Here is a 57671-nt window from a genome sequence, read left to right as displayed (position 1 = left end):
TTGATGCCGAAGCGATGGCGCTGAATCGGCGCGTCGGCGTTATCGGTGAGGTCGAGATGAATAAAGCTGACGTAGGGCTTGTCACCGGCTACGTTACGCCAGAGTTTGACTCGCGAAACGTGGTCCGCAGGCGTGCCGGGATACGACAGCCAGCCATCCATATTTTTGCCCACCCACTCGGGCGTTTGTTGCGCCAGCCCGGCGACCAGCAGCGGCGGCGGCGGCGTGGCCGGCAGCAGGCGCAATCCGGGCTGGAGCGCGCTGTCGGCTTCACCTTTGAGAATGCCGACGCTGGTGCGGAAGTTTTCACCGCGCGCGGCGTAATCGGCGCCGAACAGCGGGTACTCCACGGGGCGATCGCCGCTGGCGACGCCGAGCAGCAGACGATCGCCGCTCAGCGTTTGCAGCGTGGAAGCCGCTTTGCGCACCAGCCAAGGCTGGCGCAGCGGCAGCACCACGGCCGCGGTGCCCAGCAGAATATTGCGCGTCAGGCTGGACAGGTAGCCGAGGTAGGTAAAGGTCTCAAACACCTGCGCGGCGTCGCCGAAGTCAGGATCGTACAGCGGCACGTCACGAACCCAGGCGGCGCGAAAGCCGAGCTCATCGGCCAGCTTGATGCGCGCAGCGTGTTCACTCATGTCCGGCACGCCGAACGGCCGCCCGTCCTGCTGGCGTTTCAGCTGCCCACTGGTGGACCAATCATTGTCCAACGGCAGCTCAATACCGATGGAAAGCGGCTCCCGGGTTAGTCTTTCGATGCTCATGTGTCACTCCGTCTCAGGCCTTGCGGCGCGGTGTCGAACGATGGCACGAAGTGTTGCATGACGATTAATTGAGATAAACAGCCCTAATCGCAATAGATAATTGCTGTTGCGAGCATAATTACCTTACAGGATACGGCATGATTGCCGTGATTTACGTCACGCTCTGCGCTTTTGCTATTGTCCAGATGAAATTATGTAACTCTGCCAATAGCCTTTCCCTCATAAGAGTTAGTTTGTTGTGCGGCAATAAAATAAAACTAAATGATTCAATAGATAAAAATAAAACTGAATATTCCCCAGCGTTCATTCAATACGGGTAAAAAATTAATAAGCCTGAAGAGTGATCGTTGAGATTATTCGCAAATGGCGTGAAAATAGGCGTTTTTAACCGAAGAAAAATACCCGTTATTATTTTATTGGCTGTAAAAACAGAAGGGTAAAATATCTTTTTGTGATAATGCGATTTTAAAATAGTACCGAACAAAAACTTCATTCGTCTCTAAGAAAGCGCCGGTTGACAGACCGCCGGCTTGCGATAATTTTATGTCATTAACATGTTAATGAGTTGTTGTCGTGACGGAGGGCCAATTTCTCTCTTGGCCGAGCGCTTAACACACTTATGCCATGGCGGGTCGCCATTCATAAGTTAACTTATGGACAAATGACGCTATGAATACATCGCCAGAGCCTCGCAGCGCATTAAGTGAAGAGAACCGGTTGCTGATTATTTTATTTTTCGTTTTCGGCTGCGTGTTTGTCGACCGTCTGACCATCTCGTTTCTGTTTCCGATGATTGCCGCCGACCTCAAGCTCAGCAACGTGCATCTCGGCACCCTGTCGGCGGTGCTGGCGTTAACCTGGGCGCTGTCTGGCGCCGGGCTGGGGGCGATAGCCGATCGTTTTAATATCCGTAAACCGATGCTGATCCTGTCGATCCTGGTGTTTTCGCTGTTCTCCGCGCTGTCGGGGTTGGTCAGCGGCTTTGCCATGCTATTGATCTTCCGGGCGTTGATGGGGATCGCCGAAGGGCCGGTATTGCCGATCGCACAGTCGTTGATGGTGGAAAAATCGCAGCCGCAGCGCCGCGGTTTCAACATGGGATTGATCCAGGGCGCGGCGCCGGGATTGTTGGGCGGTATTATCGCGCCGCCGCTGATCATCTATCTGGCGCAGAAGTGGGGCTGGAGCATGGCGTTTCACCTGACCGCCGTGCCGGGCATCATTCTGGCGTGGCTGATCTATCGCTATGTGAACGGCAAGAAGGATCCCGCTTTCAGCGCAGTGCCGGCGGCCGACAAGACGGCGAACAAAGGTGCTTACGGCGAGCTGTTCAAAATCAAGAACGTGGCGCTGTGCATTCTGATCTCCTGTGTGTTCGTCACCTGGTTCATGATCATCATTACCTTCACCCCCAACTTTTTGGTGACCGACCGCGGCTTCGGCGAAGGCACGATGGGCGGCATCATGAGCGCCATCGGCGCCGCCTGGGTGTTCTGGGGCGTGGCGGTGCCGGCGATTTCCGATCGCTTCGGCCGCAAGCCGACGCTGATCTTCTTTTCGCTGCTGGCGGTGTGCTGCCCGCTGTTTCTGAGCTACGTCGATAACCCGTGGCTGCTGGGCGTGCTGGTGTTCCTGTCTTATACCGGCCTTGGCTGTTTCACGCTGTTTATGGCCACCATCCCGTCTGAAACGGTGTCGCCGGCGCGCATCGCTACCGCGTTGGGGCTGGTGATGGGAATTGGCGAGGTGATTGGCGGCTGCCTGGCGCCGTTTATCGCCGGGCTGATCGCCGATCGCTACGGGCTGGTCAGCGTGATGTGGCTGGCGGCCGCCGGCGCCGTGTGCGCCGGCGTACTGAGTTGTTTTCTCGATGAAACTGCCCCTGCCGTGGTTAACCGCCGAGCGGTGAAACCGGCGGGCATCGCCGACGTCTGAGGCGGTTTTCATCCCATTCAATCAAGGAGAGCGAAGATGTCAGCAGAACCATCCGTACTGAATCAAAATGCCGAGCCGGACTGGAAGAATTACGACGATTTCGCGCGCGGCATCGACACCAACCGGCTGCCGGGCACCCAGGACTGGCGCGGCAAAACGCTGCAGATCGCCTTTGAAGACGGCGGGGAAATCACGCTGCGTTTCAGCGCCGATCGGCAGCGGGTGCTGTGGGCCTGGGGAGGGGAGAGCGGTGAGGACGCTTACGAAGAGGTGCAAACCTCCGCCGCGCGCTATTTCTTCAACATTCCGTTGCAGTCGCCGGGCAACGAATGCCTGACGCTGGTGCTCAACCGCGACAGCGGCCGGGCGCTGCTGGTGCGCAGCACGCTGTTGCCCGAACAAACGGTGGAAAAGGGATCCCGCCTCAAGCAAAGCTTCCACGTTGGGCTGATTGCCGGCGTTACGCCGGGCGGCATCGCGCCGCATCTGACCCGCGAGCTGATCGGTTATCGCACGCTGAACGTTTACAGCCCCAACCATTACTACGAGCACTTCTACGTCAACACCGAGCGTTATGCCTGGCAAAACCTGCGCGGCGAGCAGTTCGGGCACGGCGACATGGATTACGCCACTTACTACAAGTTTGAGGACGAGATGTTCCTGTTCACCTTCCGGGAAAAGATTATCCCGGTGTGCTCGGTGTTCTTCTTCGACTTTATCTCCGGGCGCTGCACCGGCACCTTCCTCGGGTTGGACGCCGCCGGCCGGGTTCTGGTGTCACCGGCTGGGGCGTTCATCAGCAAGATGAGCTACAACGCCTACCCGGAGGGCGTGCAGCCGCTGTGAGTCAGGCGTTTCTGACCAGCGATCCGGCGTTGATCTCCGCAATGGTTTTCGCGCCGGTGAGTGTCATGGCGACGCGCATCTCTTTGTCGATCAGATCCAGCAAGTTAGCCACCCCGGCTTCGCCGGCCGCCGCCAGCGCATAGACGAAGGCGCGCCCCAGCAGCACGCTGTCGGCGCCCAGCGCGATCATGCGCACCACGTCCAGGCCGCTGCGGATGCCGGAATCGGCCAGCAGAGTGATGTCGCCTTTCACCGCGTCGGCGATCGCCGGCATGGCGCGCGCGGTCGACAGCACGCCGTCCAGCTGGCGGCCGCCGTGGTTGGAGACGATGATGCCGTCGGCGCCGAAGCGCACCGCGTCTTTGGCGTCTTCCGGATCAAGAATGCCTTTGATGATCATCGGGCCGTCCCAGAATTCGCGGATCCACTCCAGATCTTTCCAGGAAATAGACGAATCGAAGTTGGCGCCCAGCCAGCCGATGTAGTCTTCCAGGCTGGTCGGTTTGCCGCGGTAGGCTGAGACGTTGCCCAGATCGTGCGGCTTGCCGAACAGGCCGACATCCCAGGCCCACTGCGGATGGGTAAACGCCTGCAGCACGCGGCGCAGGGCGGCGTTAGGGCCACTCATCCCCGAATGGGCGTCGCGATAACGGGCGCCCGGCACCGGCATGTCGACGGTGAACACCAGCGTTTTCACGCCGGCGGCCTTGGCGCGCTCCAGCGCGTTGCGCATAAAGCCGCGATCTTTCAGCACGTAGAGCTGGAACCACATCGGCCGATCGATCGCCGGCGCCACCTCTTCGATGGGGCAGACAGACACGGTGGACAGCGTGAACGGAATACCTTTTTTGGCCGCGGCGCGCGCGGCCTGCACTTCGCCGCGGCGGGCGTACATGCCGGTCAGCCCCACCGGCCCCAGCGCCACCGGCATCGCCAGCTGCTCACCGAACAGCGTGGTCTCCAGGCTGAGTTCGGACATATTGCGCAGCACGCGCTGGCGCAAGGCGATATCGGCCAGGTCTGCGGTATTGCGCTTCAGCGTATGCTCCGCGTAGGCCCCGCCGTCGATATAGTGAAACAGAAACGGCGGCAGTTTGGCCCGGGCGGCGGCCCGGTAGTCGGTTGACGCGGAGATGATCATAGTGTTTACCTTCTTGTCTTGCTTGCGATAACGAGTTGTCGGTCAGAGCGTGAGGATCGCCGCCATACCGGCCGCAATCCCGCCGTACGCCAGCATCGGCAGTACGGTCTTTCTGATGATTTTGCCTTCGGCGTTGCCGATCCCGAGGATCGAACAGACCGCGATAATGTTGTTCAGGCACACCATGTTGCCCATGGCGCCGCCGACGGACTGCAAGGCCAGCGTCAGGTTGACGTCAAGACCGCTGCTCTGGGCGATCGACTGCTGAATGCCGCCGAACGTCAGGTTCGAAACGGTATTGGAGCCGGAGAAGAACGAGCCCAGCGCGCCGAGGAACGACGAGAACAGCAGCCAGCTGCCGCCGGTCAGCGCCGCCAGCGCTTTACCGATCAGGATCACCGGCGCGTTGTCGCCGCCCTGCATCATCAGGTTGACCATCACCAGCGCGCCGAACAGCGCAATAAAGGGCCGCGCGATGCGCCCGCCGGTTTCGCTGAACATTTGCCGCACCTGGCCGCCATTCAGCCGGAACAACGGAATGCACAGCAGCACCACCAACAGGAACGGGATCAGCGCCGGGACATACAGCGTTTTGTAGCCGGCGGCGGCGGAGGTGCCCAGCACCTGCTGCAGTTCGACGATCAGCGCCCGGCTGATGCGCAGCTCTCCGAGCCAGCCGAGGTTTTCCCGCCACAGCAGCGCGGTGTTGTTGAGCAGCGCTTTGAGGCCCAGCTGGTGGACGCGCGTCACTATCAGAATAGCAATCAGCAGCAGGGTCGGGGTCATGGCCTTGACCACCTGCATGAACGGCACCGCCTGCCCGGCGTTCTGCGGTTTGTCGCCGCGGGCGAGGCCGATGCCGCCGCGCGCCAGCAGCACCGAGAGCGCCAGGCCGATTGCACCGCCGACCAGCGCCGGGAACTCATAGTTCACCTGGGCCAGCAACAGATAGGGCACAGTGCAGCTCAGCACGCTGAGCAGGATAAACGGCAGGTTGCGGCGGATATCCCGCCAGGAAACGATAAAGCGCAGCGCCAGCAGAGGAATGACGAAGCCGGCGACGAAGTGGATCAGCGCGGTTTGCCGGCCGATCTCCAGCAGGCTTGCGTCCGACAGGCCGAGATTGGCAAAGCCGAACCAGGTAGGGGTGCCCACGGCGCCGAAGGAGACCGGTACCGAGTTCATCACCAGCGTCAGCAGGGCGACGCGCAGCGGGTTGAAGCCCAGCCCGATCAGAATCGGCGCGGCGATGGCGGCCGGGGTGCCGAAGCCGCTGGCGCCCTCGATCATAAAGGCGAACGCCCAGCCGATAATCATCAACTGGGCCACGGGATTGGGGCTGATGGTTTCCAGCCAGCGGCGCACCACGTTTTCCGCGCCGCTTACCTGCATCAGTTTGTTGAGCAGGATGGCGCCGGCAATGATGGTGATCGGCGTCAGCGTCGACACCAGCGCGGTGATGATATTGGCATGCAGCAGCCGCAGCGAGGCATCGAACCACAGGAGCTGTACGGCATACACCACGGCGGCCGTCAGCGGCAGGGCGAGGTAAGAGGGCACGCCATTCCTTTTGGTCATCATCCAAATCAGCAGGACGATGGGCGCAATACTGAAAAGCAGGGGCATAAGATCCTCATGGTTATTATTTTTATGGGCAGAGATATGTAGCTGAAAGGTTAATTACCGCAACATTTTCATTCTAATCACAACGTTGGCGACGATGCCATGCGGTAATTTTTTAACATCGGCGAACGGCGCCGGCGGTGGGAAACTGGCCGGCAGGAGGCGTTAAATTAACTGCTTTAAAATCAGTTTGATAGGAAGTAATTTTGTGTGATGAATGCGTGAGCTCACATTAATTAAGCGGTAATGTTCAATAGTTCATGTCCAAAAATGCGGTAATCCCCGCGTCTTTTTACGGCCGCAGGGAAATAATCAGAGCAGGGAACTCAAAAATAATGGCTGATATTTTGGTAGGAACCGATGATATGTTCGATCAGCAGACGGGTTTTTAACGGCAGATTGCGGGTGTAAGGATAAACGGCGTAAATGCCCAGCACTTTGCCGCAGTGGCCGGCCAGGATCTCCATCAGTTTACCGTCCTGCAAATCTTCATACACCATGCAGCGCGGCACCATGGCGATGCCGTGGCCGCCGATCACCGCTTTGCGGATCGCCCGCGCATTATTGGCCGACAGGTTGCCGTTAACCTGCAGCTCGTAGATGTCGTTGCGCCCCGGCCGCTTCATCAGCCAGTTGGCGGTGCCGCTCTCCTGGTAGGTGTAGGTCAGGCAGTTGTGGCTCAGCAGATCGTCGGCGCTGCGCGGTTCCGGGTGGCTTTCCAGGTAGCCCGGCGAGCAGACGATCACCCAGCGGGAATCGAAGATCGGCCGGGCAATCAGGCTGGAATCCGGCATGGTGCCGGTCCGGATCGCCAGATCGATGCCTTCTTCCACCAGATCGACGAAGCGGTTTTCCAGCCGCATTTCGACCTTCAGGCTGGGATGCAGGGCGCAAAATTCCGCCACGCTTTCGCTCAGCAACAGCTCGCCCGAAATGGTCGGCACCGACATACGGATGGTGCCGGTCAACTCTTCGCTCTTTTCGCTGACGGCGTACAGCGCCTCCTGCACTTTGGCGCCGATCTCTTTGGCCTGCTGGTAGAGCGCCTGGCCGCTTTCGGTCAGCGTCAGGCTGCGGGTGGTGCGGTACAGCAGGCGGGCACCCAGAGATTTTTCCAGCCGCCCGATGCGTTTGCTGACCACCGAGCTGGTGATGCCGGCGCTCTCCGCGGCCTTGCTGAACGAGCCGCAGTCGACAATCAGGGCAAACAGAATCAGGTCGTTGGCGTATTCGTGAGTGGCGAGCATAATCGGCTGTTCCCTTCAGCGGCAAGTGGCGCCAGTGTAAGTCTCTCGTTTCAATAAGCAATCATCAAAATGCTCTTGGCGTCGAATTCAGAGGCTGCGCGAGCAATGAGAATTCGTCTTGATCTCATTCTCACGCCGCTTACAATGCCTGCCAGATCGCGACTTCAGAGGTTTTTCATGGAACTGCTACGGGTGGTTTATCACCAGTATCGTTGGCCATTTCTGGCGGTTATGGCATTGACCATGACCAGCGCTGGCTTGGGCATCGGTATCATTGCGTTTATCAATCAATACCTGATGGACGCCGGCGGCGATGCATTGGCTGTGCTGCCGATGTTTCTCGCTCTGCTGGCATTGCTGATGGCGGTCACGCTGGGATCGCAATTGGCGCTGACGACATTGGGCCATTACTTCGTCTACCGCCTGCGCGGGCAGTTAGTGAAGCGCATCCTGGATACCGATATTGAACGCCTTGAACAGTTAGGCAGCGCCTCATTGTTGGCCAGTCTCTCCAGCGATGTCCGCAATATCACCGTCGCCTTCGTGCGCTTGCCCGAACTGGTGCAAGGGGTGATTTTAACTCTGGGGTCGGCGGCCTATCTGGGGTGGCTATCACCGAAAATGCTGGCGGTGACGGCGGTGTGGGTCGCCGTCACCGTGGTGGGCAGCGGTTGCCTGGTCTCGCGGGTTTATCGCCATATGGCCAGTTTGCGCGAGTCGGAAGAGCGCCTCTATCATCATTACGAATCGGTGATTGACGGTCGCAAGGAACTGACGTTAAACCGCAAGCGAGCGCAGGCGCTGTACGAACAGACCTATCAACCCGATGCGCAAGCTTACCGCCACCATATCATTCGCGCCGATACCTTCCATTTGAGTGCGCTCAACTGGTCAAATATCATGATGTTGGGGGCGATCGGACTGGTGTTCTTTATGGCTAACAGCCTGGGATGGGCGAACGCGGCGGTGGCCGCCACGTATTCTCTGACGCTGCTGTTCTTGCGCACGCCATTACTGCAGGCGGTCGGGGCGTTTCCGACGCTGGTCAGCGCCGAAGTCGCTTTCAACAAGCTGAAGACGCTGCGCCTGGCCGAGTACCAACCGGCGTTCCCTGCCGCCGCCGGCCGTTCCTGGCAGACGCTGGAGCTGCGCGACGTGGTTTTTCACTATGCCGATACGGAGCAACAGCCCGGTTTTGCCGTCGGGCCGCTTAATCTGACGCTGCGGCGTGGCGAGCTGATCTTTTTGATCGGCGGCAACGGCAGCGGCAAGTCAACGCTGGCGATGCTGTTGACCGGGTTGTACCGGCCGGTGAGCGGGCACATCGTTCTGGATGGCGTCGCGCAGACCGCGGCGGATATGCCGGACTATCGTCGGCTGTTTTCGGCGATTTTCACTGATTTTCATCAGTTCGATCGTTTGCAAGGGCCGGAAGGCGGCGAACCCGATGCGGAACTGGTCGCCGGCTGGATCGAGCGGTTGAATATGAAAAGCAAGCTGCAGTTCGACGGCGCCAGGGTGACTAACCCGCAACTGTCGCAGGGGCAGCGCAAGCGTCTGGCTTTGCTGCTGGCCGTGGCGGAACAGCGCGATATCTTGCTGTTGGATGAATGGGCCGCGGATCAGGATCCGCAATTCCGGCGCATTTTCTATCGCGAGCTGTTGCCAGAACTGCGCGCGCTGGGCAAAACGGTGTTTGCCATCAGCCATGACGATCACTATTTCGAACATGCCGATCGGCTGCTTGAGATGCGCTCGGGTCATTTACGTGAGCTGACCGGCAGCGAGCGTGAACACGCCAGCCGGGATTCCGTCAGCAGAATCGGTTAACTCACGCCGGCCCGAGCGAGACCAACGCGGGCCGGTGCTTCTCACCGTATGATCCCAGTGCGTCGCTTCATTTTATCCCCCGCCTTCAGCGCTGTCTGTTGCCGATTTGGCTTATGACCAGTCAAATAATTGATGGTTGAATTATTTACCAGTGGTTTGATTTTGACCTTTCAAGGTATGGCACACTGCACGTTCGTTCGCCTATCAATTCAAGTTATCGCCTGCCGATAACAGTGATATCCACGGTGCCGTTCTTACTGAGGCGGTGATGCAGGTCTATGGCTAGCAGCTGTTTTTTAAATTTCCATAGGAAAAAACGACTTTATCGATCGTTAAAACAGATCAATAATTGCTGTTTGAGTGGTTTAATCTATTGGTTGGGGGCGCTGTGGTGAGCAAGGATGGATCGGATATCAAACGTAGAGCATGGCTGTGTGTGTTTATCGGTAGCGGGCTGTTCTGGCTGTTAACCGCCGCCGTGATTTACTGGTTACTGAGTTAGCAGGTTAAGCAGGAAGGCGATTCGTGAACAAAAAGCAGGCTAAAAACCGTGAGGGCGCTGAGCGTCGCGCACAGTCCAAAATTCCGCCGTCATGGGTGCTGAGCGATGAGCAGCGCGCCTTTATTGATGATTTATGGCAGGACACCGACTCTGAGCCCGTGCGGCCCCCATTGCGCCGCAGCGTTAGCTGATCACGCGGCTGCGGCCGGCCAGCGCGCCGAACAGCATTTGCAAGACGGTCAGGCCCAGCAGGGCGATCAACGGCAAGCGCCAGCCTTCCGTCAGATCGTGCAGCAGGCCGAATAGGGTGGGCCCCAGCGCCGCCAACAGATAACCGACGGATTGCGCCATACCCGACAACAGCGTCGCCTGATGATGATGCTGACTGCGCAATCCAAAGAACGACAGCGCCAGCACCAGCGAGCTCCCCGCCCCCAACCCGGCAAACGTCAGCCACACCAGTGAACTGGCGGGTTGCACCAATAATCCCCCGACGCCGATGAAGATCAGCAGAGAGCTGCCCAACGCTATTGCCCGCTGATCGCGCGCCCGCGGCAAAATCACCACCATGACAAAGTTGGCGACGATCGCCACCACCTGGTAAACGAACAGTTCGAAACCCGCCTGCTGAGCGGAGGTGCCGTGGCTGGCGGCAAAAGCGCTGAACCAGCCGATGATGGTGTAGAAGGCGATCGATTGCAGCCCCATGAACATCGCCACTTGCCAACCCAGCGCGCTGCCCCAGGGAGAGCGATAGCGTTGCGGCTCTGTCGGCTGCGGTTCTTTAGCGGCGGGTGTGGCGGAGCGCCGCAGCTGCGGCAACCACACCAGCAGCGCCAACAGCGCAGGCAAGCCCCAGCATAACAAGGAGAACCGCCAGCCAAGGTCGGCCAGCGAAGCCAGTGGCACGGCCAAACCGGAAGCGATGGCGGCAACCAGCGACATCACCGCCGCATAGGCGGCGATCATCGCGGCGGCGCGATGTGGGAAATCTCTTTTCACCAGCGTCGGCAGCACCACGTTGGCGAAGGCGATGGCGGCGCCGATCAGGATGCTGCCCGGCCATAGCATGGCGTCTTGCGGCAGGGAGCGCAGGGCGATGCCGCAGATCAGCAGCGCGAGGGCGAGGCCCAGGGTACGCTCGATACCGATGCGTTTCGCCAGCGCCGGGGTCAATGGCGAGAGGATGGCGAACAGGATCAGTGGCAGCGAATTGATCAGGCCGGCGGCGGTGGCGGACAACGCCAGCTGTTGCTGGATCTGCTCCAGCAGCGGGCCGACGCTGGTCAGGGCGGCGCGCAAATTGGCCGCGATCAGCATAATGCCGACGATCAGCAGAATAGGGCGGTGTAACCGGCGACGCGGGGTCACGGTGGACGCTGGGGGTGAAGCGGGTTGCGGCATGGGTTCCTCGCACCAGGGCATGCAGTCAATCAGTGCTGCATGGCGTGATGCGTTGATTGACGTTAACGCTTACGTACCGAAAATCGACGGTATCCGTTCGCCAGTGTAGGGAAGATGTCTCGTGCTGACAAGGGTGCGGCCCGGCGGGATGGTGGCGGTTAATCCCCGTCGGCCGACGGATAATTGCCATTATGTGATCCTGGTCACTGAGTGAACTAAAAGTCATGGCGCGGGGCGCACCATGCGCCGCTTTCGCTTTCCGTGCAGCCCACGCCTCAGCGCTCCGGGGGGTATCGCCCGTCATGGCATTTCACTTTTCCCCCCTTCCGCTTTTAGGCTTTTCGATCCGTTTCGATTCGAAAGGTATTTTGGCGGTTTTTTTGCTAAAACGGGGCTGTAAGCCCGATCACAATTTCATTGCTTTCGCTTTGCTGTAATGCCTGCGCAGTAGAGCGAAAGCCATCTTCTCCCCGGCGATGCCGGAAACCTGAGGACCGCAGCTCATGCCAGTGAATACCGCAAAGCGACGTGAACACATTATCGATCTGTTATGCGAGCACGGCAGCGTGCGCGTGGAACAGCTCAGCAAACAGTTTGCGGTATCCACGGTGACGATCCGCAACGATCTGCGCTTTCTGGAACGAAAAGGGTGTGCGCTGCGCGCTTACGGCGGCGCGATGCTCAATCAGCAATTCGCTTTCGATCGGCCGCTGCGGGACAAAGGGCGGTTGAATCGCGACGTCAAAACGCTGATCGCCAACGCGGCGGCCGGCTATGTGCGCGACGGCGATGCGCTGATCCTCGATTCCGGTTCAACCACCGCGCAGATCGTGCCGTTCCTGAAGGGGCGGCGCGATCTGGTGGTGATGACCAATGCGCTGAACATTGCCTACGAGCTTTCGGGAAACGACGGGGTGGAGGTCATGGTGCTGGGGGGCAGCGTGCGCCGCAACTCTTACTCGCTCTACGGTCCGGCTGCCGAGCAGCAATTGCGTCAGTACCGCTTCGACAAACTGTTTTTGGGCGTCGACGGGTTCGATCTGAGCGCCGGCATCACCACGCCTCACCCCGGTGAGGCGCACCTCAATCGCGTGATGTGCGAGGTGGCGCGCGAGATTATCGCGGTGGCGGATGCCAGCAAATTTGGTCGCAAAAGCTTTTGCATGATTCGCGAAGCCGGACAAATCCATCGGCTGATCACCGACAGCCGTCTTCCGGACGATTACGAGCGGGCGTTAACCGAGCTGGGCGTTGAGGTCATCATCGCCGATCGGTAGCACGGCGCCTGCATGGGGGCTTCATGCAGCAGTTGTTACAGCTTGTCGAGCAGCACAAGGCCGGTATGCCGGTCGGGATCTTTTCCGTCTGTTCCGCCCATCCCTGGGTTCTGAAGGCCGCGCTGCGGCAGGCCAAAGCGCGTGGCACGCCGGTGTTGGTGGAGGCGACGTCCAATCAGGTCAATCAGTTCGGCGGCTATACCGGCCAAACGGCGGCCCAGTTTCGCGATGCGCTGTGGCGTCTGGCGGATGAAGTGGGCCTGGCGCGCGAGCGCGTGTGGCTGGGCGGCGATCATCTGGGGCCCAACGCTTGGCAAGATCGTCCGGCTCAGGAAGCGATGGCGCTGGCGGAAACCTTGATAGACGATTACGTTCGCGCCGGATTTCGCAAAATTCACCTCGATTGTTCCATGTCGTGCGCCGATGATCCCTCGCCTCTGGGGGATGCCACGGTTGCCGAGCGGGCGGCGCGTTTGTGCGCGGTAGCGGAACGCGCCTGGGCGCAGAGCGGCGGCGAAGCGCCGGTCTATGTGATCGGCACCGAAGTGCCGGTGCCGGGCGGCGCGCAGGAGGCGCTGGCGGGTCTACAGGTCACCACGCCGCAGGCGGTGGCGCAAACGCTGGAAACACATCGTATCGCCTGGCAAAAGGCCGAGCTGAACGATGCCTGGCAGCGAACTATTGCGCTGGTGGTGCAGCCGGGCGTTGAGTTCGATCACCACAGCGTTGAGCACTACCAGCCACAGCGCGCCGACGCATTGAGCCATTTCATTGAACGGCAGCCGGGCATGATCTATGAAGCGCACTCCACGGACTATCAGCCGCCGCAGGCCTACCGCCAGCTGGTGCGCGATCATTTCGCCATCCTGAAGGTGGGGCCGGCGCTGACCTTTGCGCTGCGCGAAGCGCTGTTCGCCCTCGATCGCATCGAACGCGAATGGCTGGGGGAACGCCAGTCGGCGCAGCTGTGCGCCACGCTGGAGCAGGTGATGCGCGAGCAGCCGCAGCAGTGGAGCCGCTATTACCACGGCACGCCGCACCAACAGTACCTCGATCGCCACTACAGCCTGAGCGATCGGGTGCGTTACTACTGGCCGCAGCCGCAGGTGCAGCAGGCGGTCGACGGTTTGCTGGACAACCTGCGCCGCAGCCCGGCGCCGCTGGCGCTGCTCAGCCAGTACCTGCCGGATCAGGCGCGGGCGCTGAACGCCGGCGAATTGAGCGCCGATCCGCAGGAGTGGGTGCTGCATAAAGTGACGCAGGTGCTCGACGATTACCACGCCGCCTGTTACCCGGAGGGCCGCTGATATGCCGAACATTTTAATGACCCGCATCGACAATCGCCTGGTGCACGGCCAGGTAGGCGTGACCTGGACCAATACCCTCGGCGCCAACCTGGTGGTGGTGGCCAACGACGAGGCCGCCGCCGATCCGGTGCAGCAGAACCTGATGGACATGGTGGTGGCGGAAGGGGTGCAGACCCGTTATTTCACGCTGCAGAAAACCATTGACGTGATCCACAAGGCGGCGGATCGGCAGAAGATCTTTCTGGTGTGCAAAACGCCGCAGGATGTGTTGACGCTGGTGCGCGGCGGGGTGCCGATCCGTTTCGTCAACGTCGGCAATATGCACTTCGCCGAGGGGAAGCGGCAGGTGCACAAAACGGTGTCGCTGGACGACGGCGACGTGGCCGCGTTCCGCGCGCTGGCGGAGCTGGGCGTGGAGTGCGAAGTGCGCCGGGTGCCGGATGAAGCGGGCGAGTCGATCGGCAAACTGCTCTTTTGAGCCAGGGGGAAAGCATGTTGACGGATGCGTTATTGATTGCGCTGTTGGCCGGGCTGGCGGGGGTTGACCTGTTCGACGGTCTGACCCACTTCCACCGGCCGGTAGTGATGGGGCCGCTGGTGGGGCTGATTTTGGGCGATGTCTATACCGGGTTGCTGGTGGGCGGCACGCTGGAGCTGGTGTGGATGGGGATGGTGCCGCTGGCGGGCGCCCAACCGCCGAACGTGGTGATCGGCGGGGTGATCGGCACCGCATTCGCCATTCTGACCAAGGCCGATCCTAAAGTGGCGATCGGCGTGGCGGTGCCGTTCTCGATTGCGGTGCAGGGCTGCATCACGCTGCTGTTTACGCTGTTTTCACCGATGATGCACCGCTGCGATCGCATGGTGAAAGCGCTGAACTGGCGCGGCATCGAACGGGTGAATTACCTGGGCATCAGCATTCTGTTCATCTTCTATTTCGTGGTGGCGTTCCTGCCGATTTACTTCGGCGCCGATGCGGCCAGCGCCATGGTGCAGAAGGCGCCGGGCTGGCTGCTGGACGGGCTGGCGGTGGCGGGCGGCATGATGCCGGCGATCGGTTTCTCGCTGCTGATGAAAGTGATGATGAAAAAAACCTACGTGGCCTATTTTATCCTCGGTTTCATCTCGGTCACGTTTCTCAAGCTGCCGATCCTGGCGGTGGCGCTGGGGGCTCTGGCGATCGCTCTGATCGACTTCTTCAACACGCAACGCGGCGCGGCAGAGGCAACCACCCGGCCCGCTCCGCAGGAGGACGCCGAAGATGGCATTTAACGATTCCGACGATCTGCTGGCGCAAAAAGCCGAGCAGCGCATGGCGCAGGCGCTGGCCACCAGCCAGGTGGAACAGGACGATTATCTGGACAGCCAGCCCGCCGAAGCGCTGACGCGCGGCGACATCAACCGCATGGCCTGGCGTTCGCTGCTGTTGCAGGCGTCGTTCAACTACGAGCGCATGCAGGCGGGCGGCTGGCTGTATCAGTTGATCCCCGGGCTGCGCAAGATCCACCGCAACCCGCAGGATCTGGCCAACTCGATGAAGATGCACATGGAATTTATCAACGTGCACCCGTTCGACGTCACCTTCCTGTCCGGCCTGGTGCTGGCGATGGAGCAGAACAAGGAGAAAATCTCCACCATTCGCGCGGTGAAAGTGGCGCTGATGGGGCCGCTCGGCGGCATCGGCGACGCGCTGTTTTGGCTGACGCTGCTGCCGATCTGCGCCGGCATAGGCGCTTCGCTGGCATTGGAGGGCAGCCTGTTCGGGCCGATCGTCTTCCTGCTGCTGTTCAACCTGTTCCACTTCGGCCTGCGTTTTGGGCTGGCGCACTACGGCTATCAGGCCGGCACCAGCGCGCTGGCGCTGCTGAAGACCCACACCCGGCGCATTTCGCACGCTGCCTCCATTGTCGGCATGACGGTGATCGGCGCGCTGGTGGCCTCGTATGTGCACCTGTCCACGCCGCTGGTGATGCATGCCGGCAAGGCCAGCGTGGCGCTGCAGACCGACGTGCTGGACAAGCTGATGCCCAACTTGTTGCCGCTGTGTTTCACGCTGCTCATTTTCTTCCTGATGAAGCGCGGATTCTCGCCGGTGAAGCTGATTGGCGTCACGGTAGCGATCGGCGTGGCGGGCAAATTTATCGGTATTTTGTGAGGAGCGGGCTATGCCAGGCATTGTGATTACCGGCCACGGCGGCTTTGCCACCGGGCTGTTGCAGGCGGTGGAACAGGTGGTGGGGCCGCAGCGGCACTGCGCGGCGGTCGATTTCCCCGAACAGATGAGCACCGCGCAGCTCAACGACGCCTTACGCTCGGCGCTGGCCGCGGTGGCGCAGCCGGACGGCGTGGTGTTCCTCACCGACATGCTCGGCGGTTCGCCGTTTCGTAGCGCCTGTGAACTGGCGGATGCGCGGGGCGATTGCGAAGTGCTGACCGGCGTCAATATGCAGCTGGCGGCGGAAATGATGCTGGAGCGCGATGGACTGAGCCTGGATGAATTTCGCGAGGTGGCGCTGGCGTGCGGTAAACGCGGCCTGACCAGCCTGTGGCATGAGCGTCGCCGGGTGAAATGCGAAGACGTGCAAACCGACGGCATCTGAACGAACGCCGTCGGTCTGCGGGTTATACCGGCAGCGGGCTCAGCGCCAGACGCGCCGGTTGGTCTTCGCCGCGGCTGAAGCGCCAACAGGTCTGGTGGTACTTCGCCACGCTGTTGCGATGCGCCACGCTGATCAGCGTCACGTCCGGCAGTTCATCCACCAGCAGGCAGTACATCAACTGTTCGGTTTCGTCGTCCAGCGCGCTGGTGGCCTCGTCGAGGAACAGGATGCTCGGGCGAATCAACAGGGCGCGGGCGAACGCCAGCCGCTGTTGCTCACCCGGCGACAGGCGATGGCTCCAGTTGGCGGCGGTATCCAGCCAGCGCTGCAGATGTTTCAGGCGGCAATTTTCCAGCACCCGCATCAGCTGCGCGTCGCTGTATTGTGTCGCCTGGCTCGGGTAGCTCAACGCTTCGCGCAGCGTGCCGATCGGAATGTAGCTGCGCTGCGGCAGGAACAGCGTGTTGGCGTTGGCCGGCAGCCCGATGACGCCCGCGCCATAAGGCCAGATACCGGCGATGGCCCGCAGCAGCGTTGACTTGCCACAGCCGGAAGGGCCGACAATCAGCAGGCGATCGCCGCGTTGCAGCGTCATCTCGGCGCCGGCCAGCAGCGGCTGGCCGTCGGGCAAGTGCAGGCTGAGGTTGCTCAGCGTCAACGGATGGGCGGCGTCTTCCCGCAGCTGAATGCCGCGCGGCTGATGATGCACCTGATCGACGGCGGCGTTGAAGCCGGCCAGACGGTTGACGCAGGCTTTCCAGATCGCCAGATCGCTGAAGGCGTCGATAAACCACGACAGCGCACCCTGCACCTGACCGAAGGCCGAGGAGATTTGCATCAGGCCGCCCATCTGAATGGCGCCGGAGAAGTAGCGTGGCGCCGCCACCAACATGGGAAACACGATGGCGAACTGGCTGTAGAAGTTGGTGGCGATGTTCAGCCGCCGGGTGATGCGCATAATTGCCCACCAGTTGCTGCGAATGGTGTCGAAACGATCGCCCAGCTGCTGTGCCTCGCGAGGTTCGCCGTGGTACAGCGCGATGGCGTCGTTGTTTTCGCGGATGCGGATCAGGCCGAAACGGAAGTTCGCCTCGTACCGTTCCTGATTGAAGCCCAGCATGACCAGCGGTTTGCCGACCCACCAGATCAGCAGCGATCCCAGCACCGCATACAGCAGCGCGAACCACACCATATAACCGGGCAGCGTGATGGCGTGCTGGCCGAGCGCGAAGGTCATCGGCCCGCTGACGTGCCACAAGATGTCGATAAAGGAAAACAGCGTCACCAGGCTGGAGAGCAGCCCGAGCGACAGCGACAGGGTATATTGGGTCAATACGTTGAGATCTTCGGCGATACGCTGATCGGGGTTATCGACGATCTGCTGCTGCTCGGTGTGATAATACGCCTGGTGCGCCAGCCATTTCCCCATGAACTTTTCCGTCATCCAGCGCCGCCAGCGCATCTGCAGCCCCTGAGTCAGGTAGATCTTGTAGACCGCCAGCACGATGAAGATCAGCGCCAAATAGGTAAATCGCCACAGCTGTGCCTTGAATACCGGGTAGTTTTTGTTCTGCAGCGCATCGTAGAACACCTGGTTCCACTGGTTGATCAGCACGCTGATATAGACCAGGCCCAGTGACAGGATGACGATGGCGATCAGCATCATCCAGGCGCGCCATCGCTCCTCAGACACCCAAAAGGGTTTGATCAGCTGCCAAACGGCGTGTTTCTGCAAGGGGGTTGCGTTCATAACGGCTCGATAATTGCGGTATTTCGTTCAGCATGGGCCGCGGGCCGGTAACAAACAAACTGCGACTGTAAGCAGTTTTGACCTCGCTAACCGTTTGAAATAAGGCGGCTGAATCGCCAGCGGCGCGTTGGCGGGCGCAATTGCGGCATACTCTCCGGCGCAGGGCGGTTATACTGGCGCCGAATTTTTGCAGAAAGGATAAACGATGAAGGCTTGGTTTCCCCTGTTGCTGACCTGCGGCGTCTTCGCCAGCGCCCGGGCCTGGGCGCACATTGACGAGCCGGACATCGCCGCCGATTGCCAAAAGGTGGCGAGCTACGCCGAACTGGGAAAAAAGGCCTATCAGCGGCAAGATTACGCCAAAGCCGCCGACATCTTTCGCGATCAGGCGGCCTGGAGCGAGTTTTGCGGCCTGAGCGAGCAGGCTGTCGCCACGGCTTACAACAACGTGGCGCTGTCGCTGATGCACGCCGGCGAATTGCTCAAGGCGCAGGCCTATCTGGCGCTGGCGCCGCACGATGACAAATCGCAGCACAACCTGAGCCTGTTGCGCCAACGGCTGGCGCAGCGGCCGCAGCCGCAGGGGCCGGGCGGCGTGTACTGGCAATACGCCGGGCGCGGCGTGTGGAGCGAAGTGGCGGTGAAGCCGCAGGGCGAGCGCTGGTTGATCGATTTCTCCGGCTACGCCATGCCGCAGATGGGGCTGTATTACGGGCCGAACATGGGGGACTTCTCCGCCGAGCTGCCGATCGAACACGGCAAGGCTGTCTACCACCAGCATGAAGCGGAAAGCGCGCAGGTCTGCGACGTGACGATGGAGTTTGGCGAGCAAGCGTTGGAAATGCACACGCGGGGCGATTGCGGGTTCGGTCACAACGTGCGGGCGGAAGGGCGGTTCGTGCGGGTAGAATGACCCGCCCCGACGATCGGGGCGAGCAGGGTTATGCCAGCGCGGCGGCGCCCAGCAGGTTCTTCCAGGCTTCCACATTACCCAGATAGTTGCCGGCTGGCAGCAGATGCAGGCGGCCATCACTATCCTGCAGCGCAAAGGTCGGGAAGCCCTGGCCTTGCACTTTGGCCAGCAACGCCCGGCTTTCCGCGATGTGTTGCGCGGTCGGTGCGCCGCTGTTGAAGCGCATTTCGGCGATAAACGCCGCCGAAGGCAACCCCAGCTCTTTCGCCAACGCCTCCAGCACCGGCGTGTCGGCGATGCGCCGGCCTTCCTGATAGTGCGCCTGCTGAATGCGGTGCAACATATCCAGCCCGCGTCCAGACAGCTTTTCCGCCGCCAGGATAGCGGTGATCGGCGGTTCGGAATCCATCACCGCCGTGGTGTCGCGCAGCAGGCCGTTGAAATAGGCTTCGCCAAAAGGCTGTCCCGTCATCTCGGCGATGCGTTTGTCGTGTGGAATGACGTAGTTGCGCCATTCATCGGTGATTTGGCGGCGGTTGTTACCGGTCATCATGCCGCCAGCGTGCGGCACGATCTTCAGCCCGGGGAGACTTTGAGCCGCTTTCACCAGCGGCGCGGCGCCGTAGCACCAGCCGCACAGCGGATCGAAAATGTAATGCAGAGTGGTTTCGGTCATTTTTACTCCTCGCCTGGCGCGCGGCAAGCCGCCGCGGCGCCAGGGCTGGTTCAATCACTTACGGGCGCTTATTGCGGCCACTTCATCTCGCCTTTCAGCACTTTCGCGCTCAGTTCCAGGCTCGATTCGTCTTTCAGCGTCGGGTAGTGTTTTTTCATCGCTTCAATCAGCGCGGCGGAATCCTTGGCCTTCGGCAGTTCGGCCTCCAGCGTGGTCAGGTATTTCTGGGTAAAGTGCACCGATGCCAGCGTCTGTGCGGCGCCCGGCAGGAAGTGGCCCGGCACGACGACCTGCGGCTTCAGCGCTTCGATGTTTTTCAGCGTCTGCTGCCAGTGCTGGCGCGATTCCACGGTCTGGTTGTCGGCGATCCACGGATGGATATTGTCACCGGCGACCGCGACGCCGCCCACGACCGCTTTCAACGCCGGGATCCACACGAAGGTGCGATCGGGGGTCGGGCCGTTCAGGCCTTTCACTTCCACTTTCTGGCCGTCGATGGTGAAGCTGTCGCCCTGCAGCGGCTGCGGCACGATCACGGTTTTCGGCGCGTTGTCTTTCAGGATCGGGCCCCAATAGGCGACTTTGCCGTCTTTGGTGGCGTTGATGTCCTTGATGGTGCCTGGCGAAGCGATGATTTTCGCCTCCGGGAAAGCGGCCTTAATCACGTCCAGACCGAAATAGAAATCCGGGTCTGAGTGGCTGATATAAACGGTGGTCAGCTTCTTGCCGGTCGCCTTGATCTTTTTCACCAGCTCTTCGGCATCGTTACGCTGGAACTGAGCGTCAATCAGCGCCACTTCGTGTTGGCCGCTGACGATTTCGGAAGACACCGGGAACACGCTTTTCTCGCCCGGGTTATACACTTCCATGGTCAGGGTATCGGCAGCGGTGGCGTAAGTGCTCAGGGTGGCGACGCCGGTGAAGGCCAGAGTTAACAGTGATTTCTTAAACATGGGCAGAGGTCCTTAGGTATCGGTTAATGTTGTAACGATGTTAGGTTGCATAAAGCGATAGAAAAACCGGATAATAAGCAATTATTCATTGCATAAATCGGACTAATCATGGATCGCATTACCGCCGCTGAAGTTTTTGTCACCATCGTCGATCGCGGCAGCATGATCGCCGCCGCGGAAACGCTGGAGATGTCGCGCGCGATGGTCACTCGCTACCTGGCGCAGATGGAGCAATGGGCCGGGGCGCGTTTACTGCACCGCACTACCCGTAAGCTTAGTCTGACCGATGCCGGTGAGCGTACTCTGGAACGTTGCCGACAAATGCTGGCGCTGGCGGGGGAGATCGACCTGGTGGAGGAAGGGCAGAGCGACGAACTGCGCGGCCTGCTGCGCATTACCTGTTCGCAGTCGCTCGGGCAAACGGCGCTGGTGGGGGCGGTCGCTCAGTATCTGAAGCGTCACCCGCAGGTGGCGGTCGATCTGCAGATGAACAACCGGGCGGTGAACCTGGTGGAAGAGCGCATCGATCTGGCGCTGCGCATCACCAACGAGCTGGATCCCAACCTGATCGCCCGTCCGCTGTCCACCTGCGCATCGGTGGTGTGCGCCGCGCCGGCGTATCTGGCGGCACACGGCACCCCGCGCCAACCGCAGGATCTGGCGTTGCACAACTGCCTGACCTACTCCTATTTCGGCAAAAGCCTGTGGCACTTCGATGCTCAGGGGGTGAAATCGGCGGTGGCGGTCAGCGGCAACCTGAGCGCCAACGAGTCGGTGGTGTTGATGGCCGGCACGGTGCAGGGCGCGGGCATTTCCATGCAGCCCTATTATTCGGCGGCCCCGCTGCTGGCCAGCGGCGAACTGGTCGAATTGTTGCCGGATTACCGGCCGCAGTCGATGGGCATCTACGGCATCTACACCTCGCGTCGCCAGATGCCCGCCACCTTGCGCACCATGCTGGACTTTCTGGTGGAGTGGTTCGCCACCGATCCGCAGTGGCAGGCGACGCTGCGCTAAGGTCTCGGCAATATTCCCTGGCCGCTTTCAGCGCCTGACAGCGGCGGCCAGCCGGGCGGAGAAGCGTGCCGCCTGCTGATGCAGATGGTCGACAAAGGCCGTGACCAGCGCCGATGAAGGGCGGTGCAGCGGCCGGATTAGGCTGACGGTGAACGGCACGTCGATGCTGAACGGCCGCACGTGCACGCCGCTGCCGGCATAGTCGAGCGCCGTCAGCGGGTTAACGATCGACACCCCCACGCCGGCTCTCACCATGGCGCACACCGACGCCGCACTGTGCGTTTCCATCACCATGCGGCGCTCGACGCCCTGTTCGCCGAACAGCGCATCCAGCAAGTGACGATAGCTGTCGGTGCTCGACAGGCTGATAAAGTTCTGCCCGGCGAAGTCCTGCGGCGTCAGCTGGTCTTTTACCAGCAGCGGGTGGCCCGTCGGCAGCACGCACACTTCGTTCAACGTCATCAGCGTCACCCGTTCGGTGCCCGCCGGCGTGAGGGTGTTTTCCGTCAGCCCGAGATCGTGGCGCTGGGCAGACAGCCACTCTTCCAGCAGCGGCGACTCTTGCGGGATCACGCTGAAGCTGACTTCCGGATAACGTTCGATAAAGGGCTGGCACACCGCCGGCAGCAGCGATTGGGAGAATACCGGCAGGCACACGATCGACAGCTGCGCCTGCTGAAACTGGCGGATGCCGGCGGCGGCGTTGACGATGCGATCGAGGCCGTAATAGGAGCGCTGTACCTCTTCGAACAGCCGTAACCCTTGCACGGTGGGGGACAAACGCCCGCGCACCCGGTCGAACAGCTGCAGCCGAATCAGCTTTTCAAAGCGCGCCAGCTCGCGGCTGACGGTCGGTTGCGAGGTTTGCAGCAGGGCTGCCGCCTCGGTCAGGTTGCCGGTGGTCATCACCGCCCGAAAGATTTCGATCTGCCGCAAAGAGATACTGTGCATGGCGAGGCCGCTCGACTGTAGAGAAAGCCATATCATAAATGAATAGACTACGGCTAAATAGATATTTTCCACTCGATTCAGCGTGCGGCACTATGGCGTTATCTGCCGTCATTTTCGAATTGGGAATATCGCCATGCCACGCCCGTTGCACGACACCTCCACCGCGTTGAACGCCGCTAACCTGCTGGCCTTGCCGCAGCGTTTCGGTTGCCCGGTCTGGGCCTATGATGCGGACATCATCAGCCAGCGCATCGCTCAGCTGCGCCACTTCGACACCATTCGTTTCGCGCAGAAGGCCTGTTCGAACATTCATATTTTGCGCTTGATGCGCGAGCAGGGTGTGAAGGTGGATTCGGTGTCGCTGGGCGAGATCGAACGGGCGCTGCAGTCCGGTTTTCAACCGGGCGGCGAACCGAACGAGATCGTGTTTACCGCGGACGTGTTGGATCACGCCACGCTGGCGCGCGTCAGCGAATTGAAGATCCCGGTTAACGCCGGTTCCATCGACATGCTGGATCAGCTCGGCCAGGTTTCCGCAGGGCATCCGGTGTGGCTGCGCATTAATCCGGGGTTTGGCCATGGCCACAGCCAGAAAACCAACACCGGCGGCGAGAACAGCAAGCACGGCATCTGGTATGCCGACCTGCCGCAGGCGGTGGAGAAAATTCGCCGCTACGGCCTGAAGCTGATCGGCGTGCATATGCACATCGGTTCCGGGGTCGATTACCAGCATCTGGAGCGGGTCTGCGATGCGATGGTGCAGCAGGTGATCGATCTCGGTCATGACATCAGCGCCATTTCCGCCGGCGGCGGCCTGTCTATCCCGTATCAGTACGGCGAAGAGGCGATCGATACCGAACACTATTTCGGTTTGTGGAACCGGGCGCGTGAACGCATCGCCGCGCATCTGGGGCATCCGGTGCAGCTGGAGATTGAACCCGGACGTTTCCTGATGGCGGAAGCGGGCGTCTTGGTGGCCGAAGTGCGGGCGGTAAAAGACATGGGCAGCCGCCACTTCGTGCTGGTGGACGCCGGTTTTAACGATCTGATGCGCCCGGCGATGTACGGCAGTTACCACCATATTTCGCTGTTGCCGGCCGATGGGCGCGATACCTCGGGGCAAGCGCTGCGCGACACGGTGATCGCCGGGCCGCTGTGCGAATCCGGCGACGTGTTTACCCAGCAGGCGGGCGGCGGCGTGGAAACCCGCGAGCTGCCGCCGGTGCAGATCGGCGATTATCTGGTGTTCCACGACACCGGCGCCTACGGCGCATCGATGTCCTCCAACTACAACAGCCGTCCGCTGTTGCCTGAAGTGCTGTTCGAAAACGGCGAGCCGCGTTTGATCCGCCGCCGCCAAACCATCGAAGAACTGATCGCGCTGGAACTTATCTGATCAGCGGGCGGGCGCCTGGCGCCCGCTTCACAGCGTCATGCGGCGGTGCTGGCCATTGGGCAATTGCACATCCAGCGACAGCGTGCCGCCCATCGCCTCGATATAGCGTTTGAGCGACGACAGTTTGATTTCGCTGCCGCGCTTTTCCAAATTGGCGACGGAGGGTTGGCTGATGCCGAGCCGCTTCGCCAATTCAACCTGAGAAACCGCCAACTCTTCCCTCAGCATCGCCAGCCGCAGCTCGAAAATCTCCTGGTCCGCTTTTTGCCTGGCGGCGGCAACGACGGCGGGATCGAGTTTATCGATCAGTTGGGATAAAGGTTTGGCCATCTGCACTACCTCCGGGTTGCCAGATAATGTGAAAACTCCATGGCGGCGATGGGCAACATGCGCTGGTAAAAGCGTTTGTCGCCGGTTTTATCGCCGCCGCACAGCAATACCGCTTGCCGCTGTGGATCAAAGGCGAAAAACACCCTGAAAGGGCGCCCGCGATGTTGAATGCGCAGCTCCTTCAACTGCCGGACCGCGTCGGAAAAATGCAGCGTATCGGCATGCGGCCGCGCCAATTGCGGACCGAACGTCTGCAATTTGTAGATCGCCGCCAGGATGCTTGTTTGCTGGGCGTTGTTCAGCGCTAAAAACCAGTCGTCAAACCGTTCGACGGTCACCACTTGCCACATGACGCGCTCCAAATATAGTGTTTATGCTATATAGTGTAAAGGTTATTGTGCCAACAATATGTACGAACGCTGGGAGCGGAAAAAATCCAAAAGCGGGAAATGCGGCGGGCTGCGCAATCTGAGCGCATGGGTGACGGCTCACCCATGCGGCGGTGGGAATTACGGCTGTTCGTGTGCGTTGTTGAGGGTGGCGACCGAGTGGCGGCGCACCAGCGTTGGGCTGAACATGTTGGTGATTTCCGGCAGCGGTTGCCGGTTGGCCAGTGCCAGCGCCAGCTCCGCCGCCTGGGTCGCCATCGCCACGATCGGGTAGCGAATGGTGGTCAGGCGCGGCCGAAGATAGCGCGAAATCAGCACGTCGTCGAAACCGATCAGCGAAATTTCCCCCGGTACGTCGACGCTGTTATCGCTCAGCACCGAAAGCGCGCCGGCGGCCATCGGATCGTTGTAGCAGGTAATGGCGGAGAACGAACGGCCGCGGCCGAGCAATTCGGTCATCGCCTGTTCGCCGCCGATTTCGTCCGGTTCGCCATAGGCGATCAGCTTTTCATCCACCGCGATACCGTGTTCCCGCAGCGCGTCGAGATAGCCCTGCAGCCGGTCGGTGGCGTCGGAAATCTGGTGGGTGGAGCAGATGATGGCGATGCGCTGATGCCCTTGCTGGATCAGATGTCGGGTTGCCAGCCAGGCGCCGTAGCGATCGTCGAGCGCCACGCAGCGCGTTTCGAAGCCCGGCAGCGTGCGATTGATCAGCACCATGCCCGGGATCTGTTGCATCCAGCCGCAAAGTTCCTGATCGCTCAGCCTTTTGGCGTGCACAACCAGCGCTTCGCAGCGGTGCCGCACCAGCTGTTCAATCGCCTGACGCTCTTTTTCGGCGTCGTGGTAACCGTTGCCAATCAGCAGAAAATTGTGGGTGGCGTAGGCCACCTGCTCGACCGCTTTGACCATCGCGCCGAAGAAGGGATCGGAAACGTCGGAGACGATCAGCCCCAGCGTCTCGGTGGATTGCTGCGCCAGCGCCCGAGCGTTGGCGTTAGGGTGATACTGCAGCTGTTCCATCGCGGCCTGCACTGCGGTGCGCGACCCTTCGCTGGCCTTGGGGGAATTGTTTATCACGCGGGATACCGTGGCCACGGAAACCCCCGCCAGCCTGGCAACATCCTTTATCGTAGCCATATCAGTCAACACATCCTGGGTAATCGCTTACATCCCCCAGTTTTGCGGAAAAAAACCGGGGCTGCAAGCGGTCTCGTGCGCAACTTGTGGCGGCGGTTGCAGAATCTCTTCGAGTCTGTACGCATAACCAACTGCTACCGAACGATAGCGCAATTTGTACGTTGGCACCGGCGGTGGGCTTGAGGTAACGTCTGTGCATTCCGATTTGCGCCGAGAACGCCATGTCCATTAAACGCTATCCGCAGCTCGCCCATTGGGGCGCTTATACCGCCGTGGTTGAAGACGGCCGGCTTATCCGTTGTGAACCCTTCGTCGACGATCCCGACCCTTCGCCGCTGCTCGATTCCATCGCGCCGATGGTTTACTCCGACAAACGCATTCGCAAGCCGGCGGTGCGCCGCTCGTGGCTGCAAAAGCGCGAGGGCAGCGACCGTACGCTGCGCGGCAGGGAAGATTTCGTCGAGGTGGACTGGGAATTGGCGCTCGATTTGGTGGCGCAGGAGAATCGCCGGGTGCGCGAGCGCTACGGCGCCTCCGGGTTGTTTACCGGCTCTTATGGCTGGTCGTCGGCCGGGCGGTTGCACCATGCCCGCTCGCTGGTGCGGCGATTCTATTTCAGCGGCGGCGGTGGGGTCGATCAGCAGGGCAACTACAGCTGGGGCGCAGCGCAGTTCTTTCTGCCGTATGTGATCGGCACTTTCTCGCCGTTGACCGGGCGCGTCACCAGTTGGCCGAGCGTGGTGGAGCATTGCGAGCTGTTTGTGGCGTTTGGTGGGTTGGCGCTGAAAAACGCTCAGGTCTCTTCCGGCGGCGCGGCGGAACATGCGCTCAAGCCCTGGCTGCAAAAGCTGGCGCGCAAGGGTACGCCGGTGGTCAACATCAGCCCGATGCGCGATGATTGCCCCGAGTTCGTCAATGCGGAATGGATCCCGATCCGGCCGAATACCGACGTGGCGCTGATGCTGGCGCTGGCTTACGAAATCCAGCGGCTGGGCGCGCAGGATGAAGCCTTCCTGCACAGCCACTGCGTGGGTTATCAACAGTTGGCGGATTACCTGAACGGCGTGAGCGACGGCGTGGCGAAAACGCCGGCCTGGGCCAGCGCCATCACCGGCATTCCGACGGCGCGCATAGCGCTGCTGGCGCGGCAGCTGATCGGCGTGCGCAGTTTTATCACCTGTTCCTACTCTGTGCAGCGCGCGCATCGTGGCGAGCAACCGTACTGGATGATGATCGCGCTGTCGTCGATGCTGGGTCAGGTGGGGCTGCCGGGCGGCGGTTTTTCGTTCGGCCACGGCTCAATGAACGGCGTCGGCAACCCGCGCGTGGATACCCCCGCGCCGACCATGCCGGTAGGGGATAACCCGGCCGGGCTGGCGATCCCGGTGGCGCGCATCTGCGACATGCTGCTGCACCCCGGCGAAGCCTATCAATTTTGCGGCGAGACGCGGCATTATCCGGATATCCATCTGGTGCACTGGGCCGGCGGCAACCCGTTCCATCACCATCAGCAGTTGAACCGACTGGTGGAAGGTTGGCAGAAGCCGGATACGGTGATCGTCCAAGATATCTGGTGGACGGCGGCAGCCAAAATGGCGGATATCGTGTTGCCGGTCACCAGTTCGCTGGAACGCAACGACATCGGCGGCTCGTCGCGCGATCGCTACGTGTTGGCGATGCATCAGGCCATTTCGCCGCAGCATCAGGCGCGCAACGATTTCGATATCTTCGCCGATCTGGCGGAGCGTCTCGGTTATCGCGAGCGCTTTACCGAAAACCGCGATGAGCGCGCCTGGATCGAAGCTATCTATCGGCAATGCGGCGCGGCGCAGCAGCGCGCCGGCGTCGCCTGGCCCGAGTTTGAGGCGTTCTGGCAACGGGGCTATGTCGAGCTGCCCGCGCCGGCCAAAGAGTTTGTATTTTTTGACGCGTTTCGCGCCGATCCCCAGGTTAACCCGCTGCAAACGCCCAGCGGCAAGATCGAATTGTTCAGCGAGCGGATCGCCGGCTATCGCTACGAAGATTTCGCTCCGCATCCGCAGTGGCGGCCGCCGGTGGAGTGGCTGGGTGCGCCGCAGGCCAAAAACTGGCCGCTGCACCTGATCTCCATTCAGCCGAGCGATCGCCTGCATAGCCAGATGGATCCGGCGCCGCTGGCGCAGGGCAACAAGACCGCCGGGCGCGAAACCCTGTATATGCATCCGGACGATGCGGAGCCGCGCGGCGTGGCGGACGGCGCCGAAGTGCTGGTCAGCAATGCGCGCGGCAGCTGTCTGGCGGGGGTATCGCTCACCGATGGCGTGACGCGCGGCGTGGTGTTGATGGCGACCGGTGCCTGGTTCGAGCCGGGTTTCGACGCGCAGCGCCGGCCGGTCGAGCAGGCGGGCAACCCGAACGTGCTGACGCTGGATATCGGCACCTCGCCGCTGACGCAGGGGCCGAACGCCATGAGCTGCCTGGTCGAGGTCAGCGCGCGATGAGTGAAGATTTCACGTCTGGGTCACTGGCTCGTCGTTGTTATATTTATTTTTTCGTCGCTGCGGGAAGGTTTAAGTTTCATTGAGTTATTACAGCAGATCGCGGGAAATTTACAGCTGGTTGCATTTGGAGCAGAACTCTTGCGATTCGGCGGTAGTTTCCTGCATGCCATCTCTCTAGAGTAGGTGATCCCAGAGGTATTGATTGGTGAGAAATCAGCATACTCTGTATGTTGAAGCCATTTTCAATTGCACCAACCTACGCGGATGCGTAGGTTTTTTTTTGCCTGCCATATAGTATTCTTTTCCCTACAACGATTTACGCCTCCATGGCCAAGGGAGAAGGGCATGATCTTTTCACTGCTGCGCGCGCTGTTTCGCCTGTTGTTTCGGGTACGGGTCGAAGGGGACGTCCAGCACTTCGAACGGCAAAAATTACTGATTACGCCGAACCACGTCTCTTTCCTCGACGGCGTACTGCTGGCGCTGTTCCTGCCGATAAAACCGGTGTTTGCGGTCTATGCCAGCATCGGCGAGAGCTGGTTTATGCGCTGGCTGCGGCCTTACATCGATTTCGTCTCGCTCGATCCCACCAAGCCGATGGCCATCAAGCAACTGGTGCGCATGGTCGAACAGGGGCGGCCGATCGTGGTGTTCCCTGAAGGGCGCATCACCGTAACCGGCGCGCTGATGAAAATCTACGACGGCGCGGCGTTTATCGCCGCCAAATCGGGCGCCACCGTGGTGCCGGTGCGGATCGACGGCCCCGAATTCAGCCCGTTCGGCCGCATGGCCGGGGTGTTCAAGATCCGCTGGTTTCCGCAAATCAGCATCCGCATCTTGCCGCCGACCACGCTGCCGATGCCGGAGGCTCCGCGTGCGCGCGAGCGGCGGGCGCTGGCGGGCGATCGGCTGATGCAGATCATGATGCGGGCGCGCATGGAGACGCGCGAACCGCAGACGCTGTTCCATGCCTTGCTGGCGGCGCAGCAGCGCTATGGGCACCGCAAGCCCTGTATCGAAGACATCGCTTTCAAAGAGGACAGCTACCAAACGCTGATCAAGAAATCGCTGGGCGTCAGCCGCATTCTGCAGCGCTTTACCGCCGAAGGGGAGCACGTCGGGCTGCTGTTGCCCAACGCCACCATCACCGCGGCGGCGATCTTCGGCGCTTCGCTGCGCAACCGCATTCCGGCGATGCTCAACTACACCGCCGGCGCCAACGGCCTGAACAGCGCGATGACCGCCGCCGGCATCAAGACCATCGTCACCTCGCGCCAGTTCCTGGAGAAGGGCAAGCTGACCCATCTGCCGGAGCAGGTGACGCAGGCCAACTGGGTGTATCTGGAGGATCTGAAAGACACCGTTACGCTGGCGGACAAGCTGTGGATCCTGCGGCAATTGCTGCAACCGCAGCGCGCGATGTTGCCGCAACGCCCGGAGGACGCGGCGCTGATCTTGTTCACTTCCGGTTCCGAAGGCCACCCCAAGGGCGTGGTGCATTCGCATGCCAGCCTGCTGGCCAACGTAGAACAAATCCGCACCATCGCCGATTTCACGCCGCGCGACCGCTTCATGTCGTCACTGCCGCTGTTCCACTCGTTCGGCCTGACGGTGGGGCTGCTGACGCCGCTTCTCACCGGCAGCCGCATTTTCCTCTACCCCAGCCCGCTGCACTATCGCGTGGTGCCGGAGTTGGTGTATGACCGTAACTGCACGGTGCTGTTTGGCACGGCGACCTTCCTCAACAACTATGCGCGCTTCGCGCATCCGTATGATTTCGCCCGCTTGCGCTATGTGGTGGCCGGCGCGGAGAAACTGGCGGACAGCACCAAACAGATCTATCAGGATAAATACGGCATCCGCATTCTGGAAGGCTATGGCGTGACCGAGTGCGCGCCGGTGGTGTCGATCAACGTGCCGCTGGCGACCAAGGTGGGCACCGTTGGCCGTATCATGCCGCAGATGGAGGCGCGTTTGATCGCGGTGCCGGGCATCGATAACGGTGGCCGCCTGCAGCTGAAGGGGCCGAATATCATGAAAGGCTACCTGCGGGTTGAACGTCCCGGTGAGCTGGAACCGCCGGCGGCGGAAGATGCGAACGGTGTGCTGCAGCCGGGTTGGTATGATACCGGCGATATCGTCAGCCTGGATGAGCAGGGTTACTGCACCATTCGCGGACGCGTGAAGCGCTTCGCCAAGCTGGCGGGCGAGATGGTGTCGCTGGAGAGCGTCGAACTGCTGGCGCAACGGCTGTCGCCGGAAAAACTGCATGCCGCCACGGTCAAAAGCGACAGCAGCAAAGGCGAGGCGCTGGTGCTGTTCACCACCGATCCCGCCATTACCCGCGAGGCATTGCTGCGGGTGGCGCGCGAGCTGGGCAGCCCGGAGCTGGCGGTGCCGCGCGATATTCGCCTGTTGAAAACGCTGCCGGTGCTCGGCAGCGGCAAACCTGATTTCGTCACCTTGCGTCATATGGCCGAACAGCCGGAGAGTGCCTGATGAATCCTTCGACCGAATCCCCTTTGTTGTCACGCGGCATGATCGCGGTGATCAGCGCGCAGTTCCTCTCGGCGTTCGGCGACAATGCGTTGCTGTTCGCCACGCTGGCGCTGATCAAGCAGCAGCTGTATCCGGACTGGAGCCAGCCGATCCTGCAGATGGCCTTCGTCGCCACCTACATCATCCTGGCACCGTTTGTCGGCCAGGTGGCCGACAGCTTCGCCAAAGGGCGGGTGATGATGTTCGCCAACGCGCTGAAGCTGGCGGGGGCATTGGTGATCTGTTTTGGGGGGAACCCGTTTCTGGGTTACAGCCTGGTCGGCGTGGGGGCCGCCGCGTATTCTCCGGCCAAATACGGCATTCTGGGCGAGATCACCAGCGGCGAGAAGCTGGTCAAGGCTAACGGCCTGATGGAGGCCTCGACCATCGCCGCCATTCTGACCGGTTCGGTGGCCGGCGGTATTCTGGCGGACTGGCACGTGGTCGCGGCGCTGGCGGCCTGCGCGTTGGTTTACGCGGGGGCGGTGGTCGCCAACCTGTATATTCCACGTCTGGCGGCGGCACGCCCAGGGGCTTCATGGCGGCCGCGGGCCATGACGAACAGTTTCTTTACCGCCTGCGTCACATTATGGCGCGATGGACAGACGCGTTTCTCATTGATTGGCACCAGCCTGTTTTGGGGGGCCGGCGTGACGCTGCGTTTTCTGTTGGTGCTGTGGGTGCCGGTGGCGCTTGGCATCGCCGATAACGCCACGCCGACGCTGCTGAACGCCATGGTGGCCGTCGGCATCGTGGTGGGCGCCGGCGCCGCCGCGCGCTTCGTCACGCTGAAGACGGTGAAACGCTGCATGCCGGCCGGGATCCTGATCGGCATCGCGGTCGCGGTGTTTGCGCTGCAAACGACCATGCTCAATGCCTACGTCTTGCTGGCGCTCATCGGCATGCTGGGGGGCTTCTTCGTCGTGCCGCTCAATGCGTTGCTGCAGGAGCGGGGCAAACATTCGGTCGGCGCCGGTAATGCGATCGCAGTGCAAAACCTGGGTGAAAACGCCGCCATGTTGCTGATGCTGGGCCTGTATTCTTTGGTCGTGAAGCTGGGCGTGCCGGTGGTGGGCGTCGGCGTAGGGTTTGGCGTGGTGTTTGCGCTGGCGATTAGCGCATTGTGGTGGTCTCAGCGGCGGTGAAACGGGGCGCAGCCAGGCTGCGCCCTCAGGCTATCAAGGCGCCGGAATGGTAAACCGGGTGTGGATTTCTTCGAGCGCCTGCAGCACGTCCTCATCCAGAATCACGTCGAGGCTGTCGAGGTTGATTTTCAACTGATCCACCGAGGTGGCGCCCAGCAGAGTGCTGGCGACGAATGGCTGCTGACGCACGAAGGCCAAGGCCATCTGCGAAGGATCCAGCCCGTGTTTTTTGGCCAGCGCCACGTATTCGGCGATCGCCAACTGGGTTTGCTGCCCTGAATAACGGTTGAAACGGGTGAACAGCGTATTGCGCGCGCCGGCCGGTTTTGCGCCGTTGAGGTATTTACCGCTCAGGGTGCCGAACGCCAGGCTGGAATAGGCCAGCAGTTCCACCCCTTCGTGCTGGCTGATCTCGGCCAGGCCAATCTCAAAGCTGCGGTTCAGCAGGCTGTACGGGTTTTGAATCGACACGATGCGCGGCAGCTCATGTTTCTCCGCCAGCTGCAGGTAGCGCATCACGCCCCAGGGCGTTTCATTGGAAACCCCGATATAGCGGATCTTGCCGGCGCGCACCTGCTCGGTCAGCGCTTCCAGCGTTTCCAACAGCGTGACCGTAGCTTTGTCCTCGGTGTATTGATAGTTGAGTTTGCCAAAGCAGTTGGTAGCACGCTGCGGCCAGTGCAATTGATAAAGATCGAGATAATCGGTGTTCAGCCGCTTGAGGCTGGCGTCGAGCGCGGCGCGGATGTTTTTGCGATCCAGCGCCTGCTGCGGACGGATGCTGCTGTCGGTGCCGCGTACCGGGCCCGAAACTTTGCTGGCCAGGACGATTTTTTCGCGATTGCCGCGCGCCTTGATCCAACTGCCGATATAGCTCTCGGTCAGGCCCTGGGTTTCCGGGCGAGGCGGCACCGGGTACAGTTCGGCGGTGTCTATCAGGTTCACGCCTGCGGCCAATGCATAGTCCAGTTGCGCATGGGCGTCGGCTTCGCTGTTCTGTTCGCCAAAGGTCATGGTGCCCAGTCCCAGCACGCTCACTTCTAAAGAACTGTGGGGAATACGGTGGTATTGCATTAACGGCCTTCCTTTCTTGTTAGCGCTGACGGGCCGCGCGGCCCGGTGAAACAGGAGCCCAATTCAGAAGACGGCGCAAAGTCCGTCGGGCGGCGATGTCGCCTTTCCTGACTATAACCAAGCGGTGAAGATGGGGGAAGCGGATTCAGTGCGGAGACGAATGAGGGCTACCGCGCTTGAACGGGCGATAGCCGGCGAGCGGTGATTAGCGTTCGATAACCTGGGAAACCTGATCGCCGTTGATCTGGCGGTGGTTGCCTTTCTCGTCTTTATAACTGATGAGTCCGGTGTCTTCGTCGATCTCTGGTTTGCCTTGCGTCAGGATCATGTTGCCGTCTTTGGTCGCCATGACGTAGTCGCTGGAACATCCCGCCAAACCGGCCGCCATCACCAGCGCAGACACTGCCATTACCCACTTTTTCATCCTGCGGATCCTCGATTATGCAAAAACAATATTCTTTCAAGATTAGCAAACTCTTGGCCGGGGACGTCTCAGATAAGTCTTTATCTGATAAGAAAAACTGAAATGAGGGGGCAACGAAACGGCGGAAGCCGCCGATGGCGGCCTCCGCGCAGGGTTATTCCGGCGAACGATTTTTCTTGCTGCGCATCAGATTGAGCGCTTCTACCGACATGGAGAAGAACATGGCGAAGTAGATGTAGCCTTTCGGCACGTGCACCTGGAAGCTTTCCAGCATCAGCGTGAAGCCCACCAGGATCAGGAACGCCAGCGCCAGCATTTTCACCGACGGATGGCGGTTGACGAATTCGCCGATCGGCCGGGCGGCGAACATCATCACGCCGACGGCAATCACCACCGCCGCCATCATGATGAACAGGTGATCGGAAAGGCCCACGGCGGTAATCACCGAATCCAGACTGAAGATGATATCCAACAGCATGATCTGTACGATCGCGCCGAAGAAGCTGTGCACCTTGGTGTGGTGCTCTTCTTCCGACCCTTCGATGGTTTCGTGGATCTCTTTGCTGGCTTTCCAGATCAGGAACAGTCCCCCCAGCAGCAGGATCAGATCGCGGGCGGAAATGGCGTGATCCAGCACGGTGAACAGCGGGTGCGTCAAGCGGATCACCCAGGCGATGGAGGCCAGCAGCGCCAGGCGCATCAGCATGGCGGCGGCCAAGCCCATTCGGCGAGCTTTGTTCTGTTGCGCTTTGGGCAGCTTCGCCACCACCAGCGACAGAAAAATGATGTTATCAATACCCAGTACGATCTCAAGAATGGTTAGCGTACCTAACGCTAACCAGGCATTGGGATCCATAATCCATTCGAACATTGCCCGACACACCTTAATACTTAATAAATGCAAAGCGTGAATTATACGCGTTTATCGTGGCGCTGACAGGGCTAGCTAAACCAGAGTTAAACGAAATCGCTTAGATTGAGAAATGTCTTGCCAGCAGCGCGCCGGTAAAACCCTTTTTCAGATAGAAACCGCGCGGCAGCGTCATGATAGGTTGCCCCTGTTCGCCGATGGCTTCGGTGAGCGCCTTGTTGTTGGCCGCTTTGGGGCGCAGTTGCAGCACTTCGCCGTGGCGTGCGGTGATGCGTTCTACGTGACCGAGCACAATCAGATCCATCAGCTCTTCCCAATCGCGGCGCAGCATCTCTTCTTCAGCAAGGCTCGGGCTCCACAGCAGCGGCGAACCGACGCGGCGCTGCGCCAGAGGGATTTGCCGTTCGCCCTCTACCGGTATCCACAACACGCGCGCCAGCTTGTGGCGAACGTGGCTGCTGGCCCAGGTGACGCCGCTGTTGCCGGTGAGCGGGGCGACGCAGACGAAAGTGGTCTCCAGTGGTTTGCCGGCGGCGTCGACAGGAATGGTTTTCAGCTCAATGCCCAGCTCAGGAAAATCCTGTTCCGGTTTACTGCCGGCCATGGCGCCGAGGTACAGCTCCAGCAGCATGCCCACCCAGCCTTTATCGCGTTTCAGATCCTTGGGGATCGGCAACTGCGCGCGGGCGGCCAGTTCGCCAAAACTGAAGCCGGCCAGCGCCTGAGCGCGCTCGAACAGCTGCCGTTCATTTTCCGGCGGGGGCGGCAGAGGGGATAAAAACGCCATAAATCAAGCCTGTCGAATTTGGTTGAAAAACGTACTGCATAGATACACGGGAAACGCTAACCCCAGTCGCCTGGGGAAAAGAATAATAGTAGCATGATTTTACATGACTTTTTTTCTTTCCTTGCGCGGGCGACAATGCACTTGCGGGGCTTGTTCACCTGAAGCCACCGACAATAAACAGGATCTTACACCTATTTATCCACAGATTTATGGGATAACCCAAATTTTTACCGATCACTGGTTCAATTTACAGCCTTGACTCAGGCGGATTTTTACGAATTTGTCCGTTTTGTGCGTAACTTGCCCGGATAATCTGTGGATAAAAACGGCGTTGGTGGATCTTTCGCCAGGGTAAGATCCTTACCGTGCATAGATCACATTTTTGCCCTGTAAATCACTGTGGGATATTGGTTAACTTTATGTTTTTAAGCTTAATATTTGTTTTTAGGTATGAGGGGGGATTTTAGGGGGCGAGAGTTTTACCGGCTTATCCCTCGAGTTCTGCACACACCTATCCACAGAAAAAGTGAATAAAACCGGTCTGAAAGGCTGGGGTATGTTTATAACTTTGCCTATATCTGTGAGTTATCCCAATGTTATCCGGCCCGCAGCGCCGTAAAGCAGTGGTTTACCGCCTGTAGCTTGTGTGAAACAATCAGGACATCTATGCGAATTTAAGCTTATCGAGGTAGTCCGGTGATCGATGATGATGGCTACCGCCCGAATGTTGGTATCGTAATCTGTAATCGTCAGGGGCAGGTCCTATGGGCCCGCCGTTACGGTCAGCACTCCTGGCAGTTTCCCCAAGGTGGGATTAACCCTGGCGAAACTGCGGAGCAGGCGATGTACCGTGAGCTGTTCGAAGAAGTGGGGCTGAGTAAAAAGGATGTGCGCATCCTGGCTTCGACCCGCAACTGGTTGCGCTATAAATTGCCGAAACGTTTGGTGCGTTGGGACACAAAGCCGGTTTGTATCGGCCAAAAGCAAAAATGGTTTTTGTTGCAGCTACTGTGCAATGACGCTGATATCAATATGCAGCGCAGCAGCACGCCGGAGTTCGACGGTTGGCGCTGGGTGAGCTTCTGGTATCCGGTGCGCCAGGTGGTGTCGTTCAAACGCGACGTCTACCGCCGGGTGATGAAAGAATTCGCCGTGACCGTGATGCCGATGCAAGAGCAGGCGGCGCCGCGGCAGGCCCCCGCTTATCGCCGAAAGAGAGGTTAAGTTAAGCCGACTATGCTCACGCGCTTGCGAGAAATTGTAGAGAAGGTGGCCGCGGCGGCCAGTCTGACGGATGCGCTGGATCTGCTGGTCAATGAAACCTGTCTGGCGATGGACACCGAAGTGTGTTCCATCTACCTGGCGGACAACGATCGCCGCTGTTACTACCTGATGGCCACGCGCGGGCTGAAAAAGCCGCGTGGGCGCACTATCGCATTGGCGTTTGACGAGGGCGTCGTCGGGTTGGTCGGCCGCCGAGCCGAGCCTATCAACCTGGCCGATGCCCAAAGCCACCCCAGTTTTAAATACGTTCCGCAGGTGAAAGAGGATCGTTTCCGATCCTTCCTCGGGGTGCCGATCATTCATCGGCGCCAACTGCTGGGGGTGCTGGTGGTGCAGCAGCGCGAGCTGCGCCAGTTCGATGAAAGCGAAGAGTCTTTCATGGTCACCCTGGCCACGCAGATGGCCGGGATCCTGTCACAGTCGCAGCTCAACGCCATTTTCGGTCAGTATCGCCAAACGCGCGTGCGCGCGCTGGCGGCCTCGCCCGGCGTGGCGGTGGCGGAAGGGTGGCAGGACAGCAGCCAGCCTTCGCTCGATCAGGTTTACCGCGCGTCGACGCTGGACACCGCCAGCGAGCGCGAGCGCCTGACGCTGGCGCTGGAAGAGGCCGGCGCGGAGTTTCGCCGTTTCAGCAAGCGTTTTGCCGCCAGCTCGCAAAAAGAGAGCGCGGCGATCTTCGATCTTTATTCTCACCTGTTAAACGACGCTCGCCTCAAGCGCGAACTGTTCGCCGAAATCGACAACGGTTCGGTGGCGGAGTGGGCGGTGAAGCAGGTGATAGAAGCCTTTGCCGAACAATTCGCCAAACTGCAGGACACCTATATGCGCGAGCGCGGCAGCGACCTGCGCGCGCTGGGCCAACGCCTGCTGTTCCACCTCGACGACACCACCCAGGGCGCCACCCAGTGGCCGGCGCGTTTTGTGCTGGTGGCAGATGAGCTGACCGCGACATTGCTGGCCGAAGTGCCGCAGGATCGCCTGGTCGGCGTGGTGGTGCGCGACGGCGCCGCCAACTCGCATGCGGCGATTTTGGTGCGTGCGATGGGCGTGCCGACGGTGATGGGCGCCGACATCCAGCCTTCTCTGCTCAGCCAGCGGTTGCTGATCGTCGACGGTTATCGCGGTGAACTGCTGGTCGATCCTGAGCCGGTGTTGGTGCAGGAATACCAACGGCTGATCAGCGAAGAGCTGGAGTTGAGCAAGCTGGCGGAAGACGACGTCGAGCAGCCGGCGCAGTTGAAAAGCGGCGAACGCGTTCAGGTGATGCTGAACGCCGGCCTCAGCCCGGAACATGAACAGCTGTTGGGCGGCCGAGTGGATGGCGTGGGGTTGTACCGCACCGAAATCCCGTTCATGTTGCAAAGCGGTTTCCCGTCCGAAGAAGAACAGGTCGCGCAGTATCAAGGCATGCTGCAGCTCTATCCGAGCAAGCCGGTTACGCTGCGCACCCTGGATATCGGCGCCGACAAGCAACTGCCCTATATGCCGATCAGCGAAGAAAACCCTTGCCTGGGGTGGCGCGGCATCCGCATCACTCTGGATCAGCCGGAGATTTTTTTGATACAGGTGCGCGCTATGCTGCGCGCCAATGCCGGCACCGGCAACCTGGGCATTTTGCTGCCGATGGTCACCAGCCTGGAAGAGGTCGATGAGGCCAAGCGCTTGATTGACCGCGCCGGGCGCGAGGTGGAAGAGGTGCTTGGCTACGCGATCCCGAAACCGAAAATCGGCGTGATGCTGGAAGTGCCGTCGATGATTTTCCTGATCCCGCATTTGGCCGGGCGCGTCGACTTCATCTCGGTCGGCACCAACGATTTGACCCAGTACCTGCTGGCGGTGGATCGCAACAACACGCGGGTAGCCTCGCTTTACGACAGCCTGCATCCCGCGATGCTGCAGGTGCTGAAGCTGATCGCCGAACAGGGGAAAGCAGCCGGGCTGCAGCTTAGCCTGTGCGGTGAGTTGGCCGGCGATCCCATGGGCGCGCTGTTGTTGGTGGGCATGGGCTATCGCAATCTGAGCATGAATGGCCGCAGCGTGGCGCGCATCAAATACCTGCTGCGACATATCGACCTGGCCGACGCGGAAGTGTTGGCGCACCGGGTGTTGAACACCCAGATGACCACCGAAGTGCGCCATCTGGTGGCGGCGTTTATGGAGCGGCGCGGCATGGGCGGGCTGATCCGCGGGGGCCGATAACCGCCGCGCGGTGTGATTTTTTTACAGAACTTTTCCCGCGCTGCCGGCCCGGACCGCGCTAAGCCTATGTTATGATGCGCAACCTCAGCGCGACGCATGTTCGTCGTCTTGCAAACCGCAGCGGTCAACGCTGCCGTTTGAAAGGCGTGTGACAACCTGCGCCGACGTTTGGCACCTGCCGCCCCCGCATGGGGAAAAATAACAGACATGTTGTGGTGATAGATGAGCAATAGCTATCTGGCGTTTCCTAAATTTGATCCGGTCATTTTCTCCATTGGCCCGGTTTCTTTGCATTGGTACGGCCTGATGTATCTGGTCGGCTTCGTTTTTGCCATGTGGCTGGCGGTGCGCCGCGCCAACAAGCCGGGCAGCGGCTGGACCAAAGACGAAGTGGAAAACCTGCTCTACGCCGGTTTCCTGGGCGTATTCGTCGGTGGCCGCGTGGGCTATGTGCTGTTCTACAACCTGCCGCTGTTCCTGGATAATCCGCTCTATCTGTTTAAAGTCTGGGATGGCGGCATGTCGTTCCACGGCGGATTGATGGGGGTGATTCTGGTGATGTTCTGGTTCGCTCGCCGCACCAAACGCACCTTCTTCCAGGTTTCCGATTTTATCGCGCCATTGATCCCGTTCGGTTTGGGCGCCGGCCGCCTCGGCAACTTCATCAACGGTGAACTGTGGGGCCGCGTGACCACCGACACCCCTTGGGCGATGCTGTTCCCAAGCTCGCGCAGCGAAGACGTGGCGCTCGCCGCCGCCGACCCTTCTCTGCTGCCGCTGCTGAATCAGTACGGCGTGCTGCCGCGTCACCCGTCCCAGCTGTATGAACTGCTGCTTGAAGGCGTGGTGCTGTTTATCATTCTGAACCTGTTCATCCGCAAGCCGCGGCCGATGGGTGCCGTATCGGGCCTGTTCCTGATCGGTTATGGCGCATTCCGCATCATCGTTGAAGCGTTCCGCCAGCCGGATGCCCAGCTTGGCCTGTTCGACGGCGTGATCAGCATGGGGCAGATCCTGTCCATCCCGATGGTGGTGGCCGGTGTTATTATGATGATTTGGGCGTACCGTCGTCGCCCGCAGCAACAACTGTCGTGAGGGACAAATGAAACAGTATCTGGATTTGATGAACAAGGTGCTCGCCGAGGGCACCCCTAAAGCCGACCGTACCGGCACTGGCACATTGTCGATTTTCGGCCACCAGATGCGTTTCAACTTGCAGGAAGGTTTCCCGTTGGTGACCACCAAGAAATGTCATCTGCGTTCGATCATTCATGAGCTGTTGTGGTTCCTGAACGGCGATACCAACATCGCCTATCTGCGTGACAACAAGGTCACCATTTGGGACGAGTGGGCCGATGAAAACGGCGATCTCGGCCCGGTGTACGGCAAGCAGTGGCGCGCCTGGGGCGCGGCGGACGGTCGTCAGATCGATCAGCTGAGCAACGTGCTCCAGCAGCTGAAACAAGATCCGGATTCGCGCCGCATCATCGTTTCCGCCTGGAACGTCGGTGAGCTGGACCAGATGGCGCTGGCGCCGTGCCACGCGTTCTTCCAGTTCTACGTGGCGGACGGCAAGCTCTCTTGCCAGCTGTACCAGCGTTCCTGCGACGTCTTCCTCGGCCTGCCGTTCAACATCGCCAGCTACGCGCTGTTGGTGCATATGATGGCGCAGCAGTGCGATTTGGACGTCGGCGACTTCGTCTGGACCGGTGGCGATACCCATCTGTACAGCAATCATATGGAACAGACGAAGCTGCAGCTGACGCGTGAACCCCGTCCGTTGCCGAAGCTGGTGATCAAACGCAAGCCGGCTTCGCTGTTCGATTACCGTTTCGAAGACTTCGAGATCGAAGGTTACGATCCGCACCCGGCCATCAAGGCGCCGGTCGCGATCTGACCTTAACCGCATCACACCAGGGGCGCAGCGATTGCGCCCCTTTTTTTATCCGCATTGCGCGCCGCGCCGCATTTTATTGTCGCCATTTGTCGCTACAGGGAAAACATTGCGCAGTTTGCCGCAAGGCTTGCGCATGCGGCTTTACCGCCTTGTTACGGCCCTTAAACTGGCCGCATGAATGAAAATACGCTCTCGAACATCGATCACCGCCAGCGTGGCATGACGCTGATTGAGCTGTTGGCGGCGCTCCTGATCGTCGGCATGCTCACCGGCTGGGGCGTCGGTCAATGGCGCCACCATCAGCAAACGTTGCGCCTGGAACATACTGCCCAGCAGCTGCTGGCGTTTTTACTGCGACTGCAGGCGGACGCCAACTGGCGCAACCGCACGACGCTGCTGTGGTTCAAGAACGGCACGCCCTGGTGCCTGGGCGGCGGTGTGCCGCCGCCGGATTGCGCTTCCGCCGAGGGTTCCGTTTTCTCACCGTCTTACCGCGACGTCGTTTTGAGCGGCTACACCGACAAAGAGATCGGGTTTTACGGCTTGCGCAATACCGCGCAGGCGGGGCACATCCTGCTCAGCAACGAGGCAGGCGGCCTGCGGCTAGTGCTGTCCGCCCGAGGGCGGCTGCGTTTGTGCAGCGAAGGGCTCCGGATAAGGGGGATCGCGCCATGCTGACTGTAGAACGCGGTTTTACCTTGCCGGAGGTGATGTTGGCGCTGGTGTTCGGCAGCGTGATCGCGCTCGGCGCCGCGAAAACCTACCCGCTGTTGCGCCAGCAAAACGTGGCCGTCGGCCAGCATTTTCGGCTGGAGTCAACGCTGCGGCAACTGGCGTTCGGCATCGAGAAAGACCTGCGCCGCGCCGGTTTCTGTGCCGGGCAGTGCGCCGGCCGCCCGCTGCTGATCGGCCAGGCGGTGGGAGAAGCGGCGGGCAGCTGCGTTATCGTCGCTTACGATATCACCCGCAGTGGGCAATGGCTCACCTCGGGCGAGGATGCAGGTTATTTCGGCTATCGGCTGCGCAATGGCGGCTTGGAAGGGCAGCGCGGCGTAAGCCAATGCGACGGCGGCGGCTGGGAGCGGCTGCTCGATCGTGACGAAGTGCGCATTGAGCGGTTTCATGTGGCGATAGAGCGCGGGGAGTATGGCGGTGCGCTGGCCCGTTTGACTCTGGCGGGGCGCTCTGTCGGCGATGCGCGTATCAGGCGCAGCCTGAGCGGGAGCGTCGAAATGGCGGCGTTGCCATGAACCGGCGGAGCCAGCGAGGTGGCAGTACTTTGGCGGCGGTAATGTTGCTGCTGGCGTTGGGGTTGATGTTGCTCAATGCCCAGCACCGGCAATTGGATAACGCGCTGTTACTGGCCGCCGATCAGCAGCGCTACCTCCAGGCTTACAATCAGGCCGCATCGGCGCTGAGTTGGGGCATGCTCCAGCGTTGGCCGCGCGCCGAGCTGAGTGCGGCGGCCTGGTTATGCAGGCAGCGCGCGGAACTGACGGCCTGCGCCCGGCTGTCTGCCAGAGCGGGCGTCGTGACGGTACGCGGCCTTGGGGAGATGCGCGGCGGTGAGCCGCTTTGGCTGTATCAATGGGGCGCGTTTGACGGTGCGGAATCGGTCGGCAGGGTGCAAGCGCAGCCGGGCGGCCGGCTGGATTTTTGCCCCGAGAAAAGGCCGGCCGACTGTGAGGGTTAACGCTCGCGCAGGGCGGTTATCCCGCAACGGCTTCAGCCTGCCGGAAGTGTTGGTGGCGGCATTGTTGTTCTCGGTGTCGCTGCTGGGCTTGTTACAGTATCATCAGGTGCTGTTGCAGTCGTTCCAGCGCCAGTGGCACTACCGGCAAGCCTGGGTGATGGCGCATCAGCAGTTGGAGGCGTTCGCAGTCACCGGTCGGCTCGATGCCGAACCGCTGCCGGAAGGCTGGCGACGCGAGACGGCGTTCGACGGCGCGGATGCGGATTGCCGCCGATTGACGGTCAGAGTACAAACTCCGCAACGGCAGTGGGCGACGCTGAGCCGCTGGTATTGCACCCGTTTTTGAGCCGGTACGTATCTTGTTTTAAAGGAGTCTTCATGTTCACGGTTTATCATTCCAATCAGCTGGATTTGTTGAAAACGCTGACCAGCGTGCTGATAGCCAGAGATCCGTTGACCGATCCTTTTCAACAGGAGGTGGTGCTGGTGCAAAGCCCCGGTATGGCGCAATGGCTGCAGATGCAGCTGGCGGAACAGTTCGGTATCGCCGCCAATGTCGCGTTTCCGCTGCCGGCGACCTTCATTTGGGACATGTTCACCCGGGTGTTGCCGGATATTCCGAAAGAGAGCGCCTTCAGCAAGGATGCCATGACCTGGAAGCTGATGTGGTTGTTACCGGAGATGTTGACTCAGCCGGCGTTTGCGCCACTGCAGCACTATCTGACCGATGACGGCGACAAGCGCAAAATCCACCAGTTGGCTGGCCGGGTCGCCGACCTGTTCGACCAATATTTGGTTTATCGCCCGCAGTGGCTGGAGAGCTGGCAGCGCGGCGAGCGCATCGACGGTCTGGCGGAGGCTCAGCAATGGCAGGCGCCGCTCTGGGCGCGACTGGTGGAATACACGCGCGAATTGGGGCAGCCGGAATGGCACCGCGCCAATCTGTACAGCCGCTTTATCCACGCGCTGGAGCAGGCAAAAACGTGCCCGCCCGGTTTGCCGCCGCGGGTGTTTATCTGCGGCATCTCGGCATTGCCGCCGATCTATCTGGAAGCGCTGCAGGCGCTGGGGCGGCATATCGACATCCACCTGATGTTCACCAACCCCTGTCGCTACTATTGGGGTGATATTCAGGATTACGCCTTTCTGGCCCGCTTGCAGAGCCGCAAGCGTCGTCACTATCATCAGGCGCGCGAGCAAGGGCTGTTCCGCGAGCCGGATGACGCGGCGCGCCTGTTTGACGCCGAAGGGCAGCAGCAACTCAGCAACCCGCTGCTGGCCTCCTGGGGCAAGCTGGGGCGCGATCACCTTTACCTGCTGTCGCAGATGGAAGGGGCGCAAGAGGTCGACGCCTTTGTCGATATCCCGGCCGATACCATGCTGCACGCCGTTCAGCGCGATATGCTGGAACTGGAAGACCATGCGGTAATCGGTATTACCGCGGAAACGCTGGAAAGCAGCTTCAGCAAACGTCCGCTTGATGAAAACGACCGCTCCCTCAGCCTGCACGCCTGCCACAGCCCACAGCGGGAAGTGGAGGTGCTGCACGATCAACTGCTGACCATGCTTGCGCAGGATCCCGCGTTGACGCCGCGCGACATCATCGTGATGGTGGCGGATATCGACAGCTACACGCCTTACATTCAGGCGGTGTTCGGCAATGCCCCCGCCGAGCGCTACCTGCCGTTTGCCATTTCTGACCGTAAAGCGCGCCAGGCGCATCCGGCTTTGCAGGCGTTCATCTCCCTGCTCGATTTGCCGCAAAGCCGCTTTACGTCGGAACAGGTGCTGGCGCTGCTGGAAGTACCTGCCCTGGCCGCCCGTTTCGCCATTGGCGAAGAGGGGTTGCGCCTGTTGCGTCACTGGGTCGGTGAATCCGGCGTGCGCTGGGGTCTGGACGACGATAACGTGCGCGAACTGGATCTGCCCGCCACCGGCCAGCACACCTGGCGATTCGGCATTACGCGCATGCTGCTCGGTTACGCGATGGACAGCAACGCCGGCGATTGGCAGGGCATTTTGCCTTACGATGAATCGAGCGGGTTGGTCGCCGAACTGGCGGGGCAACTGGCAGACCTGCTGGCGCAGCTCAGCCACTGGCGGCAAATCTTGAGCGAAGCGCGCTCGCTCGAGGCGTGGCTGCCGCTGTGCCGCCAACTGCTGGATGCCTTCTTCGCAGCGGACAGCGATACCGAAGTGGTGCTGGCATTGATTGAGCAGCAGTGGCAGCAGGCCATTAATTTTGGCTTGGCGGCGCGCTATCCCGATGAGGTGCCGTTGACCATTCTGCGCGACGATCTGGCGGCGCGCCTCGATCAGGAGCGCATCAGCCAGCGCTTCCTCGCCGGGCAAATCAACTTCTGTACGCTGATGCCGATGCGCTCGATTCCGTTCAAGGTGGTGTGCCTGCTGGGCATGAACGACGGCGTGTATCCGCGCACGCTGCCGCCGCTGGGCTTTGATCTGATGGCGCAGCAGGTCAAGCGCGGCGACCGCAGCCGCCGCGATGACGACCGATATCTGTTCCTGGAAGCGATTCTGTCCGCTCAGCAGCGGCTATATATCAGCTTCATCGGCCGTTCCATTCAGGACAACAGCCCGCGCTACCCTTCTGTGCTGGTCACTGAGCTGCTTGAGTACCTGGAGCAAAGCTATTGCCTGCCGGGAGATGAGGAACTCAGCGCAGACGACAGCGCCCGGCGGGTTGGTGAGCACTTGCTGAAGTGGCATGCGCGCATGCCGTTCGCCGCCGAGAATTTCTTGCCGGGCTCGGAGGCGCAAAGCTATGCCGCCGAGTGGCTGCCCGCCGCAGATGGTCGCGGTGCGGCGCATCCGGCGTTCAACCAGCCGCTGCCTGCCGAAGCGCTGCAGCAAATATCATTGGATGAGCTGCTGCGGTTTTACCGCCATCCGATTCGCGCGTTTTTCCAATTGCGGTTGGGCGTCAGTTTTATCCTGGAAGAGACTGAGCTGCCGGACGAAGAGCCCTTCACGCTGGATAACCTCAGCCGCTACCAGTTCAACAGCCAACTGCTGAATACCCTGATCGACGGCGACGATCCCGAACGGTTGTTCCAGCGGGTGCGTGCCGCCGGCGGCTTGCCCTATGGCGCCTTTGGCGAGATCTATTGGCAAAAGCAGCAGGAAGAGATGAGCGAACTGGCCGAGCAGGTGCATGCGGAACGCGCAGAGAGCCATAGCCTGGAATTGGATATCGATATTGCCGGCGTACGTCTCAGCGGCTGGCTGCATCAGGTGCAGGATGACGGCCTGTTGCGCTGGCGGCCCGCCACGTTGTCGGCGGTGGATGGCATATTGCTGTGGCTGGAGCACCTGGTGTACTGCCGCGCCGGCGGCACCGGCGAGAGCCGCATCTACGGCCGCAAGAACTCCGCCTGGCGCTTTGCCGCGCTGGCGCCTGAAGAGGCGCAGGCGCAGTTGGCGGAGCTGCTGGCGGGTTATCAGCGCGGTCTGTGTCAGCCGCTGTTGTTGCTGAACAAGAGCGGCTGGGCGTGGCTGAGTCAGTGCTATCAGCCGGAAACACAGCAAATCGACTGGGAGGAAGAAGCGCAAACAAAGGCTCGCGCCAAATTGCTGCAGGCCTGGCAGGGCGATCAGCGCATTCCCGGAGAAGGGGAAGATCCCTACGTTCAGCGAGTGTTCCGCCAATTGGATAATGAATACTTAGCGCAAATACTGGCCGAAACAGAGCGTTATCTGCTGCCGGTGGCGCGTCATAACCTGGGGTAACAATCCCCCGGTGGTGCTGTGCGGCGGGAGGTGGTAAAAATAACGAAGGTTATATTCAACCATTGGGGTGATTCCCGGTCTTACATAACGTACAGGCATATACCCGCCGCGTTTTGGGGCGCCACATTGGCGAAGAATCCGGCGAGTACAGATTTGGTTATGTGGTTTTGATGTACGTCGCCAGCGTCAGGGAGTGGGCGTGGCGATGTCAGAATAGGGGTTTATTTTGGATATGCGCAGACAGTTGGCCCGCATCACCGGGCTGGTATTATTGGCTATGTGTTGGGCGCCGTTGAGTTGGGCCGCACAAGGATGGCAACCGCTGGCGGAGAAGATCAACAAGAGCGAGCACGATCCGCGTCAGTACGAGGCGATCAAGTTGGCTAACGGCATGACGGTGCTGCTGGTGTCCGATGCCCAGGCGCCGAAATCGCTGGCGGCGCTGGCATTGCCGGTTGGATCGCTCGAAGATCCGAACAGCCAACTGGGATTGGCGCACTATCTGGAACATATGGTGCTGATGGGCTCCAAACGCTATCCAGAGCCGGAAAACCTGTCCGAATTCCTGAAAAAGCACGGCGGCAGCCACAACGCCAGCACGGCCTCTTATCGCACCGCCTTCTATCTGGAAGTGGAAAATGACGCGCTGGAGCCGGCGGTCGACCGCATGGCCGACGCCATTGCCGAGCCGCTGCTGGATCCGGGCAATGCCGATCGCGAGCGTAACGCGGTGAACGCCGAGTTAACGATGGCGCGTTCGCGCGACGGCATGCGCATGGCGCAGGTCGGCGCGGAAACCCTGAACCCGGCGCACCCGAGCGCGCGCTTCTCCGGCGGCAATCTCGATACGTTGAAAGACAAGCCGGACAGCAAGTTGCACGATGAACTGACCGGCTTCTATAAGCGTTACTATTCCGCCAATCTGATGATGGGCGTTTTGTACGGTAATCAGTCGCTGCCGCAGTTGGCTGGCATTGCGGCGAAAACCTTTGGCCGCGTGCCGAATCATGACGCCAGCGTGCCGCCGATCACCGTGCCGGCCGTCACGCCGGAACAGCAGGGCATCATCATTCACTATGTGCCGGCGCAGCCGCGCAAGCAGCTGAAGGTCGAGTTCCGCATCGATAACAACAGCGCCGCGTTTCGCAGCAAAACCGATACCTACATCAGCTACCTGATCGGCAACCGCAGCAAAAACACCCTGTCTGACTGGCTGCAGAAGCAAGGGTTGGCGGACGCCATCAATGCCGGCGCCGATCCGATGGTGGATCGCAACGGCGGCGTCTTCGCCATCAGCGTTTCACTTACTGACAAAGGCCTGGCCCAGCGCGATGAGGTCGTCGCCGCCATTTTCAACTACCTGAAAATGCTGCGCAGCGAGGGCATCAAGCAGAGCTACTTCGATGAAATCTCGCATGTTCTGAACCTGGACTTCCGCTATCCCTCGATCACGCGCGACATGGACTACATCGAATGGCTGGTGGACACCATGCTGCGCGTGCCGGTTGAGCATGCGCTGGACGCGCCTTACCTGGCCGACCGTTATGATCCAAAGGCGATCGCCGAACGCCTGGACGCCATGACGCCGCAAAACGCGCGCATCTGGTTCGTCAGCCCGGATGAACCGCACAACAAGACGGCCTATTTCGTTAACGCGCCTTACCAGGTCGACAAAATCACGCCGCAGCGCTTTACGCAGTGGCAGCAGTTGGAGAGCGGCATTTCCCTGTCGCTGCCGGCGCTCAACCCGTACATCCCGGATGACTTTACCCTGACCAAGCCATCGCACGAGTTCAAGAAACCGGAAATGGTGGTGGATAAACCCGGCCTGCGCGTGTTGTACATGCCGAGTCGTTACTTCGCCGACGAGCCGAAGGCCGACGTCACCGTCGCTTTCCGCAACGCCAAAACCATGGATTCCGCGCGCAATCAGGTGCTGTTCTCGCTGACGGATTATCTGGCCGGCCTGGCGCTGGATCAGCTGAGCTATCAGGCATCGGTCGGTGGGCTGAGCTTCTCGACCTCGCCGAACAACGGCCTGATGTTTAACGCCAACGGTTTCACCCAGCGTCTGCCGCAGTTGCTGACGGCGCTGATCGAGGGCTATTCCAGCTTCACGCCGACGGAAGATCAGCTGGCGCAGGCCAAGTCCTGGTATCTGGAGCAGCTGGACGCCGCCGAGAAGGGCAAGGCGTTTGAGCTGGCCATTCAGCCGGTGCAGATGGTTTCCCGCGTGCCGTATTCCGAACGCAGCGAGCGCCGCGAAGTGCTGAAGACGTTAACGCTGAAAGACGTGCTGGCCTATCGCGACAGCCTGCTGGCCGAGGCCACGCCGGAGCTGCTGGTAGTGGGCAACATGAGCAAGCAGCAGGTCGACACGTTGGCGTCGACGCTGAAACATCGTCTGGGCTGTACCGGGAGCGAATGGTGGCACGGCGAAGACGTGGTGGTGGACAAGGATCATCTGGCCAACCTGCAACAGGTGGGCAGCAGCACTGACTCGGCGCTGGCGGCGGTTTATGTGCCGACCGGCTACGACGAAGTGACCGGCATGGCCTACAGTTCGCTGCTGGGGCAGATTATTCAGCCGTGGTTTTACAGCCAGCTGCGCACGCAGGAGCAATTGGGGTACGCGGTCTTCGCTTTCCCGATGTCGGTGGGGCGCCAGTGGGGCGTGGGCTTCCTGTTGCAGAGCAACAGCAAACAGCCGGCCTACCTGTACCAGCGCTATCAGGATTTCTACCCGAAAACCGAGAAACGCCTGCGCGACATGAGCGAGGCGGACTTTGAACAGTACAAACAGGCGCTCATCAATGAGCTGAAACAGCGGCCGCAAACTCTGAGCGAAGAGGCCAGCCGGTTCGCCAACGATTTCGATCGCGGCAACTTCGCCTTTGATACCCGCCAGAAGCTGATCGCGCAGGTGCAACAGCTGACGCCGGCCAAACTGGCGGATTATTTCCACCAGGCGGTGATCCAGCCACAGGGGCTGGCGGTGCTGTCGCAGGTTAGCGGCAGCGGGCAAAACAAGGCGGATTACGCGGCGCCTAAGGATTGGGTTACCTATCCGAACGCGTCGGCATTGCAGCAGATTTTGCCGCGTAAAGTGGCAACACCATGACGGAAATTGCCCCGCAGAGGCTGGAGCCGCTGTCGTTGCCGCTGTTCGGCGAACGCCTGATAGAAGCGTCGGCGGGCACCGGCAAAACTTTTACCATCGGCGCGCTGTACCTGCGCTTGCTGCTGGGGTTGGGCGGTGACGCGGCGTTTCCCCGCCCGCTGACGGTCGAAGAAATCCTGGTGGTGACCTTTACCGAGGCCGCCACCGAGGAGCTGCGCGGGCGCATCCGCGACAATATCCACGGGCTGCGCATCGCCTGCGTGCGCGGTGTCAGCGTCAACCCGTTGTTTTCGGCGCTGATGGAAGAAATTGACGATTTGAGCGACGCCGTCTCACAGCTGCTGGCGGCGGAGCGGCAAATGGACGAAGCGGCGATCTACACCATTCACGGCTTTTGCCAACGGATGCTGACGCACAACGCCTTCGAGTCCGGCATGTTGTTTGAACAAACGCTGGTGCAGGACGAGCTGCCGCTGCGGCGGCAGGCCTGTGCCGACTTTTGGCGTCGCCACTGCTATCCGTTGCCGCTGGGCGTGGCGCGTGCGGTCAGCCAGGAGTGGAGCGGCCCGGAAGCGTTGCTGGCCGATCTCTCCGGCTATCTGCACGGTGAAGCGCCGGCGCTGCGGCGGCCGCCGAAGGACGAAGAAACCGTCCTGATGCGCCACGAGCAGATCGTCGCGCGCATCGACGCCATCAAGGCGCAATGGCGGGCGGCGGCGGGCGATCTGGAGGCGTTAATCGCCCAGTCCGGCGTCGATAAGCGCAGCTACAGCAGTAAACACCTGCCGAACTGGCTGAACAAGGTCGGCGAATGGAGCGGGCAGGAGACTCAGGACTACCAGCTGCCGAAGGAACTGGATAAATTTCGCCAGTCGGTGCTGCTGGAGAAGACCAAGAAGGGCGAGCCGCCGCGTCATGCGCTGTTCACGGCGATAGATGAGCTGTTCGATGAACCCTTGACGCTGCGCGACCTGATCATGGCGCGTGCGCTCAGCGAGATCCGCACTTCCATTCAGCAGGAAAAGCGCCAGCGCGCCGAGCTGGGGTTTGACGACCTGCTCAGCCGTTTGGACAGCGCCCTGCAAAGCGGGGGCGGCGAACAGTTGGCGCAGGCGATCCGCCAGCGCTATCCGGTGGCGATGATCGATGAATTCCAGGATACCGATCCGCAGCAATACCGTATTTTCCAAAAACTTTACGTCGGCCGGCCTGATTGCGGCCTGCTGCTGATCGGCGATCCCAAGCAGGCGATTTACGCCTTCCGCGGCGCCGACATCTTCACCTACATGCGTGCGCGTTCAGAGGTGAGCGCCCACTATACGCTGGAGACCAACTGGCGCTCGTCGCCGTCGATGGTCGCCAGCGTCAATCACCTGTTTTCTCAGGTAGAAAAACCTTTCCTGTTCGGCCAAATCCCCTTTATTGAGGTTAACGCGGCGGAAAAGAACCAAGGGCTGGCGTTTGAATTGCACGGCACGCCGCAGCCGGCGATGCAGTTCTGGCTGCAGCAGGGAGAAGGCGTGGGTGTAAGTGATTACCAACAGCTGATGGCGCGCCTGTGCGCCACGCAAATTCGCGACTGGCTCAGCGCCGGGCAGCAGGGGCTGGCGCGGCTGCAGAGCGGCAAGGCGTCACGGCCGGTACAAGCCTCCGATATCACGGTGCTGGTGCGCAGCCGCAATGAGGCGGCGTTGGTGCGCGATGCGCTCAGCGCGCTGTCTATTCCGTCGGTCTACCTGTCCAACCGCGACAGCGTGTTTGACACCCCGGAGGCCAAAGACCTGCTGTGGTTGCTGCAGGCGGTGTTGGCGCCGGAGCAGGAGCGTACGCTGCGCAGCGCCATGGCCACCGGGCTGATGGGGCTGGACGCGCCGACGCTGGACGGCCTGAGCCGCGATGAGCGCGCCTGGGACGCGCTGGTTAATGAATTCGACAATTACCGCACGCTCTGGCTGCGCCGCGGCGTGTTGCCGATGCTGAGCGAGGTGATGAAAGCGCGCCAACTGGCGGAGAACCTGCTGGCCAGCGCCGGCGGCGAGCGTCGCTTGACCGACGTGCTGCATCTGGGGGAGCTGTTGCAAGAAGCGGCGGCGCAGCTCGACAGCGAGCATGCGCTGGTGCGCTGGCTGGCGCAGCAGATCGCCCAGCCTAATCGCCAGTCCGACAATCAGCAGCTGCGGCTGGAGAGCGACCGGCATCTGGTGCAGGTGATCACGATCCACAAGTCCAAGGGGCTGGAGTTCGATCTGGTGTGGCTGCCGTTCGTCGGCAACTTCCGCCAGCAGCAGCAGGCGCTGTATCACGATCGCCACAGTTTCCAGGCGTTGCTGGACCTCGACGCCAATGAAGAGAGCCAGGCCTGGGCGGAGGAGGAGCGCTTGGCGGAAGATCTGCGTCTGCTGTACGTGGCGCTGACCCGCTCGGTGTACCACTGCAGCATCGGCATCGCGCCGCTGTTCCAGGGCACGCGCAAGAAACAGGGCGATACCGATCTGCACCGCAGCGCATTGGGCTATCTGGTGCAGGGCGGGCAGCCCGGCGACGCCGTGTATCTGCAGGAGCGGCTGCAGCAATTGGCGGGCGGCGGTATCGCGCTGTCGCTGGTTGAACCGCCGGATGCAGAACCCTGGCAGCCCCAGACGGCGTTGGCCGAAGCGCTGGCGGCGAAAAGCTTTACCCGGCGGATCCAGGATTTTTGGCGGGTGACCAGCTATACCGGTTTGCAGCAGCACGGCGCGAGCCTGATGCAGGATCTGCTGCCGCGTCTGGATATCGACGCTGCGGGGGAGCGGAGTGAGGAGAGTGAGCCAGCGCTCACACCGCATACCTTCCCGCGCGGCGCGACGCCCGGCACCTTCCTGCACAGCCTGTTCGAAACGTTGGACTTCACCCAGCCGCTCGACGAACAGTGGTTGCTGGAACAGCTGCAACAGCAAGGGTTCGCTGAACACTGGCAACCGATACTGCTGGCGTGGATGCAGGTGCTACTCAACACGCCGCTCGATGGCAGCGGCGTGACGCTGGCGGCGTTAACGCCGCAGCACAAGCAGGCGGAGTTGCAGTTCTATTTGCCGATTAATCAGTTGTTGCAGGCGAAGGATCTCGATGCTCTGGTGAGGCGTTACGATCCGCTTTCCGCTCGCTGCCCGGCGCTGGATTTCCATCAGGTGCAGGGCATGCTGAAAGGCTTTATCGACCTGGTGTTCTGTTGGCAGGGCAAATACTACCTGCTGGACTACAAGTCCAACTGGTTAGGGGAAGACAGCAGCGCCTATACCCGGCCGGCGATGGAGCAGGCGATGGCGGAGCATCGTTACGATCTGCAATATCAGCTGTATACGCTGGCGCTGCACCGTTATCTGCGTCATCGGCTGCCGGATTACGATTACCGGCGCCATTTCGGCGGGGTGATTTATCTGTTCCTGCGCGGCGTGGATGCGGCGCACCCGGGCAACGGCATTTTCACCTGTCTTCCCGAGTTTGAGCTGGTGGCGGGGATGGATCGCTTGTTCAGCGGCGAGGCTGCTGCGACGGAGGATGGATCATGATCGCACTGCTGGAGCAGGCGGTGGCGCTTGGCGTGTTGCGCCCGCTGGACGTGCAGTTCGCCCGCGTGGTGGCGAACGAAGACGAGCCCGATATTTTGCTGGCCGCCGCCTGCCTGAGCGCAGAGGCGGGGGCCGGTCACGTCTGTCTGATGCTGGAGCAGCTGCAGGCGGATACGCTGTTTGAAGGGCGCCAACCGGCGCTGGCGCTGGCGCTGTGGGAGGCGGCCGGGCGACCGGATAGCGAGCGTTGGCAGCAGCGCCTGGCGGCCAGCGCTGCGGTCGGGGACGGCAGTAGCGCTACGCCGCTGGTGCTGCGCGGGCCGCGCTTGTATCTGCAGCGCATGTGGCAAAACGAAGGTGAAGTGGCGGCGTTTATCGGCGGCGAAGGCGAGTCGCTGGCGGTGCCGGAGGCTGAACTGCGCACTATTCTCGACCGCTTGTTCGGTTCGGCGAGCGACGAACCCGATTGGCAGAAGATCGCCGCCGCTGTAGCCGCCACGCGGCGCATTGCGATCATTTCCGGCGGGCCGGGCACCGGTAAAACCACCACCGTCGCCAAGCTGTTGGCGGCGCTGGTGCAGTTGGATGAAAGCGCGCGCTTGCGCATTCAGCTGGCGGCGCCAACCGGCAAGGCGGCGGCGCGCTTGACGGAGTCGCTTGGCAGCGCCAGCCGTCAGCTGGCGTTGACCCCGGCGCAGCAGGCCTTGTTCCCGACGGAGGCGGCGACGTTGCACCGCCTGTTGGGGGCGCAACCCAACAGTCAGCGCATGCGCTATCACCGCGGCAACCGGCTGCATTTGGATGTGCTGGTGGTGGATGAGGCCTCGATGGTCGATCTACCGATGATGGCGCGCCTGATTGCGGCGTTGCCCGATCGGGCCCGGGTGATTTTCCTCGGCGATCGCGATCAGCTGGCCTCGGTGGAGGCCGGCGCGGTGCTGGGGGACATTTGCCGTTTTGCCGAGCAGGGATACAGCGATGCGCGCGCGGCGGAGCTAAGCCGCCTGACCGGCTGTTCGCTCGAAGGGCGGCAGGCCGACGCGGAAGCGGCGGTGCGTGACAGCCTATGCCTGCTGCGCAAGAGCTATCGCTTCGATGCTCGGTCCGGTATCGGCCAACTGGCGTTGGCGGTTAACGCCGGTGCCGGGGAGCGCGCGCTGGCAGCCTTAAGCGGCAGTTTCGGCGATGTCGCGGGCTATGCGCTGGCGACGAGCGAAGAGTATCAGGCGCTGCTGGATGCCTGCGTGGCGGGCTATCGCGACTATCTGCGGCTGACTGCCGAAGGCGCGGATGCGGCGGCGGTGCTGGCCGCCTTTAGCCGCTTCCAGGTGCTGTGCGCGCTGCGTGAAGGGCCTTTCGGCGTTGCCGGCCTGAATGAACGTATTGAACTCGGGCTGCAGCGCGCCGGTCTGATCGACCGCAAACCGGGCGTTCTCGGCCGCTGGTATCGGGGGCGGCCGGTGATGATCGGCCGCAACGACAGCGCGCTGGGGTTATTCAATGGGGATATCGGCATTACGCTGCCGGATGAGCGCGGCGAGCTGCGTGTGCATTTCCAACTGCCGGATGGAAGCATCAAGTCGGTGCAGCCGAGCCGTTTGCCGGCGCATGAAACCGCCTATGCCATGACGGTGCACAAATCTCAGGGATCGGAGTTTGACCATACGGTGCTGGTGTTGCCGAATCACTTCCTGCCGGTGCTGACGCGTGAATTGGTCTATACCGCGATCACCCGTGCGCGTAAGCAGCTCTCGCTGTATGCCACGGAGGCGGTGCTGCTGCGGGCCATTCGTATGCCGACCCAGCGCCGCAGCGGATTGGCTGAACGGCTGCAGGCAACGGAATAAGCGATGAAGGGGCGCGGTAGCGGCCGCGCCCACAGGGATTACAGATCCGCCAGCAGAATTTTGGAGCGGCGTTGGTAGTTGTACAACGCCTGCTTCTGCATCGGCAGCACGTCGACCTCCGCCGGAGTGAAGCCACGCTCCTGGAACCAGTGGATGCTGCGGGTGGTCAGCACGAACAGCTTCTTCAATCCCATCTGCCGCGCCTGATTTTCCACCCGCTGCAGCAGCATCTCGCCGCGCGAAGAGCTGCGGTAATCGGGATGCACCGCCACGCAGGCCATCTCACCGATTTTTTCCTCCGGGAACGGGTACAGCGCCGCACAGGCGATGGTCAGGTTGTCGCGTTCGATAATGGTGAATTTGTCGATCTCCATCTCCAGCTGTTCACGCGAACGGCGCACCAGAATACCTTGCTGTTCGAGCGGCCGAATGAGCTCCAGAATACCGCCGATGTCGTTGATCGTCGCCCGGCGCACCTGTTCGGCGCTCTCCATCACGATTTGGGTGCCGATGCCGTCGCGTGAGAACAGTTCTTGCACCAGCGCGCCGTCCTCCTGATAGCTGATCAGGTGGCTGCGGCGCACGCCGCTGCGGCAGCCTTTCACCGCGCCGCGCAGGAAGCGCACGGTGCCGGAATGGTAATCGCCGCCTTCCTCCAGCTCTTCAAGGCGCTTTTGCGCGTCGTTGGGGAACAGCTCGGAAAGGATGTTGCCTTCCGCGTCGGTCACGCCCTGCGAGGAGCAGAAACCGATCATTTTTTCCGCTTTCAGTTTGATCGCCAGCTGAGTCGCGACTTCCTCCGAAGTCAGGTTGAAGCTCTCGCCGGTGACCGAAACCGCGACCGGGCCGATCAGCACGATGGCGTTGCTGTCGAGCTGACGGTGGATCGCGTCTTCATCGATGCGGCGAATGCGGCCGCTGTGGCAGTAGTCGATGCCGTCATCAACGCCCAGCGGCTGCGCGATGATGAAGTTGCCGCTGACTACGTTGATATGCGCGCCTTGCAGCGGCGTGTTGTTGAGGCTCATCGACAGCCGAGCGGTGATGTCGAGCTGCAGCAGGCCGGCGGCCTGCTTGACCAGTTCGAGCGTATGGGCGTCGGTCACGCGGGTGTGTTTGTGGTAGATCGGCTCATAGTTATGCTGAGCCAGATTGGCGTCGATCTGCGGCCGCGCGCCGTAAACCACCACCAGGCGAATGCCCAGGCTATGCAGCAACCCGATATCGTTGACGATGTTGGAGAAATTCTCGTGTTCGATGGCTTCCCCGCCGAGCATGATGACGAACGTCTTGCCGCGGTGGGCGTTGATATAGGGGACTGAGTGACGGAATCCTTGCACCAGCTCTGTACTACGTTCCTTCACGGCCAAACCTCTTTGCATATTTATACGATATTTTTGTATTTTTATTCTTTTATTGCGCCGATGGCAAGTGGGAAATCGTCATGAAGCGTGCGCTAAGGGCGCTAAATCGTTAATAAATTGAAAAACCATAAAAAGATTTTCTGATGACAGGGCTGGAATGATTGGTTAAAGTTTTCGGCATCCCCATTTCATTGGTGTTTTTTTCATCTGTTGTAAACAGCTATTACTGCCGGAGCCGCATGCCAAACGCTAATCACAATCTGGGCCGCCGTCGTTTATTACAGGGCGTTGCCGCCAGCTGGTTGCTGAGTGTGAGTCGTACGGGCTTCGCCGCATCATCGCACGTGATCGCCGTGCGCGTCTGGCCATCCTCCACCTATACCCGCGTCACGCTGGAATCCAACGTCGAGCTGAAATACAAGCAGTTCGCCCTGACCAATCCCGATCGCGTGGTGGTGGATATCGAAGGCGTTCACCTCAACAGCGTGCTGAAGGGCATCGCCGGGCAGGTGCGCGCCGACGATCCTTATCTCAAGCAGGCGCGCGTCGGCCAGTTCGATCAGAATACCGTGCGGCTGGTGCTGGAGCTCAAACAAAGCGTCAGCCCGCATATTTTCACGCTGGCGCCGGTGCCGGAGTATCGCAACCGTCTGGTGATGGATCTCTATCCGACCAAGGGCGGCAGCGGCGGCGAGGAATATGATCCGCTACTGGCGTTACTGGAAGATTACAACAAGGGCGATCTGGAGCGCACGCTGCCGCCGGAAGCGCCGCAGGCCGGCAAAGCGGGGCGCGATCGGCCGATCGTCATCATGCTGGATCCCGGCCACGGCGGCGAAGATCCCGGCGCGATCGGCAAGTACAAGACGCGCGAGAAAGACATCGTACTGCAGATTGCCCGCAAGCTGAGCGCCATGATCAAGCGCGAGCCGAACATGAAAGTGTTCATGACGCGTAATGAGGACGTGTTTATTCCGCTCAAGGTGCGCGTCGCCAAGGCGCGCAAGCAGCGCGCCGATCTGTTCGTTTCGATTCATGCCGACGCCTTCACCAGCCGCGCTGCGCGCGGGTCATCGGTGTTCGCATTGTCCACCAAAGGCGCCACCAGCTCGGCGGCCAAGTTCCTGGCGCAGACGCAGAATGCCTCGGACCAAATCGGCGGCGTCAGCAAGAGCGGCGACCGCTATCTCGACCACACCATGTTCGATCTGATCCAGACCGCGACCATCAACGACAGCCTGAAATTCGGCAAGGAAGTGTTGAACCGGATGGGCAAAATCAACCGGTTGCACAAGAATCGCGTCGATCAGGCCGGTTTTGCGGTGTTGAAGGCGCCGGATATCCCGTCGATCCTGGTGGAAACGGCGTTTATCAGCAACATCGAAGAGGAGCGCAAGCTGCGCACCAGCCACTTCCAGCAGCAGGTGGCGGAGTCGATTCTGGCGGGCATCAAGGCTTATTTCGCCAACGGCGGCGCGCTGGCGAGTCGATAACGGCAGGGCCGGGCGCGAGTCCGGCTATTTTCGCGGATTGCAGATACAAAAAAACACCCGTCAGGGTGCTTATCTGTTGTCATCAAGAGTTGGTTGCGGGGGCCGGATTTGAACCGACGACCTTCGGGTTATGAGCCCGACGAGCTACCAGGCTGCTCCACCCCG

47 protein-coding genes (1 of these 47 running past the window's edge) are annotated in these 57671 nt (G+C 60.9%); 30 read left to right on the top strand and 17 right to left on the bottom strand.

The features are described from left to right. Positions 1-764 carry the 5' portion of a TIGR03571 family LLM class oxidoreductase gene (locus tag AC2CGI_RS15920; protein ID WP_004931740.1) on the bottom strand. The gene continues 154 nt to the left of window position 1, outside the view, so the window shows 764 of its 918 coding nt (coding positions 1-764); it begins with the start codon at positions 762-764; its stop codon lies beyond the left edge, outside the window. A 669-nt stretch (positions 765-1433) separates the two neighbouring features. Here AC2CGI_RS15920 and AC2CGI_RS15915 point away from each other — a divergent pair. Both AC2CGI_RS15915 and AC2CGI_RS15910 read left to right on the top strand, forming a co-directional pair. Then, positions 1434-2699, top strand: coding sequence for an MFS transporter (locus tag AC2CGI_RS15915; protein WP_015378944.1), 1266 nt, complete (start codon positions 1434-1436; stop codon positions 2697-2699). 36 nt (positions 2700-2735) lie between these two features. Continuing rightward, positions 2736-3545 carry a MoaF C-terminal domain-containing protein gene (locus AC2CGI_RS15910; RefSeq protein WP_015378943.1) on the top strand — a complete coding sequence of 270 codons (810 nt, stop codon included), beginning with the start codon at positions 2736-2738 and terminating at the stop codon, positions 3543-3545. A 1-nt stretch (position 3546) separates the two neighbouring features. On the opposite strand, the gene lldD is transcribed toward AC2CGI_RS15910, so the two are convergent. From lldD to AC2CGI_RS15895, 3 genes are all read right to left on the bottom strand, one after another. Beyond that, the gene (lldD, locus tag AC2CGI_RS15905; RefSeq protein ID WP_076741308.1) at positions 3547-4686 is read right to left on the bottom strand and encodes an FMN-dependent L-lactate dehydrogenase LldD; all 1140 of its coding nucleotides are present in this window, start codon (positions 4684-4686) and stop codon (positions 3547-3549) included. 42 nt (positions 4687-4728) lie between these two features. Continuing rightward, positions 4729-6312 (bottom strand): L-lactate permease, encoded by a 1584-nt coding sequence (locus AC2CGI_RS15900; protein ID WP_076741309.1) that lies wholly within the window; start codon positions 6310-6312, stop codon positions 4729-4731. Positions 6313-6635: 323 nt separating this feature from the next. After that, the gene (locus tag AC2CGI_RS15895) at positions 6636-7556 is read right to left on the bottom strand and encodes a LysR family transcriptional regulator (RefSeq protein WP_021505685.1); all 921 of its coding nucleotides are present in this window, start codon (positions 7554-7556) and stop codon (positions 6636-6638) included. Positions 7557-7733: 177 nt separating this feature from the next. Here AC2CGI_RS15895 and AC2CGI_RS15890 point away from each other — a divergent pair, with 177 nt between their 5' ends. From AC2CGI_RS15890 to AC2CGI_RS15880, 3 genes are all read left to right on the top strand, one after another. Continuing rightward, positions 7734-9386, top strand: a complete 1653-nt coding sequence (locus AC2CGI_RS15890; RefSeq protein ID WP_076741310.1) for a multidrug ABC transporter permease/ATP-binding protein — start codon at positions 7734-7736, stop codon at positions 9384-9386. Positions 9387-9774: 388 nt separating this feature from the next. Beyond that, entirely contained in the window at positions 9775-9888 is a 114-nt protein-coding gene (locus AC2CGI_RS15885) for a YmiA family putative membrane protein (RefSeq protein ID WP_049232362.1), read from the top strand. Positions 9889-9911: 23 nt separating this feature from the next. Further along, entirely contained in the window at positions 9912-10079 is a 168-nt protein-coding gene (locus AC2CGI_RS15880) for a hypothetical protein (protein ID WP_021505683.1), read from the top strand. Here the strand turns inward: AC2CGI_RS15880 and AC2CGI_RS15875 are convergent. After that, positions 10072-11292, bottom strand: coding sequence for a CynX/NimT family MFS transporter (locus AC2CGI_RS15875; protein WP_033632212.1), 1221 nt, complete (start codon positions 11290-11292; stop codon positions 10072-10074). The two genes, AC2CGI_RS15880 and AC2CGI_RS15875, sit on opposite strands and share 8 nt — an antisense overlap. 503 nt (positions 11293-11795) lie before the next feature. Between AC2CGI_RS15875 and agaR the strand changes: the two genes are divergently transcribed. From agaR to agaF, 6 genes are read left to right on the top strand one after another with little or no spacing between them, the layout of a single operon-like run. Continuing rightward, complete coding sequence (gene agaR / locus AC2CGI_RS15870; protein WP_004931804.1) at positions 11796-12569, top strand: transcriptional repressor AgaR; 774 nt, start codon at positions 11796-11798, stop codon at positions 12567-12569. Positions 12570-12592: 23 nt separating this feature from the next. Then, positions 12593-13876: a D-tagatose-bisphosphate aldolase, class II, non-catalytic subunit gene (locus AC2CGI_RS15865; RefSeq protein WP_075684855.1), complete on the top strand. Its 1284-nt coding sequence runs from the start codon at positions 12593-12595 to the stop codon at positions 13874-13876. A 1-nt stretch (position 13877) separates the two neighbouring features. Beyond that, positions 13878-14354 (top strand): PTS N-acetylgalactosamine transporter subunit IIB, encoded by a 477-nt coding sequence (agaV, locus tag AC2CGI_RS15860; RefSeq protein ID WP_015378936.1) that lies wholly within the window; start codon positions 13878-13880, stop codon positions 14352-14354. Positions 14355-14368: 14 nt separating this feature from the next. Further along, positions 14369-15148, top strand: a complete 780-nt coding sequence (gene agaW, locus AC2CGI_RS15855) for a PTS N-acetylgalactosamine transporter subunit IIC (protein ID WP_015378935.1) — start codon at positions 14369-14371, stop codon at positions 15146-15148. Next, positions 15138-16031, top strand: a complete 894-nt coding sequence (locus AC2CGI_RS15850) for a PTS system mannose/fructose/sorbose family transporter subunit IID (RefSeq protein WP_016929936.1) — start codon at positions 15138-15140, stop codon at positions 16029-16031. Before agaW ends, AC2CGI_RS15850 begins: the two co-directional genes overlap by 11 nt. A gap of 10 nt (positions 16032-16041) precedes the next feature. After that, positions 16042-16476 carry a PTS galactosamine/N-acetylgalactosamine transporter subunit IIA gene (gene agaF / locus AC2CGI_RS15845; protein ID WP_076741311.1) on the top strand — a complete coding sequence of 145 codons (435 nt, stop codon included), beginning with the start codon at positions 16042-16044 and terminating at the stop codon, positions 16474-16476. Positions 16477-16498: 22 nt separating this feature from the next. On the opposite strand, the gene AC2CGI_RS15840 is transcribed toward agaF, so the two are convergent. Continuing rightward, positions 16499-18226 carry an ABC transporter ATP-binding protein/permease gene (locus AC2CGI_RS15840; protein WP_076741312.1) on the bottom strand — a complete coding sequence of 576 codons (1728 nt, stop codon included), beginning with the start codon at positions 18224-18226 and terminating at the stop codon, positions 16499-16501. Positions 18227-18431: 205 nt separating this feature from the next. Between AC2CGI_RS15840 and AC2CGI_RS15835 the strand changes: the two genes are divergently transcribed. After that, complete coding sequence (locus AC2CGI_RS15835; RefSeq protein ID WP_021505679.1) at positions 18432-19139, top strand: hypothetical protein; 708 nt, start codon at positions 18432-18434, stop codon at positions 19137-19139. Positions 19140-19167: 28 nt separating this feature from the next. Here AC2CGI_RS15835 and AC2CGI_RS15830 read toward each other — a convergent pair whose 3' ends face one another. Beyond that, positions 19168-19815, bottom strand: coding sequence for a DsbA family protein (locus tag AC2CGI_RS15830; protein WP_076741313.1), 648 nt, complete (start codon positions 19813-19815; stop codon positions 19168-19170). 68 nt (positions 19816-19883) lie between these two features. After that, the gene (locus tag AC2CGI_RS15825; RefSeq protein WP_004931820.1) at positions 19884-20768 is read right to left on the bottom strand and encodes an MBL fold metallo-hydrolase; all 885 of its coding nucleotides are present in this window, start codon (positions 20766-20768) and stop codon (positions 19884-19886) included. A gap of 108 nt (positions 20769-20876) precedes the next feature. Between AC2CGI_RS15825 and AC2CGI_RS15820 the strand changes: the two genes are divergently transcribed. Then, on the top strand, positions 20877-21785 hold the full coding sequence (locus AC2CGI_RS15820; protein ID WP_015378928.1) for a LysR family transcriptional regulator: 909 nt from the start codon (positions 20877-20879) through the stop codon (positions 21783-21785). A 27-nt stretch (positions 21786-21812) separates the two neighbouring features. Here AC2CGI_RS15820 and AC2CGI_RS15815 read toward each other — a convergent pair whose 3' ends face one another. Beyond that, positions 21813-22736, bottom strand: a complete 924-nt coding sequence (locus tag AC2CGI_RS15815) for a LysR family transcriptional regulator (protein WP_076741314.1) — start codon at positions 22734-22736, stop codon at positions 21813-21815. 133 nt (positions 22737-22869) lie between these two features. Here AC2CGI_RS15815 and lysA point away from each other — a divergent pair, with 133 nt between their 5' ends. Beyond that, positions 22870-24132, top strand: a complete 1263-nt coding sequence (gene lysA, locus AC2CGI_RS15810) for a diaminopimelate decarboxylase (RefSeq protein WP_484593959.1) — start codon at positions 22870-22872, stop codon at positions 24130-24132. Between the two features lie 27 nt (positions 24133-24159). On the opposite strand, the gene AC2CGI_RS15805 is transcribed toward lysA, so the two are convergent. The 3 genes from AC2CGI_RS15805 to galR form a co-directional block, all read right to left on the bottom strand. Beyond that, the gene (locus tag AC2CGI_RS15805) at positions 24160-24462 is read right to left on the bottom strand and encodes a helix-turn-helix domain-containing protein (protein ID WP_004931828.1); all 303 of its coding nucleotides are present in this window, start codon (positions 24460-24462) and stop codon (positions 24160-24162) included. A 5-nt stretch (positions 24463-24467) separates the two neighbouring features. Next, on the bottom strand, positions 24468-24812 hold the full coding sequence (locus AC2CGI_RS15800) for a type II toxin-antitoxin system RelE/ParE family toxin (protein WP_004931830.1): 345 nt from the start codon (positions 24810-24812) through the stop codon (positions 24468-24470). Positions 24813-24971: 159 nt separating this feature from the next. Then, positions 24972-25991, bottom strand: a complete 1020-nt coding sequence (gene galR, locus AC2CGI_RS15795; RefSeq protein WP_004931832.1) for an HTH-type transcriptional regulator GalR — start codon at positions 25989-25991, stop codon at positions 24972-24974. Between the two features lie 221 nt (positions 25992-26212). On the opposite strand from galR, the gene AC2CGI_RS15790 reads away from it, so the two are divergent. From AC2CGI_RS15790 to lplT, 3 genes are all read left to right on the top strand, one after another. Next, positions 26213-28471, top strand: coding sequence for a molybdopterin guanine dinucleotide-containing S/N-oxide reductase (locus AC2CGI_RS15790; protein WP_044030593.1), 2259 nt, complete (start codon positions 26213-26215; stop codon positions 28469-28471). Positions 28472-28816: 345 nt separating this feature from the next. Next, positions 28817-30970 (top strand): bifunctional acyl-ACP--phospholipid O-acyltransferase/long-chain-fatty-acid--ACP ligase, encoded by a 2154-nt coding sequence (gene aas, locus AC2CGI_RS15785; RefSeq protein WP_076741316.1) that lies wholly within the window; start codon positions 28817-28819, stop codon positions 30968-30970. Next, entirely contained in the window at positions 30970-32154 is a 1185-nt protein-coding gene (lplT, locus tag AC2CGI_RS15780) for a lysophospholipid transporter LplT (RefSeq protein ID WP_076741317.1), read from the top strand. Before aas ends, lplT begins: the two co-directional genes overlap by 1 nt. Before the next feature lie 33 nt (positions 32155-32187). Here lplT and AC2CGI_RS15775 read toward each other — a convergent pair whose 3' ends face one another. The 4 genes from AC2CGI_RS15775 to mutH form a co-directional block, all read right to left on the bottom strand. Continuing rightward, on the bottom strand, positions 32188-33228 hold the full coding sequence (locus tag AC2CGI_RS15775) for an NADP(H)-dependent aldo-keto reductase (RefSeq protein WP_015378923.1): 1041 nt from the start codon (positions 33226-33228) through the stop codon (positions 32188-32190). Positions 33229-33433: 205 nt separating this feature from the next. Next, positions 33434-33652, bottom strand: a complete 219-nt coding sequence (locus AC2CGI_RS15770) for a YgdI/YgdR family lipoprotein (protein ID WP_004931843.1) — start codon at positions 33650-33652, stop codon at positions 33434-33436. A 154-nt stretch (positions 33653-33806) separates the two neighbouring features. Beyond that, complete coding sequence (locus AC2CGI_RS15765; protein WP_004931845.1) at positions 33807-34523, bottom strand: TerC family protein; 717 nt, start codon at positions 34521-34523, stop codon at positions 33807-33809. A gap of 100 nt (positions 34524-34623) precedes the next feature. Then, entirely contained in the window at positions 34624-35310 is a 687-nt protein-coding gene (gene mutH, locus AC2CGI_RS15760) for a DNA mismatch repair endonuclease MutH (protein ID WP_004931848.1), read from the bottom strand. Positions 35311-36006: 696 nt separating this feature from the next. On the opposite strand from mutH, the gene rppH reads away from it, so the two are divergent. The 12 genes from rppH (at position 36007) to recD (ending at position 54649) form a co-directional block, all read left to right on the top strand. Beyond that, positions 36007-36534 carry an RNA pyrophosphohydrolase gene (gene rppH / locus AC2CGI_RS15755; RefSeq protein WP_004931849.1) on the top strand — a complete coding sequence of 176 codons (528 nt, stop codon included), beginning with the start codon at positions 36007-36009 and terminating at the stop codon, positions 36532-36534. Between the two features lie 12 nt (positions 36535-36546). After that, a complete protein-coding gene (ptsP, locus tag AC2CGI_RS15750; RefSeq protein WP_015378921.1) occupies positions 36547-38793 on the top strand; it encodes a phosphoenolpyruvate--protein phosphotransferase in 2247 nt (748 codons plus the stop codon). Between the two features lie 222 nt (positions 38794-39015). Continuing rightward, positions 39016-39888: a prolipoprotein diacylglyceryl transferase gene (gene lgt, locus AC2CGI_RS15745; RefSeq protein ID WP_015378920.1), complete on the top strand. Its 873-nt coding sequence runs from the start codon at positions 39016-39018 to the stop codon at positions 39886-39888. Positions 39889-39895: 7 nt separating this feature from the next. Beyond that, positions 39896-40690: a thymidylate synthase gene (gene thyA / locus AC2CGI_RS15740; protein ID WP_015378919.1), complete on the top strand. Its 795-nt coding sequence runs from the start codon at positions 39896-39898 to the stop codon at positions 40688-40690. Positions 40691-40864: 174 nt separating this feature from the next. After that, positions 40865-41368: a prepilin peptidase-dependent protein gene (locus tag AC2CGI_RS15735; RefSeq protein ID WP_076741318.1), complete on the top strand. Its 504-nt coding sequence runs from the start codon at positions 40865-40867 to the stop codon at positions 41366-41368. Beyond that, positions 41362-41940 carry a prepilin peptidase-dependent protein gene (locus AC2CGI_RS15730; protein WP_015378917.1) on the top strand — a complete coding sequence of 193 codons (579 nt, stop codon included), beginning with the start codon at positions 41362-41364 and terminating at the stop codon, positions 41938-41940. Before AC2CGI_RS15735 ends, AC2CGI_RS15730 begins: the two co-directional genes overlap by 7 nt. Next, entirely contained in the window at positions 41937-42383 is a 447-nt protein-coding gene (locus AC2CGI_RS15725) for a YgdB family protein (protein ID WP_015378916.1), read from the top strand. The genes AC2CGI_RS15730 and AC2CGI_RS15725 overlap by 4 nt, the downstream gene beginning before the upstream one ends. Further along, positions 42373-42729 carry a prepilin-type N-terminal cleavage/methylation domain-containing protein gene (locus tag AC2CGI_RS15720; RefSeq protein WP_015378915.1) on the top strand — a complete coding sequence of 119 codons (357 nt, stop codon included), beginning with the start codon at positions 42373-42375 and terminating at the stop codon, positions 42727-42729. The genes AC2CGI_RS15725 and AC2CGI_RS15720 overlap by 11 nt, the downstream gene beginning before the upstream one ends. 32 nt (positions 42730-42761) lie before the next feature. Further along, positions 42762-46133 (top strand): exodeoxyribonuclease V subunit gamma, encoded by a 3372-nt coding sequence (recC, locus tag AC2CGI_RS15715; protein ID WP_076741319.1) that lies wholly within the window; start codon positions 42762-42764, stop codon positions 46131-46133. A gap of 232 nt (positions 46134-46365) precedes the next feature. Next, the gene (gene ptrA / locus AC2CGI_RS15710) at positions 46366-49254 is read left to right on the top strand and encodes a pitrilysin (RefSeq protein ID WP_031300601.1); all 2889 of its coding nucleotides are present in this window, start codon (positions 46366-46368) and stop codon (positions 49252-49254) included. After that, positions 49251-52802: an exodeoxyribonuclease V subunit beta gene (gene recB / locus AC2CGI_RS15705; RefSeq protein WP_076741320.1), complete on the top strand. Its 3552-nt coding sequence runs from the start codon at positions 49251-49253 to the stop codon at positions 52800-52802. Before ptrA ends, recB begins: the two co-directional genes overlap by 4 nt. After that, positions 52799-54649 carry an exodeoxyribonuclease V subunit alpha gene (recD, locus tag AC2CGI_RS15700; RefSeq protein WP_076741321.1) on the top strand — a complete coding sequence of 617 codons (1851 nt, stop codon included), beginning with the start codon at positions 52799-52801 and terminating at the stop codon, positions 54647-54649. Before recB ends, recD begins: the two co-directional genes overlap by 4 nt. A 38-nt stretch (positions 54650-54687) precedes the next feature. Here the strand turns inward: recD and argA are convergent, their stop codons facing one another. Next, complete coding sequence (argA, locus tag AC2CGI_RS15695) at positions 54688-56013, bottom strand: amino-acid N-acetyltransferase (RefSeq protein WP_031300600.1); 1326 nt, start codon at positions 56011-56013, stop codon at positions 54688-54690. Between the two features lie 239 nt (positions 56014-56252). On the opposite strand from argA, the gene amiC reads away from it, so the two are divergent. Beyond that, entirely contained in the window at positions 56253-57506 is a 1254-nt protein-coding gene (amiC, locus tag AC2CGI_RS15690; protein WP_004931882.1) for an N-acetylmuramoyl-L-alanine amidase AmiC, read from the top strand. Positions 57507-57671 lie beyond the last annotated feature (165 nt).

The organism is Serratia sp. LSHTC3 (assembly GCF_057197125.1).
Note: the sequence above shows the minus strand (reverse complement) of the source record. Positions and strands in the feature narration are given on the sequence as shown.

Excerpts from the sequence above, each read along its gene's own strand:
- recB (WP_076741320.1), top strand. The coding sequence starts at position 49,251 with ATGACGGAAATTGCCCCGCAGAGGCTGGAGCCGCTGTCGTTGCCGCTG.
- AC2CGI_RS15765 (WP_004931845.1), bottom strand. The coding sequence starts at position 34,523 with ATGTTCGAATGGATTATGGATCCCAATGCCTGGTTAGCGTTAGGTACG.
- AC2CGI_RS15835 (WP_021505679.1), top strand. The coding sequence starts at position 18,432 with ATGAAGGCTTGGTTTCCCCTGTTGCTGACCTGCGGCGTCTTCGCCAGC.
- galR (WP_004931832.1), bottom strand. The coding sequence starts at position 25,991 with ATGGCTACGATAAAGGATGTTGCCAGGCTGGCGGGGGTTTCCGTGGCC.
- aas (WP_076741316.1), top strand. The coding sequence starts at position 28,817 with ATGATCTTTTCACTGCTGCGCGCGCTGTTTCGCCTGTTGTTTCGGGTA.
- AC2CGI_RS15730 (WP_015378917.1), top strand. The coding sequence starts at position 41,362 with ATGCTGACTGTAGAACGCGGTTTTACCTTGCCGGAGGTGATGTTGGCG.
- AC2CGI_RS15805 (WP_004931828.1), bottom strand. The coding sequence starts at position 24,462 with ATGGCCAAACCTTTATCCCAACTGATCGATAAACTCGATCCCGCCGTC.
- amiC (WP_004931882.1), top strand. The coding sequence starts at position 56,253 with ATGCCAAACGCTAATCACAATCTGGGCCGCCGTCGTTTATTACAGGGC.
- AC2CGI_RS15865 (WP_075684855.1), top strand. The coding sequence starts at position 12,593 with ATGCAGCAGTTGTTACAGCTTGTCGAGCAGCACAAGGCCGGTATGCCG.
- AC2CGI_RS15830 (WP_076741313.1), bottom strand. The coding sequence starts at position 19,815 with ATGACCGAAACCACTCTGCATTACATTTTCGATCCGCTGTGCGGCTGG.
- AC2CGI_RS15770 (WP_004931843.1), bottom strand. The coding sequence starts at position 33,652 with ATGAAAAAGTGGGTAATGGCAGTGTCTGCGCTGGTGATGGCGGCCGGT.
- AC2CGI_RS15910 (WP_015378943.1), top strand. The coding sequence starts at position 2,736 with ATGTCAGCAGAACCATCCGTACTGAATCAAAATGCCGAGCCGGACTGG.
- AC2CGI_RS15825 (WP_004931820.1), bottom strand. The coding sequence starts at position 20,768 with ATGTTTAAGAAATCACTGTTAACTCTGGCCTTCACCGGCGTCGCCACC.
- lysA (WP_484593959.1), top strand. The coding sequence starts at position 22,870 with ATGCCACGCCCGTTGCACGACACCTCCACCGCGTTGAACGCCGCTAAC.
- recC (WP_076741319.1), top strand. The coding sequence starts at position 42,762 with ATGTTCACGGTTTATCATTCCAATCAGCTGGATTTGTTGAAAACGCTG.
- AC2CGI_RS15735 (WP_076741318.1), top strand. The coding sequence starts at position 40,865 with ATGAATGAAAATACGCTCTCGAACATCGATCACCGCCAGCGTGGCATG.
- recD (WP_076741321.1), top strand. The coding sequence starts at position 52,799 with ATGATCGCACTGCTGGAGCAGGCGGTGGCGCTTGGCGTGTTGCGCCCG.
- agaR (WP_004931804.1), top strand. The coding sequence starts at position 11,796 with ATGCCAGTGAATACCGCAAAGCGACGTGAACACATTATCGATCTGTTA.
- AC2CGI_RS15915 (WP_015378944.1), top strand. The coding sequence starts at position 1,434 with ATGAATACATCGCCAGAGCCTCGCAGCGCATTAAGTGAAGAGAACCGG.
- lgt (WP_015378920.1), top strand. The coding sequence starts at position 39,016 with ATGAGCAATAGCTATCTGGCGTTTCCTAAATTTGATCCGGTCATTTTC.
- AC2CGI_RS15775 (WP_015378923.1), bottom strand. The coding sequence starts at position 33,228 with ATGCAATACCACCGTATTCCCCACAGTTCTTTAGAAGTGAGCGTGCTG.
- AC2CGI_RS15800 (WP_004931830.1), bottom strand. The coding sequence starts at position 24,812 with ATGTGGCAAGTGGTGACCGTCGAACGGTTTGACGACTGGTTTTTAGCG.
- lldD (WP_076741308.1), bottom strand. The coding sequence starts at position 4,686 with ATGATCATCTCCGCGTCAACCGACTACCGGGCCGCCGCCCGGGCCAAA.
- agaV (WP_015378936.1), top strand. The coding sequence starts at position 13,878 with ATGCCGAACATTTTAATGACCCGCATCGACAATCGCCTGGTGCACGGC.
- mutH (WP_004931848.1), bottom strand. The coding sequence starts at position 35,310 with ATGGCGTTTTTATCCCCTCTGCCGCCCCCGCCGGAAAATGAACGGCAG.
- agaW (WP_015378935.1), top strand. The coding sequence starts at position 14,369 with ATGTTGACGGATGCGTTATTGATTGCGCTGTTGGCCGGGCTGGCGGGG.
- AC2CGI_RS15725 (WP_015378916.1), top strand. The coding sequence starts at position 41,937 with ATGAACCGGCGGAGCCAGCGAGGTGGCAGTACTTTGGCGGCGGTAATG.
- thyA (WP_015378919.1), top strand. The coding sequence starts at position 39,896 with ATGAAACAGTATCTGGATTTGATGAACAAGGTGCTCGCCGAGGGCACC.
- AC2CGI_RS15850 (WP_016929936.1), top strand. The coding sequence starts at position 15,138 with ATGGCATTTAACGATTCCGACGATCTGCTGGCGCAAAAAGCCGAGCAG.
- lplT (WP_076741317.1), top strand. The coding sequence starts at position 30,970 with ATGAATCCTTCGACCGAATCCCCTTTGTTGTCACGCGGCATGATCGCG.
- AC2CGI_RS15820 (WP_015378928.1), top strand. The coding sequence starts at position 20,877 with ATGGATCGCATTACCGCCGCTGAAGTTTTTGTCACCATCGTCGATCGC.
- ptrA (WP_031300601.1), top strand. The coding sequence starts at position 46,366 with ATGCGCAGACAGTTGGCCCGCATCACCGGGCTGGTATTATTGGCTATG.
- AC2CGI_RS15875 (WP_033632212.1), bottom strand. The coding sequence starts at position 11,292 with ATGCCGCAACCCGCTTCACCCCCAGCGTCCACCGTGACCCCGCGTCGC.
- agaF (WP_076741311.1), top strand. The coding sequence starts at position 16,042 with ATGCCAGGCATTGTGATTACCGGCCACGGCGGCTTTGCCACCGGGCTG.
- AC2CGI_RS15890 (WP_076741310.1), top strand. The coding sequence starts at position 7,734 with ATGGAACTGCTACGGGTGGTTTATCACCAGTATCGTTGGCCATTTCTG.
- AC2CGI_RS15840 (WP_076741312.1), bottom strand. The coding sequence starts at position 18,226 with ATGAACGCAACCCCCTTGCAGAAACACGCCGTTTGGCAGCTGATCAAA.
- AC2CGI_RS15900 (WP_076741309.1), bottom strand. The coding sequence starts at position 6,312 with ATGCCCCTGCTTTTCAGTATTGCGCCCATCGTCCTGCTGATTTGGATG.
- ptsP (WP_015378921.1), top strand. The coding sequence starts at position 36,547 with ATGCTCACGCGCTTGCGAGAAATTGTAGAGAAGGTGGCCGCGGCGGCC.
- AC2CGI_RS15895 (WP_021505685.1), bottom strand. The coding sequence starts at position 7,556 with ATGCTCGCCACTCACGAATACGCCAACGACCTGATTCTGTTTGCCCTG.
- AC2CGI_RS15815 (WP_076741314.1), bottom strand. The coding sequence starts at position 22,736 with ATGCACAGTATCTCTTTGCGGCAGATCGAAATCTTTCGGGCGGTGATG.
- AC2CGI_RS15790 (WP_044030593.1), top strand. The coding sequence starts at position 26,213 with ATGTCCATTAAACGCTATCCGCAGCTCGCCCATTGGGGCGCTTATACC.